Annotated in this window: 55 protein-coding genes and 1 pseudogene (1 of these 56 running past the window's edge); 28 read left to right on the top strand and 28 right to left on the bottom strand. The window is 59.4% G+C overall.

All coding sequences use genetic code 11. The annotated features are described in order from the left end of the window. Positions 1–339 carry the 3' end of a sulfate/molybdate ABC transporter ATP-binding protein gene (locus BK660_RS29600; protein ID WP_123436356.1) on the top strand. The gene continues 651 nt to the left of window position 1, outside the view, so only the last 339 of its 990 coding nucleotides appear in the window; its start codon lies off the left edge, out of view; it ends in the stop codon at positions 337–339. A gap of 109 nt (positions 340–448) precedes the next feature. Here the strand turns inward: BK660_RS29600 and BK660_RS29595 are convergent, their stop codons facing one another. Beyond that, on the bottom strand, positions 449–967 hold the full coding sequence (locus BK660_RS29595; RefSeq protein ID WP_123436355.1) for an Mpo1 family 2-hydroxy fatty acid dioxygenase: 519 nt from the start codon (positions 965–967) through the stop codon (positions 449–451). Positions 968–1,051: 84 nt separating this feature from the next. On the opposite strand from BK660_RS29595, the gene BK660_RS29590 reads away from it, so the two are divergent. From BK660_RS29590 to BK660_RS29575, 4 genes are all read left to right on the top strand, one after another. Then, complete coding sequence (locus BK660_RS29590) at positions 1,052–1,738, top strand: Crp/Fnr family transcriptional regulator (RefSeq protein ID WP_123436354.1); 687 nt, start codon at positions 1,052–1,054, stop codon at positions 1,736–1,738. Between the two features lie 70 nt (positions 1,739–1,808). Beyond that, positions 1,809–2,174, top strand: coding sequence for a response regulator (locus BK660_RS29585; protein ID WP_123436353.1), 366 nt, complete (start codon positions 1,809–1,811; stop codon positions 2,172–2,174). A gap of 113 nt (positions 2,175–2,287) precedes the next feature. Then, a complete protein-coding gene (locus BK660_RS29580; RefSeq protein WP_123436352.1) occupies positions 2,288–2,536 on the top strand; it encodes a helix-turn-helix domain-containing protein in 249 nt (82 codons plus the stop codon). After that, positions 2,529–3,761 (top strand): type II toxin-antitoxin system HipA family toxin, encoded by a 1,233-nt coding sequence (locus BK660_RS29575; RefSeq protein WP_123436351.1) that lies wholly within the window; start codon positions 2,529–2,531, stop codon positions 3,759–3,761. The genes BK660_RS29580 and BK660_RS29575 overlap by 8 nt, the downstream gene beginning before the upstream one ends. Here BK660_RS29575 and BK660_RS29570 read toward each other — a convergent pair whose 3' ends face one another. Further along, complete coding sequence (locus tag BK660_RS29570) at positions 3,762–4,766, bottom strand: AraC family transcriptional regulator (RefSeq protein ID WP_123436350.1); 1,005 nt, start codon at positions 4,764–4,766, stop codon at positions 3,762–3,764. Between the two features lie 100 nt (positions 4,767–4,866). Here BK660_RS29570 and BK660_RS29565 point away from each other — a divergent pair, with 100 nt between their 5' ends. From BK660_RS29565 to BK660_RS29510, 11 genes are all read left to right on the top strand, one after another. Further along, the gene (locus BK660_RS29565; RefSeq protein ID WP_123436349.1) at positions 4,867–5,940 is read left to right on the top strand and encodes a fatty acid desaturase; all 1,074 of its coding nucleotides are present in this window, start codon (positions 4,867–4,869) and stop codon (positions 5,938–5,940) included. A 486-nt stretch (positions 5,941–6,426) separates the two neighbouring features. After that, positions 6,427–7,008 (top strand): alpha/beta hydrolase, encoded by a 582-nt coding sequence (locus tag BK660_RS29560; RefSeq protein ID WP_123436348.1) that lies wholly within the window; start codon positions 6,427–6,429, stop codon positions 7,006–7,008. A 60-nt stretch (positions 7,009–7,068) separates the two neighbouring features. Next, positions 7,069–8,013: a sigma 54-interacting transcriptional regulator gene (locus BK660_RS29555; protein WP_123436347.1), complete on the top strand. Its 945-nt coding sequence runs from the start codon at positions 7,069–7,071 to the stop codon at positions 8,011–8,013. 147 nt (positions 8,014–8,160) lie between these two features. Beyond that, entirely contained in the window at positions 8,161–8,943 is a 783-nt protein-coding gene (locus tag BK660_RS29550; protein ID WP_027922262.1) for a MetQ/NlpA family ABC transporter substrate-binding protein, read from the top strand. A gap of 617 nt (positions 8,944–9,560) precedes the next feature. After that, the gene (locus tag BK660_RS29545; protein ID WP_123436346.1) at positions 9,561–10,226 is read left to right on the top strand and encodes an amino acid ABC transporter permease; all 666 of its coding nucleotides are present in this window, start codon (positions 9,561–9,563) and stop codon (positions 10,224–10,226) included. Further along, positions 10,207–10,866 (top strand): amino acid ABC transporter permease, encoded by a 660-nt coding sequence (locus tag BK660_RS29540; RefSeq protein WP_123436345.1) that lies wholly within the window; start codon positions 10,207–10,209, stop codon positions 10,864–10,866. Before BK660_RS29545 ends, BK660_RS29540 begins: the two co-directional genes overlap by 20 nt. After that, positions 10,863–11,645 carry an amino acid ABC transporter ATP-binding protein gene (locus tag BK660_RS29535; protein WP_123436344.1) on the top strand — a complete coding sequence of 261 codons (783 nt, stop codon included), beginning with the start codon at positions 10,863–10,865 and terminating at the stop codon, positions 11,643–11,645. The genes BK660_RS29540 and BK660_RS29535 overlap by 4 nt, the downstream gene beginning before the upstream one ends. Next, positions 11,642–12,505 (top strand): transporter substrate-binding domain-containing protein, encoded by an 864-nt coding sequence (locus BK660_RS29530; protein ID WP_123436343.1) that lies wholly within the window; start codon positions 11,642–11,644, stop codon positions 12,503–12,505. The genes BK660_RS29535 and BK660_RS29530 overlap by 4 nt, the downstream gene beginning before the upstream one ends. Before the next feature lie 279 nt (positions 12,506–12,784). Next, on the top strand, positions 12,785–13,888 hold the full coding sequence (locus BK660_RS29520; protein WP_123436341.1) for an efflux RND transporter periplasmic adaptor subunit: 1,104 nt from the start codon (positions 12,785–12,787) through the stop codon (positions 13,886–13,888). After that, positions 13,885–14,961 carry an efflux RND transporter periplasmic adaptor subunit gene (locus tag BK660_RS29515; RefSeq protein WP_123436340.1) on the top strand — a complete coding sequence of 359 codons (1,077 nt, stop codon included), beginning with the start codon at positions 13,885–13,887 and terminating at the stop codon, positions 14,959–14,961. The genes BK660_RS29520 and BK660_RS29515 overlap by 4 nt, the downstream gene beginning before the upstream one ends. After that, on the top strand, positions 14,958–18,008 hold the full coding sequence (locus tag BK660_RS29510; RefSeq protein ID WP_123436339.1) for an efflux RND transporter permease subunit: 3,051 nt from the start codon (positions 14,958–14,960) through the stop codon (positions 18,006–18,008). Before BK660_RS29515 ends, BK660_RS29510 begins: the two co-directional genes overlap by 4 nt. A 112-nt stretch (positions 18,009–18,120) precedes the next feature. Here BK660_RS29510 and BK660_RS29505 read toward each other — a convergent pair whose 3' ends face one another. The 13 genes from BK660_RS29505 to BK660_RS29440 form a co-directional block, all read right to left on the bottom strand. Continuing rightward, positions 18,121–18,750 carry a class I SAM-dependent methyltransferase gene (locus BK660_RS29505; protein WP_123436338.1) on the bottom strand — a complete coding sequence of 210 codons (630 nt, stop codon included), beginning with the start codon at positions 18,748–18,750 and terminating at the stop codon, positions 18,121–18,123. 184 nt (positions 18,751–18,934) lie between these two features. Then, positions 18,935–19,291, bottom strand: coding sequence for a DUF6124 family protein (locus tag BK660_RS29500; protein ID WP_123436337.1), 357 nt, complete (start codon positions 19,289–19,291; stop codon positions 18,935–18,937). Positions 19,292–19,846: 555 nt separating this feature from the next. After that, on the bottom strand, positions 19,847–20,491 hold the full coding sequence (locus tag BK660_RS29495) for a methionine ABC transporter permease (protein ID WP_007945290.1): 645 nt from the start codon (positions 20,489–20,491) through the stop codon (positions 19,847–19,849). After that, on the bottom strand, positions 20,481–21,602 hold the full coding sequence (locus BK660_RS29490) for a methionine ABC transporter ATP-binding protein (protein WP_123436336.1): 1,122 nt from the start codon (positions 21,600–21,602) through the stop codon (positions 20,481–20,483). The genes BK660_RS29495 and BK660_RS29490 overlap by 11 nt, the downstream gene beginning before the upstream one ends. Positions 21,603–21,604: 2 nt before the next feature. Beyond that, a complete protein-coding gene (locus BK660_RS29485; RefSeq protein ID WP_123436335.1) occupies positions 21,605–22,414 on the bottom strand; it encodes a MetQ/NlpA family ABC transporter substrate-binding protein in 810 nt (269 codons plus the stop codon). Between the two features lie 139 nt (positions 22,415–22,553). Further along, the gene (locus tag BK660_RS29480) at positions 22,554–23,912 is read right to left on the bottom strand and encodes an LLM class flavin-dependent oxidoreductase (protein WP_123436334.1); all 1,359 of its coding nucleotides are present in this window, start codon (positions 23,910–23,912) and stop codon (positions 22,554–22,556) included. Next, positions 23,912–25,105: an SfnB family sulfur acquisition oxidoreductase gene (locus BK660_RS29475; protein WP_123436333.1), complete on the bottom strand. Its 1,194-nt coding sequence runs from the start codon at positions 25,103–25,105 to the stop codon at positions 23,912–23,914. Before BK660_RS29475 ends, BK660_RS29480 begins: the two co-directional genes overlap by 1 nt. A 38-nt stretch (positions 25,106–25,143) precedes the next feature. Then, positions 25,144–26,385, bottom strand: a complete 1,242-nt coding sequence (locus tag BK660_RS29470; RefSeq protein ID WP_123436332.1) for an SfnB family sulfur acquisition oxidoreductase — start codon at positions 26,383–26,385, stop codon at positions 25,144–25,146. A gap of 389 nt (positions 26,386–26,774) precedes the next feature. Continuing rightward, a complete protein-coding gene (locus BK660_RS29465) occupies positions 26,775–27,539 on the bottom strand; it encodes a hypothetical protein (RefSeq protein ID WP_123436331.1) in 765 nt (254 codons plus the stop codon). Positions 27,540–28,031: 492 nt separating this feature from the next. Next, entirely contained in the window at positions 28,032–28,784 is a 753-nt protein-coding gene (gene tcyN, locus BK660_RS29460; protein ID WP_123436330.1) for an L-cystine ABC transporter ATP-binding protein TcyN, read from the bottom strand. Between the two features lie 4 nt (positions 28,785–28,788). Continuing rightward, positions 28,789–29,454 (bottom strand): cystine ABC transporter permease, encoded by a 666-nt coding sequence (gene tcyL, locus BK660_RS29455; protein WP_032833441.1) that lies wholly within the window; start codon positions 29,452–29,454, stop codon positions 28,789–28,791. Then, complete coding sequence (gene tcyJ / locus BK660_RS29450) at positions 29,454–30,254, bottom strand: cystine ABC transporter substrate-binding protein (protein WP_123436329.1); 801 nt, start codon at positions 30,252–30,254, stop codon at positions 29,454–29,456. The genes tcyL and tcyJ overlap by 1 nt, the downstream gene beginning before the upstream one ends. 348 nt (positions 30,255–30,602) lie before the next feature. Continuing rightward, a complete protein-coding gene (locus BK660_RS29440) occupies positions 30,603–31,601 on the bottom strand; it encodes a D-cysteine desulfhydrase (RefSeq protein ID WP_123436327.1) in 999 nt (332 codons plus the stop codon). A gap of 190 nt (positions 31,602–31,791) precedes the next feature. Between BK660_RS29440 and epsC the strand changes: the two genes are divergently transcribed. Next, on the top strand, positions 31,792–32,718 hold the full coding sequence (epsC, locus tag BK660_RS29435) for a serine O-acetyltransferase EpsC (RefSeq protein WP_027922246.1): 927 nt from the start codon (positions 31,792–31,794) through the stop codon (positions 32,716–32,718). Between the two features lie 427 nt (positions 32,719–33,145). Continuing rightward, positions 33,146–35,104, top strand: a complete 1,959-nt coding sequence (gene betT / locus BK660_RS29430) for a choline transporter BetT (RefSeq protein WP_185045242.1) — start codon at positions 33,146–33,148, stop codon at positions 35,102–35,104. Positions 35,105–35,117: 13 nt separating this feature from the next. On the opposite strand, the gene BK660_RS29425 is transcribed toward betT, so the two are convergent. Together BK660_RS29425 and BK660_RS29420 are read right to left on the bottom strand one after the other, a co-directional pair. Then, complete coding sequence (locus tag BK660_RS29425; protein WP_123436325.1) at positions 35,118–35,378, bottom strand: hypothetical protein; 261 nt, start codon at positions 35,376–35,378, stop codon at positions 35,118–35,120. A gap of 137 nt (positions 35,379–35,515) precedes the next feature. Continuing rightward, positions 35,516–36,250, bottom strand: coding sequence for an SDR family oxidoreductase (locus tag BK660_RS29420; protein ID WP_123436324.1), 735 nt, complete (start codon positions 36,248–36,250; stop codon positions 35,516–35,518). Between the two features lie 117 nt (positions 36,251–36,367). Between BK660_RS29420 and BK660_RS29415 the strand changes: the two genes are divergently transcribed. From BK660_RS29415 to mgrA, 4 genes are all read left to right on the top strand, one after another. After that, a complete protein-coding gene (locus tag BK660_RS29415; protein ID WP_123436323.1) occupies positions 36,368–37,258 on the top strand; it encodes a LysR family transcriptional regulator in 891 nt (296 codons plus the stop codon). Positions 37,259–37,386: 128 nt separating this feature from the next. Next, positions 37,387–37,569 (top strand): type II toxin-antitoxin system HicA family toxin, encoded by a 183-nt coding sequence (locus tag BK660_RS29410; protein ID WP_123436322.1) that lies wholly within the window; start codon positions 37,387–37,389, stop codon positions 37,567–37,569. Continuing rightward, the gene (locus BK660_RS29405; protein WP_185045240.1) at positions 37,566–38,030 is read left to right on the top strand and encodes a type II toxin-antitoxin system HicB family antitoxin; all 465 of its coding nucleotides are present in this window, start codon (positions 37,566–37,568) and stop codon (positions 38,028–38,030) included. Before BK660_RS29410 ends, BK660_RS29405 begins: the two co-directional genes overlap by 4 nt. 136 nt (positions 38,031–38,166) lie before the next feature. Next, positions 38,167–39,204, top strand: a complete 1,038-nt coding sequence (gene mgrA, locus BK660_RS29400) for an L-glyceraldehyde 3-phosphate reductase (RefSeq protein ID WP_123436321.1) — start codon at positions 38,167–38,169, stop codon at positions 39,202–39,204. Between the two features lie 153 nt (positions 39,205–39,357). Here the strand turns inward: mgrA and tauD are convergent, their stop codons facing one another. From tauD to BK660_RS29360, 7 genes are all read right to left on the bottom strand, one after another. Further along, positions 39,358–40,200: a taurine dioxygenase gene (gene tauD, locus BK660_RS29395; protein WP_123436320.1), complete on the bottom strand. Its 843-nt coding sequence runs from the start codon at positions 40,198–40,200 to the stop codon at positions 39,358–39,360. 144 nt (positions 40,201–40,344) lie between these two features. Further along, positions 40,345–41,178, bottom strand: coding sequence for a taurine ABC transporter permease TauC (tauC, locus tag BK660_RS29390; protein WP_123436319.1), 834 nt, complete (start codon positions 41,176–41,178; stop codon positions 40,345–40,347). Next, positions 41,175–41,969, bottom strand: a complete 795-nt coding sequence (gene tauB, locus BK660_RS29385; RefSeq protein ID WP_123436318.1) for a taurine ABC transporter ATP-binding subunit — start codon at positions 41,967–41,969, stop codon at positions 41,175–41,177. Before tauB ends, tauC begins: the two co-directional genes overlap by 4 nt. Positions 41,970–41,985: 16 nt before the next feature. Then, a complete protein-coding gene (gene tauA, locus BK660_RS29380; protein WP_123436317.1) occupies positions 41,986–42,963 on the bottom strand; it encodes a taurine ABC transporter substrate-binding protein in 978 nt (325 codons plus the stop codon). 245 nt (positions 42,964–43,208) lie between these two features. Next, a complete protein-coding gene (gshA, locus tag BK660_RS29375) occupies positions 43,209–44,792 on the bottom strand; it encodes a glutamate--cysteine ligase (RefSeq protein WP_123436316.1) in 1,584 nt (527 codons plus the stop codon). Between the two features lie 316 nt (positions 44,793–45,108). Continuing rightward, positions 45,109–45,492: a PaaI family thioesterase gene (locus BK660_RS29365; RefSeq protein WP_123436315.1), complete on the bottom strand. Its 384-nt coding sequence runs from the start codon at positions 45,490–45,492 to the stop codon at positions 45,109–45,111. Continuing rightward, positions 45,492–47,816, bottom strand: a complete 2,325-nt coding sequence (locus BK660_RS29360; RefSeq protein ID WP_123436314.1) for a Tex family protein — start codon at positions 47,814–47,816, stop codon at positions 45,492–45,494. The genes BK660_RS29365 and BK660_RS29360 overlap by 1 nt, the downstream gene beginning before the upstream one ends. 259 nt (positions 47,817–48,075) lie before the next feature. Here BK660_RS29360 and BK660_RS33210 point away from each other — a divergent pair, with 259 nt between their 5' ends. The 3 genes from BK660_RS33210 to BK660_RS29350 all read left to right on the top strand — a co-directional run bounded on the left by BK660_RS33210 (position 48,076) and on the right by BK660_RS29350 (position 50,347). After that, complete coding sequence (locus BK660_RS33210) at positions 48,076–48,204, top strand: hypothetical protein (RefSeq protein WP_259698544.1); 129 nt, start codon at positions 48,076–48,078, stop codon at positions 48,202–48,204. Then, the gene (ompR, locus tag BK660_RS29355; RefSeq protein ID WP_123436313.1) at positions 48,179–48,919 is read left to right on the top strand and encodes an osmolarity response regulator transcription factor OmpR; all 741 of its coding nucleotides are present in this window, start codon (positions 48,179–48,181) and stop codon (positions 48,917–48,919) included. The genes BK660_RS33210 and ompR overlap by 26 nt, the downstream gene beginning before the upstream one ends. Before the next feature lie 114 nt (positions 48,920–49,033). Continuing rightward, entirely contained in the window at positions 49,034–50,347 is a 1,314-nt protein-coding gene (locus tag BK660_RS29350; RefSeq protein ID WP_123436312.1) for an ATP-binding protein, read from the top strand. 144 nt (positions 50,348–50,491) lie between these two features. Here BK660_RS29350 and rimK read toward each other — a convergent pair whose 3' ends face one another. Next, on the bottom strand, positions 50,492–51,397 hold the full coding sequence (gene rimK, locus BK660_RS29345) for a 30S ribosomal protein S6--L-glutamate ligase (protein ID WP_007949201.1): 906 nt from the start codon (positions 51,395–51,397) through the stop codon (positions 50,492–50,494). Further along, positions 51,394–51,873 carry a retropepsin-like aspartic endopeptidase RimB gene (gene rimB / locus BK660_RS29340; protein WP_007949200.1) on the bottom strand — a complete coding sequence of 160 codons (480 nt, stop codon included), beginning with the start codon at positions 51,871–51,873 and terminating at the stop codon, positions 51,394–51,396. Before rimB ends, rimK begins: the two co-directional genes overlap by 4 nt. A 216-nt stretch (positions 51,874–52,089) precedes the next feature. Between rimB and BK660_RS29335 the strand changes: the two genes are divergently transcribed. After that, positions 52,090–52,497, top strand: a complete 408-nt coding sequence (locus BK660_RS29335) for an RNA-binding S4 domain-containing protein (RefSeq protein ID WP_027922234.1) — start codon at positions 52,090–52,092, stop codon at positions 52,495–52,497. Between the two features lie 112 nt (positions 52,498–52,609). Here BK660_RS29335 and BK660_RS33205 read toward each other — a convergent pair. Then, positions 52,610–52,834 (bottom strand): annotated as a pseudogene (locus tag BK660_RS33205) (phosphatase PAP2 family protein); the annotation flags it as partial. Between the two features lie 76 nt (positions 52,835–52,910). Here BK660_RS33205 and hslO point away from each other — a divergent pair. Both hslO and BK660_RS29320 read left to right on the top strand, forming a co-directional pair. Next, positions 52,911–53,813 (top strand): Hsp33 family molecular chaperone HslO, encoded by a 903-nt coding sequence (gene hslO, locus BK660_RS29325; RefSeq protein WP_027922233.1) that lies wholly within the window; start codon positions 52,911–52,913, stop codon positions 53,811–53,813. Between the two features lie 180 nt (positions 53,814–53,993). Beyond that, positions 53,994–55,535 (top strand): phosphoenolpyruvate carboxykinase, encoded by a 1,542-nt coding sequence (locus BK660_RS29320; protein ID WP_123436311.1) that lies wholly within the window; start codon positions 53,994–53,996, stop codon positions 55,533–55,535. A 143-nt stretch (positions 55,536–55,678) separates the two neighbouring features. Here BK660_RS29320 and BK660_RS29315 read toward each other — a convergent pair whose 3' ends face one another. After that, positions 55,679–56,020, bottom strand: coding sequence for a DUF1493 family protein (locus BK660_RS29315; RefSeq protein ID WP_123436310.1), 342 nt, complete (start codon positions 56,018–56,020; stop codon positions 55,679–55,681). Positions 56,021–56,231: the final 211 nt, after the last annotated feature.

Here is a 56,231-nt window from a genome sequence, read left to right as displayed (position 1 = left end):
ATCGGCTCACCGGGCGATGTCTACGAAAACCCGGCCAGCGATTTTGTTTATCACTTCCTCGGTGATTCCAACCGACTGCATTTGGGCGAGGACAATCACGTGCTGTTCCGTCCGCACGAGGTGTCATTGTCGCGGCATGAACTGGAAGATCACCACGCGGCTGAAGTGCGGGATATCCGTCCGTTGGGCGCGACGACCCGGGTGACGTTGAAGGTTGAAGGTCAGAGCGAATTGATCGAAGCGGAAGTGGTGAAGGACCATGACAGCCTGATCGGGTTGGCGAAGGGTGAAACGCTGTTCTTCAAGCCCAAGGTCTGGCAAAAACTCGCCAACCTCTAAGATCAAGAGCTTCGCGAGCAAGCCCGCTCCCACATTTGGTTGATGTCGTACACACAATTTGTGATCGACGCAAATCTAATGTGGGAGCGGGCTTGCTCGCGAAGGCGCCTTATGCCGAAGCGCGATTCGGATTGGTCCGTACACCCCCGGCCCGCGCCTCGATCTGCTCTTTCAGGTCATGCCGCAACCCCAACAGAAACGCCAACTCCGCCACCACAAACAGCGGCCCGACAATCAATCCGGTCACATCATCGACAAACGCAGGTTTACGCCCTTCGTAATGATGCCCGACAAACTGAATCGCCCAGCCCACCACAAACATCCCGATACCGCTCGATAGCCAGACCAGCGTGCTTTGCAGCGCCAGCACCTGCCCCGCCCAGACGGACAGCCCCAGCAGTACGGTCATCAGCGCCCCGAGGCGCAACTCCAGGCGCAGGTAAAACCACGCAGACGCCAACGACACCAGCACCGCCGGCGACAGCCAGCCGCCGGCCCATTGTGGCCGCGACAGCAACACTGCAACGGCCACCACAATCAACGGAATACCGATAAAGTGGCTGGCGATGTTGCGCGGATCTCGATGGTAAGCGGCGTATTGACTGAGATGGTCAACGAGGCTTTTCATTGTTATTCCTCCTGTAGGGTGATTGATCATGCCCCGGGTTCACTTTCCGCTCTGTCAGGCAGGCGACAATCTCCAGGAGTTTCCATGGACATGCAGGTTTGGCGCTCGCGCTTGATGAGTGGCCAGTGGTTCAGTCATCTACCTGTTCTCTTTCAGGATAGTCTGCTGGCCGTGGCCCGGCTGCGGCGCCTGTCGTCCGGGCAATTGCTGTTCAAACGCGGCGATCCGCCGTGCGGGTTGTATGCGGTACTGGAAGGCTCGGTGCGCATCGGCGCGGTCAGCGAGCAGGGCAAGGAAGCGTTGCTGAGCCTGGTGGAACCGCCGCACTGGTTCGGCGAAATCTGCCTGTTCGACGGCCAGGCACGGACCCACGACGCCTTCGCCGTGGGGGCGTGCACGCTGTTGCACATCCCGCAAGCAGCGCTGCTGAAGTTGCTCGACGAACAACCGGTGTACTGGCGGCAACTGGCGTTGCTGATGAGCCACAAGTTGCGCCTGACCTTCATCAACCTCGAACAACTGAGCCTGATGCCCGCCCCGGCACGTCTCGCCCATCGCTTGCTGATGATCGCCGCAGGCTACGGCGAAATCGATCCGCCACGCCGGGTGCTGCAATTGCCGCAGGAGCAATTGGCATCGCTGCTGTCGCTGTCGCGCCAGACCACCAACCAGTTGCTCAAGGAATTACAGGGCCAGGGAATTCTGAATCTGAAGTACGGCGAGATCGAAATTGTCGATGCCGAGCGGTTGCGGGCACTGGCGATTTTTTAATGCGCGACGTTATTGGTGGGCTTTGCCCGCGAAGGCGCCTAGCCTGTGACGACGATAATCGAGGTGTGCCATGCGTGTACTGCTAGTAGAAGACGAACCGGAGACCGCCAAACTCCTGGCCAACGGCCTGAACGAGGCGAGCTATTCGGTCGATGTCGCGCTCAACGGCATGGATGGCCGGCGCTTCATCGAGACCGGCGAATACGAGCTGATTATCCTCGACGTCATGCTGCCGGGGCTCAACGGCTGGCAGTTGCAGCAACAAATCCGCAAGCTCGGTGAGACGCCGGTGTTGTTCTTGACCACCAAGGACGGCATCGAGGATCGACTGCGCGGGTTGGAGTTGCATGAGGACGATTACTTGCTCAAGCCGTTTGCGGTGAGCGAGCTGGTGGCGCGGGTGCGTAAGTTGTTGCGGCGGGATCGTGGCCGGTGATCTCCCGATGGATTGATTAAAAAATGAACTGGACTTCCGCTTTGAACTGCACTAAATACAATGCATATCCATATAAAACGTGATTTTGCACGGTATACGATGCAGGCTAATAAATGGAAAACCTTGGTGAACTGATCCGCTCGCTACGTAAGGCACAAAAGCTTTCCCAGCAGGCACTGGCAAAACAGTACGGCATGAGCCGCTCCACGATTTCAGGTATCGAAAACAACACCGTCTCTGAAATCGGCCTGCGTAAAGTCGAGGCAATCCTCAACGGCTTCGGGTATGAGCTCACCGCCGTGCCCCGCCAATCGAAGCGTCCAACGCTGGACTCACTGAAAAAGGTCAACTTCCATGGCTGAGTCGCAGGACAGGGACCGGCTCCACATCAGTGTCTGCGAAAGCGCAGTGGGCACCTTGGGTCGTGGCCAGTCTCGCAGTGATTCAGTGTTTACCTACGCCGAAAATGCACAGGAAGAAAACTCGGTTTCGTTGACCATGCCGGCTCGCCTTGAAAGTTACACATGGGAGCAAGGTGTACTGCCGGTTTTCGAAATGAACCTGCCTGAAGGAGCTCTGCGAGATGAGTTGGTTCGTCGTTTCAGCAAAGCAGTCAGGGGCTTTGATGATTTCGCGATGTTGTCGATTGTCGGCCCGCATCAGCTAGGGCGAATAGGCATTGCAAACGCGCCGGATGCGAACGACCGTCCACCTGAAACCAGCCTCGCGGACCTTCTGGTTCATGACGGTGCTCAAGGCTTGTTCGATGATCTATTGCACACGTATGGCCAATATTCAGGCGTATCCGGTGTGCAGCCCAAGGTGTTGGTCCGTGACAGCGCGACAACGGTCGACCGCCTGACTCATCGAGGTGCTACGCATCTGGTCAAATCCTTTCGGCCAGAGGAATACCCTGAGCTTGCAGCCAACGAATACTTCTGCATGCGGGCGGCGCTACATTCGGGGCTTGAGGTGCCGAAGTTCCAGCTCAGCGAGCATGGCAAATTTCTGGTTGTCGAACGCTTCGATCTGAATGAGCAAGGTTATTTGGGGTTCGAGGATTTCTGCGTATTGAATGCCTGGCCGTCGAAGGCCAAATACGATGGTTCCTATGAAGGTGCCGCAAGGCAGATTAAAGAGTTCGTCTCCCCATCGCTGCTGAACCAGTCGCTTGAATCATTTTTCAAGATCGTTGCGCTGTCGTCAGCCTTGAAGAATGGCGACGCTCACCTCAAAAACTTCGGTGTGTTGTATGAACATTGCGGCGTGGATGCACAAATCAGCCTCGCTCCGGCCTACGACATTGTCACCACGTCGGTTTACATAAAGTCCGACAGCATGGCGTTGCTTTTAGGCGGATCAAAAGCATGGCCCAAGTACAAAATGCTGATGCGATTTGGTCGCTCGGCCTGCAACCTGACCGAGGGCCGTTGTAATGAGCTGTTGCAGCAGGTCGCCCATGGGGTGGAAATGGCGATGGCGGAGATGGCTGACTACATCAAAGACAACCGCGTTTTTGCTAACGTTGGCGAAACGATGATGGAGCAATGGGTATCAGGCGTCGCGCGCAGTCTCGTGAAAAGTTGATCAGCGCAACCCATCCCGAAACTGCCCCGGCGTCATCCCCGTCCAGCGCTTGAACGCGCGGCTGAAGCTGCTGGTGTCGGCAAACCCCAGCAAATAACTGACCTCACTCAATGAACATTGCGGGTCGCGCAGGTGCAGCAGCGCCAGGTTTTCGCGACTTTCATTGAGCAGCGTATCGAACCGGCAGCCCTCATCCGCCAAATGCCGTTGCAGGCTGCGCAAGCTCAGGTGCAAAGCCTTGGCGATGTGTTCGGCGCTGGGCTCGCCTTCGGGCAATTGCTCTTCAATGGCATCGCGAACCTTGCGCTCCCAGGTCAGCGGTTTGAGCTGCGCCAGGGCGCGATCGAGCACGGTTTCGTTGTGTTCAGCCAGCTCCGGGTTGGCGTCGTCCAGGTGGCTGTCGAAATCCACCAGGGAAAACTCCACGCGGTCTTCTTCCGCCGAAAAAAATACCGGTGAGCGGAAGACTTTATGCCATTGATGCGCATCGGCCGGTTCCGGGCGGCGCAGGTACACCGCCAACGGCGCATAGTCGCGACCGAGGCGATTGCGGCAGGTGCGCACGTAAATCGCCGTGAAGGCGTCGATGGCTTCGAATGCCGGCGCCGGGTTGCCCACGGGGATTTTCAGGCGAAAACGGTAGCGGTCTTCGGCGCGGGTCAGTTCCAGTTCCAGGGCATCGCTGACCACCTGGTGATAGCGCACGATGCGCTCGAACACCTCGCGCAAACTGCCGCTGGCCACCAGCGCATAACCGAGCGCATGAAACGTGGTAGGGCTGACAAAACGCGACACGCGCAGGCCGATCGCCGGATCGCCACTGACCTGCACGGCGATTTCCCACAGGCGCGTGGTGCCGGACAACGGGTAACGAGCGTTCGGGTCGTCCATCAATTGCGGATCGAGCCCCGCCTGATGGCACAGGGCGGTGCTGTCGAGGCCCAGCGCATCGAGTTGCTTGCGCAGGGCGCGGGTCCAGCTGGCGAGGGAGGTCGGTTCAGTCATGCTGATTGGCGCTTCCGGTCAACAGGTTGGCGTTCATGGCTACCACCTTGTAAACATTCACAAGGCAGGATGCGAACGTCAATAACCAGAGGATGGAAGCATGCACGGTACTTCTGCAAGTCCCCAGCGACTGAATGCAGCGCAGCGATCAGCACATATTCGTGAAGTGGTGCTGGCCAAGGGCGTCGAACTGCGTCAGCGCTACCCGATTCTCAAGCATCAGGATGCCCTCGGCGCCGGCATTCTGGCCTTCGCCCTGGCCGGGATGATCGGTTCGGCGGCGCTGTACATGACCGGGCACATGGCCTGGTGGGCGTGCCTGTTGCTCAACGCGTTTTTCGCCTCGTTGACCCACGAGCTGGAACACGACCTGATCCACAGCATGTACTTTCGCAAACAGCGCGTGCCGCACAACCTGATGATGGGGCTGGTGTGGCTGGCGCGGCCGAGCACGATCAATCCGTGGATCCGCCGCCATCTGCACCTCAATCACCACAAGGTGTCGGGCACTGAAACCGACATGGAAGAACGCGCCATCACCAACGGCGAACCTTGGGGGATTGCGCGGTTGCTGATGGTCGGTGACAACATGATGTCGTCGTTCATCCGCATGCTGCGAGCCAAGACCTGGGCGCATAAATTCAGCATCGTCCAGCGCACGCTGAAGGTCTACGCACCGCTGGCGCTGGTGCATTGGGGCGCGTGGTACGTGTTCCTCGGCTTCCATGCGGCCAATGGCATCGCGTCCCTGATGGGCGCGCCAATCGAGTGGTCGGCAACGACGTTGTCGGTGATGCAGGTGATCGACATCGCGGCCGTGGTGATCATCGGCCCGAACGTGTTGCGCACGTTCTGCCTGCACTTCATCAGCTCGAACATGCACTACTACGGCGACGTGGAACTGGGCAACGTGATGCAGCAGTGCCAGGTGTTGAACTCGCCATGGTTGTGGCCGTTGCAGGCGTTCTGCTTCAACTTCGGCAGCAGCCATGGCATCCATCATTTTGTGGTGAAGGAACCGTTCTACATCCGCCAGATGACCGTGCCGGTGGCGCATAAAGTGATGCGTGAGATGGGTGTGCGGTTCAATGATTTCGGGACGTTTGGACGGGCGAACCGGTTTGTTCGCAAAGACGCTGCACAACCTCGGGAGATTCGTGCCGCCCAGGTGTGATGAATGAAATCGGAAACTCAAATACGAAGTAAGCGATGGCAAAGACGCTCGTCATCAATTTGACCCAAAGAGGCGATACGGTAAGACACGAGCAGGAGGTGGGCAGTCAACGTTTCGCTGATGGGTATATGCGCTTTAGATCTAATAAAGTAATTAAATATTCCTTTATTAGATAATCGTTTCAACCAATCATCGCTTCACAGATTTTGAGTTTCCGGGGCCGTCTCCTTGGCAGGGTGCGGTCCTTTTTTTATTCCGCGGGACAAACCCCAATCCCCTGTGGGAGCGAGCCTGCTCGCGATGGCGTACTCACAGTCAACCTCTCCGGTGACAGATCAACCGCTATCGCGAGCAGGCTCACTCCTACAGGGGTAAGCGGCCTTATATTCGATATGGGTCTTAATAAATAGCTTCTTATTCCTTAACGAATATAAAACCCCTCCCTATACTCGATCAGGAACAGACACGCAGCAGGAGAGCTCCCCCATGCGCAACGAATCAATTCGCTACCTGATTGTGCCGGGCTGGCAAGGATCGCCGGATGATCATTGGCAAAGCCACTGGCAGAACAGCCTGCCGAACAGCGCGCGGGTGGAGCAGGCCGATTGGCTGACGCCGCGTCGTGAAGACTGGGTCGCGGCGCTGGCCGAGGCGATTGCCGCCGACAGCACGCCGGTGATCCTGATCGCTCACAGCCTGGGTTGCATCACCGTCGCCCATTGGGCCGCCGCTGCGCCCGTACAGTTTCTGCGTCAGGTGCGCGGTGCCTTGCTGGTCGCGCCTGCGGATGTCGAGCGCCCGGCGTGCGCGCCGGCGTTGCGTAACTTCGCACCGATTCCCACCGACCTGCTGCCGTTCCCGAGCCAGGTCGTCAGTTCCGATAACGACAGCGCCGTGAGTGCGCCGCGAGCCCTTGAACTGGCGCGTAATTGGGGTGCCGAGTCGGGGATTTTGTCGGGGGCCGGGCACATCAATGTGAAGTCCGGTCACCAGCGCTGGGAGCAGGGTTTTGCCTACCTCTATCGCTTGCAGAACCGCATGGAACATCACGCCCTGCGCCGCGCTTGAACCTTTTCTACTTTTAGAATCGCCCCCCCGTCTCCCGGCGGTTTTGGGCGGGAGTCTGCCATGAGCTTTGAACACTTCGGCCAGCCGCTGCTGACCTTCCCTGATGCAGAAAAAAGTCCCCTGAGCATTCGCGCAAAGGCGTTGGTGTTTGTCGATCCACGCTCACGACAGTTGCGCAAGGACCTGGAGCTATTGGCGCCGCGTTCGATTTCGGTGCTCATCCGCGGTGAAACCGGTACGGGCAAGGAATTGCTGGCGCGACATATCCACCGCGCCAGTGATCGCGGCGGGTTGTTCGTTTCGGTCAATTGCGGCGCGATCAGCCCGACCTACGCCGATGCCGAATTGTTCGGTTATGCCGCCGGCAGCTACACCGGATCGGCCAGCAGCCGCGCCGGGTGGTTCGGATCGGCCAATGGCGGCACGCTCTATCTGGATGAGATCGGTGATTTGCCGCTGCCGATTCAGATCAAACTCCTGGCTGCGCTGGAAAACCATGAAGTAACTCGTGTTGGCGCCCATCAGCCGAGTCCCGTCGACGTGCGTTTGGTCGCCGCCACCAGCATTGATCTGGCTCAGGCAGTGGCCGCCGGCAAGTTTCATGAGCGGCTTTATCACTACCTCAGTGAAGGTCAGCTGGAGCTACCGGCGTTGCGTGACCGCGTGGGCGATATTTTGCCGTTGGCCGAGTACTTCCTTGGCATCTACAGCCATCGCCTCGACCTGCCGGTGCCACTGATCAGCGAGGCCGCGCAACTGGTGCTGGAGCGGCACAGTTGGCCGGGCAATACCCGAGAGCTGGAAAACGTCATTCATTTCGCATTGCTGGTGAGCACCGGCGACGAGATTTTGCCTGAGCATCTGAATTTGCTGGAGACGCCCGCATCACTGGCGCAGATCGAGCAGCAGGCTGTTCAACTGATCAAAAACGGCACCGCCATGGAGCGTTCCGCGCTCAAGCGTTTGCTGGAAAGCCTGACGCAGACGCTGCAATCATCTGTATGAACAAAATGGAATATGAAAGTGAATAAAAGATATTGTTCGGGAATAAAAAATCCCGGTATTGTCCGCTTCACGCCAGCGATAGCACTTCACTGGCACTTGTATTTAGCCGTCGTCGATGACGACCGAGATTTTCGATAAGGACACTGCATGAAAAAGGTTCTGTTGTTCACCGCATTGGCGGCTGCCCTGACTGCTGGCCTGGCCCAGGCTGGCGAGAAACTGGTGGTTGCGGCGACCCCGATTCCACACGCCGAGATTCTTGAACTGATCAAGCCAACGCTCGCCAAAGAAGGCGTTGACCTGGAAATCAAAGTCTTCACTGACTACGTTCAGCCAAACGTACAGGTTGACCAGAAGCGTCTGGACGCCAACTACTTCCAGACCCTGCCGTACCTGAAAAGCTTCAACGAAGGCAAAGGCACTAACCTGGTGACTGTGATCGGCGTGCACGTCGAACCGTTCGGCGGCTACTCGAAGAAAGTCAAAACCCTGGCTGAGCTCAAAGATGGCGCGACCATTGCCATCCCGAACGAAGGCAGCAACAGCGGCCGTGCCCTGATCCTGCTGCAGAAGGCTGGCCTGATCGAGCTCAAAGACCCGAAAAACGCGTTGGCCACTCCAAAAGACATCGCCAAGAACCCGCACAACTTCAAGTTCAAGGAACTGGAATCGGCCATGCTGCCGCGTGTGCTGGATCAGGTCGATCTGGACATGATCAACACCAACTACGCGCTGGAAGCGGGTCTGAACCCGGCTAAAGACGCACTGGTAATCGAAGGTGCAGATTCGCCTTACGTGAACTTCCTGGTGGCTCGTCCGGACAACAAGGACAGCGTTGCCATCCAGAAATTGGCCAAGGCCTTGACCAGTCCTGAAGTGAAAGCCTTCATCGAGAAGAAGTACAGCGGCGCAGTTCTGCCGGCGTTCTGATTCGACGCAGCAACAAAACCCTTCAAGGTTTCAAACGCCGACGGCTGATAAAGCGTCGGCGTTTTTTGTGTGCGCAAACAATTTTGGCGAATGAGATCTCTGTGGCGAGGGAGCTTGCTCCCGCTGGGTTGCGAAGCAACCCCAAAACTGCCACCTGAATGAATCAGAACCACCGCATGCATCGTTCAAGCGACTGCTGCGCAGCCGAGCGGGAGCAAGCTCCCTCGCCACAAAAGCGCATTCAGGCCACCCCGGCCTTCAACGCCCTGCGCAACGCCACCAATAACTTCACGAAGTCCTGCGGATCCAGTCGCTCTGGCACTTTTACGTCTGCCATTTTCTCTTCCTTGTGAGGGTTCGGCCGGGGGAGTCTGGCCAAAATCTGTCCGTCCTTGGAGGGGCATTTCGAAAAAAAGATCCCTCCTACAGCGCAAAGGAAAATAGTCGTCATCTGTTGCGACAGCAAATCCGCAGATAGTTTTTTGCGTGATATCAATATGCTTTAACGGTATTTAAATTATGGTTTTTATACCTTTAAAGTCGGTGTCCGCCGGGTCGTTATCCACGGCCCATGGACTGCACCACCGTCGCTTACCGAGCGGCGTCCAGGATCTTCAATGAACTTCGATTACGCATTTATCCTCAGCACCCTGCCGGCGTTTCTCAAGGCCGTGGGCGTGACGCTGCAAGTCGGCTTTATCGCCATCGGCACCTCGTTGCTGGTGGCGCTGGTCAACACAACGATTCTGGTGTTCCGCACACCGTACCTGCAACGACTGGTCGGGCTCTACGTCGAGCTGGCGCGGAACACGCCGTTGCTGATCCAGTTGTTCTTCGTCTATTTCGCCTTGCCGGCGCTGGGCATCAAGGTGTCGGGCTTTGCCGCGGCGATCATCACCATGACCTTTCTCGGCGGCGCCTACCTCACCGAAGTGCTGCGCGCCGGCGTGGACGCCGTACCTGCGGCGCAACTGGAGTCGGGCCGTTCCATAGGCCTGTCTCACGGGCAGTTACTGCGTTACGTGATCCTGCCGCAGGCTGGCATCCTCAGCCTGCCCTCGCTGTTCGCCAATTTCATTTTCCTGCTCAAGGAAACCACCGTGGTCTCGGCCGTGGCGGTGCCGGAAATTCTCTACACCACCAAAAGCTACATCGCGCTGTACTACAAAACCTACGAAATGCTCGCCGTGTTGACGCTGATTTGCGTATTGCTGTTCTTGCCGCTGTCGCTGCTGCTCAGCCGTCTGGAAAGGAGGCTCCAGCATGGCCAGTTCGGGTCTTGAATTGCTCTGGGTGTCGTTGCCACAACTGGGCAAGGGCGCCGCGCAAACCTTGTCTATCTCGTTTCTGAGCATCGCCATCAGCACCGTCGGTGGCGTGTTCTACGGCGTGCTGCGCACGCTGAATTCGAAGTGGCTGAACGCAATCCTGCGGGTGTACCTGGAATTGTTTCGGGCGATCCCGGTGCTGGTCTGGCTGTATTTGTTGTTCTTTGGCTTGCCGATTTTTTTCGGCCTGAGCCTTCCGAGCTTCTGGTGCGCGGTTCTGGTGTTGTCGCTGTGGGGCGCCAGTGAAGTTGGCGAAGTGGTGCGCGGCGCGTTGCATTCTTTGCCGCGCGGGCAGCGTGAAGCCGGGGAGTCGATTGGTTTGAGCGGCCCGCAACTCTACGGCTATGTGTTGCTGCCGCAAGCGTTGAAACGCATGACCCCGCCGACCCTCAACGTCTACACGCGCATCATCAAGACCAGTTCCCTGGCGGTGTTGATCGGCGTGGTGGACGTGATCAAGGTCGGCCAGCAAATCATCGAACGCACCTACGAGTCGGTGCTGATCTACGGCGCCTTGTTCCTGTTTTTCTTTTTCATCTGCTACCCGCTTTCGGCCGCCTCGCGCGTGCTGGAGCGGCGCTGGACACACGCATGAGCGCACTGATCGAGTTCAAGGGATTCAACAAGTTTTTTGGCGAGCAGCAGGTGTTGAACGGTATCGACCTGCAAGTGAAAACGGGTGAAGTGATCGTCATCCTCGGCCCCAGCGGTTGCGGCAAAAGTACCTTGCTGCGTTGCCTCAACGGCCTTGAAGTCGCGCACAGCGGCAGCCTGAATTTTGCCGGCCGCGAACTGCTGGACAAGAACACCGACTGGCGTGAAGTCCGCCAGCAGATCGGCATGGTGTTCCAGAGTTATCACCTGTTCCCGCATATGAACGTGCTCGACAACCTGCTGCTCGGCCCGCTGAAAGTGCAGAAGCGTGATCGCCAAGAAGCCCGTGACCAGGCCGAAGCCTTGCTGGCGCGCGTCGGTCTTTCGGACAAGCGCGATGCGTTCCCGCGTCAGCTCTCCGGTGGCCAGCAACAACGCATCGCCATCGTCCGTTCCCTGTGCATGAATCCCCAAGTGATGCTCTTCGATGAAGTCACTGCCGCCCTCGACCCGGAAATGGTCAAGGAAGTGCTGGAAGTCATACAAGGCCTGGCCCGCGACGGCATGACTCTGTTGATTGTGACCCACGAAATGGCCTTCGCCCGCGCTGTGGCGGACCGCATCGTGTTCATGGATGGCGGGCGAATCCTTGAACAAAACCCTCCCGAGATTTTCTTTACGAACCCGCAAACCGCACGAGCGCAGCAGTTCCTGGAGAAGTTCTCCTACGTCGCCGCACTACCCCAAACGACTCAAACAAAGGAACTGGAACTGCTATGAAAACTGCCAAGGCGTCACTGTTGCTACTCCCGCTGCTCGGCCTCGCGTTGCTGGCCGGCTGCAACAAAACCGAAGAGCCGGCCAAGCCTGCCGCGACCGCCAGCTACCTGGAAAAAATCAAGGCTCGGGACAAACTGATCGTGGGCGTGTTTACCGACAAACCACCGTTCGGTTTCGTCAACGAAGCGGGGCGCTACGTCGGTTTCGATACCGACATCGGCCGTCAATTTGCCAAGGATTTGTTGGGCGATGAAAACAAGGTCGAGTTCGTCGCGGTGGAGCCGGCCAGCCGGATTCCGTTCCTGCAAAGCGACAAGGTCGACCTGATCCTGGCCAACATGACCGTCACCCCGGAGCGCAAGGAGGCGGTGGAATTCACCAACCCTAACCTCAAAGTTGCGGTGCAGGCCTTGGTGCCCCAAGCCAGCACGGTGAAAAACCTCGACGACCTGGCCACGCGCACGACCATCGTCACCACCGGTACGACGGCGGATATCTGGCTGACCAAAAACCACCCGGACTGGAAACTGCTGAAATTCGAGAAGAACTCCGAATCGCTGCAAGCCCTGGCCAATGGTCGCGGTGATGCCTATGCACAGGACAATCTGGTGCTGTTCAGCTGGGCCAAACAGAACCCGGGCTATCGCGTGTTGAGCCAGACGTTGGGCGCTGAAGCACCGATTGCGCCAGCGGTGAAGAAGGGCAATATCGAACTGCGCGATTGGGTGAATGCCGAGTTGGCAAAGCTGGGCGAGGAGAAGTACCTGCTCAAGCTGTACGACCAATATGTGCGCAAGGAACTGAGCGATGACACCAAGCCTGAGAGCGTGATTGTCGAGGGTGGGAAGTGGCAGGGTTGAGTCTCTGATTCATGCGATGACTTCTAAATCGCCATCGCGAGCAGGCTCGCTCCTACAAGAGATGTGTGAACGCCACAGATCAAATGTGGGAGCGAGCCTGCTCGCGATTGGATTTATCAGGCACTGACAAGTCCAGCCAATGCACTCGCAGCCGTCTACGACAGGCGTTTGCAGTGCAGTCCATTTCAAGCTCTTTCTTCATAAGCCTGGTGTGCAAGCTTTGAACCCTGTTCTAAGCTCTCTGTCGTATTGCCCATAGAAAAAGGCCAAGGAGTTTGCATGGCGGTCACCGGATTGAAAGTCATCATGGCCTTGAGCGTCGTCACCCTGCTGACGGCGTGCGATAAAAAGGAACCGGTCAAGGAGTTCCTGCCAAGGGTATTCATCCAGGTCGTCAAACCGGCAGATTACGCGGCCGCGGTTACCCTGACCGGCGATATCCAGGCCCGGGTACAGACCGAGCTGTCGTTTCGCGTGGGCGGCAAGATCATCCAGCGTTCGGTGGATGTCGGCGACCGTGTGACCGCCAAGCAAGTGCTGGCCCGGCTCGATCCCAAGGATTTGCAGACCAACGTCGATTCGGCGCAGGCCCAAGTGGCCGCCCAGCAGGCTCTGGTTAAACAGAATGCCGCGGCATTCGTGCGCCAGGAAAAGCTCCTGCCCAAGGGCTACACCAGCCAGAGCGAATATGACTCGGCGCAGGCGGCGTTGCGCAGCAGTCAGAGCGCCTTGGCCGCTGCTCAGGCGCAGTTGGCCAATGCCCGCGATCAACTGAGTTACACCGCATTGGTGGCCGATGCCCCCGGCATCATTACCGCGCGTCAGGCAGAAGTCGGTCAGGTGGTGCAGGCAACAATGCCGGTGTTCAGCCTGGCTCGCGACGGTGATCGGGATGCAGTGTTCAATGTTTATGAATCGCTGCTGGCCGACAAGCCAACGGATGACACCATTGTCCTCAGTCTGCTCGATAACCCCGCCATCAAAACCACTGGTACCGTGCGCGAAGTGACCCCGGCAGTGTCCGCTCAGTCCGGCACCGTGCAGGTCAAGGTCGGCCTCAACAGCCTGCCCGATGGCATGCAACTGGGCTCGGTGGTGAGTGCCACGGCCAAAGGCTCGGGCAAGTCGGCGATTGAGCTGCCGTGGTCGGCCCTGACCAAAAACATCAGTGAGCCTGCTGTCTGGCTGGTCGACGACAAGGGCCAGGCCCAGCTGCACTCGGTCACCGTTCTACGCTACCTGACGGGCAGCGTCATCATCAGCAAAGGCCTGCAGGAGGGCGACAAAGTCATCGTCGCCGGAGGGCAGTTGTTGCACCCGGGCATGGAAGTCGAAATTGCCGAAAATGCGTATAAGGATCTGAGTTGGGGAGCCAAGCCATGAAGCCTTTTTGGGCATTGCCCCTTGGATTGTCCCTTGGGCTGGTGCTGAGCGCCTGCTCGAAAAACGAGCCACCGGCGGAGCCGGTACGCCCGGTGCTGTCGGTCAAGGTCCAGGCCTTGAACGAAGAGGATCTGGGCCGGTTTGCCGGCAGCATCCAGGCGCGCTACGAAAGCAATACCGGTTTTCGCGTGGGCGGGCGCATCGCCAGTCGTAATGTCGATGTCGGGGCCGAGGTGACCAAGGATACGTTGCTGGCCACCCTGGATCCTTCCGACCAGCAAAACCAGTTGCGTTCAGCCCAGGGCGATCTGGCGAAAATCCAGGCGCAACTGATCAACGCGCAAGCCAACGCGCAGCGTCAGCAGTCGTTGTTTGATCGCGGGGTTGGCGCGCAGGCGCAGCTGGACGACGCCTTGACTCAGTTGAAAACCACCCAGGCGTCCCTCGATCAGGCCAAGGCGGCGGTCAGCCAGAGCCAGGATCAACTCGGCTACACCCAACTGCGCTCCGACCATAAAGCCGTGGTCACCGCATGGAACGCCGAAGCCGGCCAGGTGGTGACCGCCGGCCAGCAAGTGGTAACGCTGGCGCAACCGGACATCAAGGAAGCGGTGATCGACCTGCCCGATACCCTGGTCGATCAACTGCCCGAGGATGTAGTGTTCCAGGTCGCCGCCCAACTCGACCCGAACACCAACTCCACCGCGACCATCCGCGAAATCGAACCCCAGGCGCAGAGTGCCACGCGCACCCGTCGCGCGCGCCTGACCCTCGCTCAAACGCCGGAGGGCTTTCGTTTGGGCACCGCGATCAGCGTCACCCTGAGTTCGGCGATCAAGCCGCGCATCGAACTGCCGCTCACCGCGTTGCAGGAGGTCGACGGCAAACCCCGCATCTGGGTGCTTGATACACAGAACAAGACCGTGGCACCCAGGGACGTCAAGGTCATCAGTCGTACCGACAGCACCGTGGTGCTGGCCGGCGGCGTCAAGAACGGCGAGCGCGTCATCACGGCCGGCGTACACAGCCTCAAACCGGGGCAACCAGTGAAATTTGACGAGGACAGTCAATGAAAGGGCCTTTCAACCTCTCCGAATGGGCCCTCAAGCATCAGTCGTTCGTCTGGTACCTGATGTTCGTCGCGTTGCTGATGGGGGTGTTCTCGTATTTCAACCTGGGGCGCGAAGAGGACCCTTCGTTCACCATCAAGACCATGGTGATCCAGAGCAATTGGCCGGGCGCGACGCAGGAGGAAACCCTCAAGCAAGTCACTGACCGGATCGAGAAAAAGCTCGAAGAACTCGATTCCCTCGATTACGTAAAAAGCTACACGCGCCCCGGCGAATCCACGGTCTACGTGTACCTGCGCGACACCACCAGTGCCAAGGACATCCCGGAAATCTGGTACCAGGTGCGCAAGAAGATCAACGACATTCGCTACCAGTTCCCGCAAGGCATACAGGGGCCGTCATTCAACGATGAGTTCGGCGACGTGTTCGGTTCGATCTACGCCTTCACCGCCGATGGCCTGACCATGCGTCAGTTGCGCGACTACGTGGAGCAGGCCCGTGCCGAGATTCGCGGCGTGCCGGGGCTGGGCAAGATCGAGATGGTCGGCCAACAGAATGAAGTGCTGTATCTGAATTTCTCCACGCGCAAACTCGCGGCGTTGGGCATCGATCAGCGCCAGGTGGTGCAGAGCCTGCAATCGCAGAACGCCGTGACCCCAGCCGGGGTAATTGAGGCCGGGCCGGAGCGGATTTCGGTGCGGACCTCCGGGCAGTTCGCCTCGGAAAAAGACCTCGCCGAGGTCAACCTCAAGCTCAACGACCGTTTCTATCGCTTGGCCGACATTGCTGAAATCAGTCGTGGCTATGTCGATCCGGCGTCCCCGGAATTCCGCTTCAACGGCCAACCGGCCATCGGCCTGGCGATTGCCATGCAGAAGGGCGGCAACGTCCAGGCGTTCGGCAAGGCGTTGCATGAGCGGATCAACCAACTGACCGCCGACCTGCCCGTGGGCGTCGGCGTGCACAACGTGTCCGATCAGGCGGTGGTGGTGGAAGAGGCCGTCGGCGGTTTCACCAGCGCGCTGTTCGAGGCGGTGATCATCGTGCTGGTGGTCAGCTTCATCAGCCTCGGCGTGCGCGCCGGGTTGGTGGTGGCGTGCTCGATCCCGTTGGTGCTGGCGATGGTGTTTGTGTACATGGAGTACAGCGGCATCACCATGCAGCGGATTTCCCTTGGTGCCCTGATCATTGCCCTCGGCCTGCTGGTGGACGACGCGATGATCACCGTGGAGATGATGGTCACGCGCCTGGAAATGGGCGAGACCAAGGAGCAGGCGGCCACGTTCGCCTACACCTCCACGGCGTTTCCGATGCTCACCGGTACGCTGGTGACGGTGGCGGGTTTTGTGCCGATCGGCCTGAACGCCAGTTCCGCCGGTGAGTACACCTATACGCTGTTTGCGGTGATTGCCTGCGCCATGTTGGTGTCGTGGGTGGTGGCGGTGCTGTTCGCGCCGGTGATCGGCGTGCACATCCTCAGCACCAACGTGAAACCTCACGACGGTGAACCCGGACGCATCGGCAAAGCCTTCAATGGCGGCTTGCTGTGGAGCATGCGTAATCGCTGGTGGGCCATCGGCATCACCGTGCTGTGCTTTGCGTTGGCGCTGTTCAGCATGCGTTTCGTGCAGAACCAGTTCTTCCCGTCTTCGGATCGGCCGGAAATCCTGGTGGACCTGAACCTGCCGCAAAACGCCTCGATGGACGAAACCCGCCGGGCTGTCGATCGCCTGGAAGCCACGCTCAAGGACGATCCGGACATCGTGCGCTGGAGTACCTACGTCGGTCAGGGCGCCATCCGTTTCTACTTGCCACTGGACCAGCAACTGCAAAACCCGTTCTACGCGCAGTTGGTGATCGTCAGCAAAGGCAAGACCCGTGAAGCCATGATGCAGAAGCTTCGCGATCGCTTGCGCAACGACTTCGTCGGCATCGGCAGTTATGTCCAGGCACTGGAAATGGGCCCGCCGGTAGGGCGCCCGATCCAGTACCGCATCAGCGGTAAAGACATCGATCAAGTGCGCCGACATGCCATCGACCTGGCCACGGAGCTGGACAAAAATCAGCACATTGGCGAAATCATCTACGACTGGAACGAACCGGGCAAAGTGCTGCGGATCGACATCGCCCAGGACAAGGCGCGGCAGTTAGGCCTGTCTTCCGAGGACGTGGCCACCCTGATGAACGGCATCGTCAGCGGCCAGACGGTGACCCAGGTTGATGACGATATCTATCTGATCAACGTGGTCGGTCGTGCGGTGGATTCCGAGCGCGGTACGCCGGAAACCCTGCAGAACCTGCAAATCGTCACGCCAAACGGCACGTCGATTCCGCTGCTGGCGTTCGCCACGGTTCGCTACGAACTGGAGCAGCCGCTGGTGTGGCGTCGCGATCGCCTGCCAACCATTACCATCAAGGCGGCGATACGCGACGAGATCCAGCCAACGGACCTGGTGAAAATCCTCAAACCATCCATCGACGCTTTCGCCGACAAGCTGCCGGCAGGCTACAAGGTCGCTACCGGCGGTACGGTGGAGGAAAGCGGCAAGGCTCAGGGGCCGATTGCCAAGGTCGTGCCGTTGATGGTGTTTTTGATGGCGACCTTCCTGATGATCCAGTTGCACAGCGTGCAGAAGCTGTTCCTGGTGGCCAGCGTCGCGCCGCTGGGCCTGATCGGTGTGGTGATTGCGCTGGTGCCGACGGGTACGCCGATGGGCTTTGTGGCGATCCTCGGGATTTTGGCGCTGATCGGCATCATCATTCGTAACTCGGTGATTCTGGTGACCCAGATCGATGAATACGAGAAGAAGGGCTATGCGCCGTGGGACGCGGTGGTCCAGGCCACCGAGCATCGACGCCGGCCGATCCTGCTGACGGCTGCGGCGGCGAGCCTGGGGATGATCCCGATTGCCCGGGAAGCGTTCTGGGGGCCGATGGCTTACGCGATGATTGGCGGGATCATCATCGCGACGTTGCTGACGCTGCTGTTTTTGCCGGCGCTGTATGTGGCCTGGTACAAGATTCGCGAGCCGAAGAAAGAAGCGGCTTAAAAAAAAGCGAGCGCTTCGCGCTCATCGCGAGCAGGCTCGCTCCCACAGGGGGTTTGTGAACGCCACAGATTCAATGTGGGAGCGAGCCTGCTCGCGTAGGCGTCCGAACTGTCTACACAGGCCTACGCCAAACACTCGCCAACCAAGGCTGCTGCTCCCGCGGCAGCCCCGCTGGCCGGTAGTAATGCTCCAACTCCACAAACCCCGCCTCGGTCAGCAGTTGCTGCCACGCCGCAAGATCGTGATACGCCCCATACCGCGGCCCATTCCAGCCTTCCTGATTCTCCCCGCGCGGATTGGAACTGAACAACACCCCACCCGGTTTCAACGCCCCCCGCAATTGCTTCAACACCCGAGGCAGTTCCTGTCGCGGGATGTGAAACAGCACCGCATTGGCAAAAATTCCGTCGAAGCGCTCGGCCGGTAAATCAAGCTTCAGGAAGTCCTGCTGCCAGACCTCGCAACCGCTGTCCTCACGCGCCATCTGCGCAAACTTTTCCGACCCGTCGAGGCCGACGGCGGTATGCCCCATGCGAGTGAACGTTTGCAGATCGCGGCCGGGACCGCAGCCGAAATCGAGAATGTCGAACGGCGCCTCACCCTGAATGTGTCGCAACAGGGCATCGATGTTCTGGCTGACATCGTGATCACGCGTGCCTTCGCGAAAACCTTCGGCCACCGAGTTGTAATGGCCCAGGGTGGTGGCGGTGATCTGCTGGAGGTCGTCGGGGGTCTGTTTCATGAGGGGCTGCGCAGGCAATTGGGGTTTGCCGAATATACGCCATGAAGCCGGAGGCTGCTTCGCAGCCATTCGCGAGCAAGCCGCTCCCACATTTGATCTTTGGTGGACACAAAATTTGAGTCCGACTCGGTTATATGTGGGAGCGGGCTTGCTCGCGAAAGCGGCATTACTGGCGACCAGTCACTCAGCCCTGCTTCATCCCCAGGCAATCAATCGAGCGATCAACCATGGCTTTGGCAATCTCCAGCAAATGCCACACCGAGAACACCATGGCGCGCTCCGCCCCTTTGAGGTGATCGCCACACTGATACGCGGTCACCGAAGCACATCGCAGCAGGTCGGCAACATAGAGCTGAGTGTCTTCAAAGCTCACGTCTTCGCTGACGTTGTAGAAGCGCAGTTCATCGGGCGGTGACGGTTGATTGCCGGTGAGGTAGAAATCAATGGCACGGTAGAGCGCTGATCGATCCCGGAGCGGGTCTTCAGTGCCGATTTCGTTGGTTGAGGTTTCGGGAGGTGGATCGGGAACAGATTTTTTCATTGGTAAAACTCCTGACCGTTAGTAGGAGCCAACCGATATCGCGACTAAACGAACAGGGGTGGCGGCTGCACACAGGTTAGTCGACCGGCCGCCAGGCAATACCGGCGCACCCAAGGGTGCCCTGCGCACAGCCACCATAAAATCCAGGTAATAAAAAACACCTGAAAAGAGGTGACGCTGTGCGCCCGACGGAATCCGGGCGACTAAACCCGATCACTGATGAGCAGTGACGGACCGAGACTAGCCACGGAATTTGGCAGGCGCAAGCGAGCGGAATGATCTAGGAAATGTCCTGCAAAGGAAAGGGAACGGACCTTCGGAACCTCTGATTTTCCTGTAAGAAAACTTCCCCTTTACCGTCGTGTATTACCTGTGGCGAGGGAGCTTTTGTGGCGAGGGGCTTGCCCCCGTTGGGTTGCGAAGCAGCCCTAAAGCCATTCAACGAGGTGTGTCAGACAAGTCAGATTTTCAGATTTTGCGGCTGCTGCGCAGCCGAACGGGGGCAAGCCCCCTCGCCACAAAAGCTCCTCGCCACAATGGTTATCGACCAACTGCCTAGCGTTTGTTGAGCCCCCGCGCCAACCGATCCCCACCCAGCTGAATCACCGCCACCAACACCACCAGCAACACAATCACCGTCAACATGATCTGACTGTCAAAACGCTGATACCCATACCGGTACGCGATGTCGCCCAACCCTCCAGCCCCAATCGCCCCGGCCATGGCCGACGAGTTGATCATCGTCACCAGCGTGATTGTGAACCCCCCGACAATCCCCGGCAGCGCCTCTGGCAGCAGCACATGCCAGACAATGTGCCAACGCCGGCAGCCCATCGCCTGCGCGGCTTCGATCAAGCCGAAATCCACCTCGCGCAGACTGACTTCAGCAATCCGTGCAAAAAAAGGCGTTGCGGCGATGGTCAGCGGCACCACGGCCGCCCAGACGCCATACGTAGTGCCGACAATCAGCCGGGTAAACGGAATCAGCGCCACCATCAGAATCAAGAATGGAATCGAGCGGAACAGGTTCACGAACGCACCCAGGGCACGGTTCAGCGTCGGTGCTTCGTAGATGCCGCCCTTGGAACTGGTGACCAGAAAGACCGCGAGCGGAATGCCCGCCAACAGCGCGATCAATGACGACACGCCGACCATCAGGAAGGTGTCGATGAAGCCTTGCAGCAAGCGATCAAACCACATATCCCAGCACCTCCACCTGTTGCGCCCATTGACTGGCGCGCTGGCACAAATCTTCAGCGTCCAACGTCGAGCCAGTGACCGCCAACAACAACTGCCCCAGCGCATGGCCCTGAATCCGTTCCACGCCACCTTGCAGCAAACGCACGCGACCACCGAGGGCGCTGAACAACGCGGCCAGGTCCGGCTCGTCGATGGCACTGCCGGTGAACTGCAAGCGCAGCACCACCGCCGCGTCCGAGGAGGGCGGCAATGGGCGCAAACGGCTTTGCAGTTCTTCCGGCAGGGCGTGCTGCAGTGGCGCGAGCAAGGTCTTGCTGACTTCATGCTGCGGGTTGCCGAAGACTTCCCAGACCGGCCCCTGCTCGACGATTTTGCCGTGTTCGAGCACCACGACGCGGTCGCATATATCGCGGATCACCGCCATCTCGTGGGTGATCAAAACGATGGTCAGACCGAGGCGCTGGTTGATCTCGCGCAGCAGGCCGAGGATCGATTGAGTGGTCTCCGGGTCCAGCGCTGAAGTGGCTTCGTCACACAGCAGAATCGCCGGGTCATGCACCAACGCGCGGGCGATACCGACGCGCTGTTTCTGCCCGCCGGACAACTGCGCCGGATAGGCCGAGTGCTTGCCTTGCAGGCCCACCAGCTCCAGCAATTCGCGAACTTTCTGTTCGCGTTTGTCCTTGGGCACACCGGCGACTTTCAGCGGCAGTTCGACGTTCTGCCACACCGTTTTGGCGGACATCAGGTTGAAGTGCTGGAAGATCATGCCGATCCGTCGACGCAGCGCCACCAGGCGGTCTTCATCGAACTCGCCGATGTCGACCTGATCGATCAGCACGCGGCCGGTGCTCGGTTGCTCCAGGCGGTTGATGGTGCGGATCAGTGACGATTTGCCGGCACCGCTGCGGCCGATAATGCCGAACACTTCGCCGTGCTGGATCGCCAGGTCGATGCCGTGCAAAGCCGCCACCGGACCCTGCTGACCGTTGTAGGTTTTGCCCAGGCCAATGAAGCGCACATGAGCGCGATTCAGGTCCGGGTGCAGCTCTGTCTGTTCAGCGTTTTTTAGCTCTGGAATTTCCAGTCGCCGTTGAATCGCAGCCGTCATGCTCAGCTTTCCCAACCGGCTTGGTAGAGCTTGCCGTGGGCCTTGTCCAAGGCTGCACGAACGGCCGGCGAGTGCTGGTAAATGTCGACGAACTTGATCAGGCGCGGATCGGTTTTACTCTTCGGCTGGATCACGAACTGGATCACGTATTCCTTGTGGTCGAGGCCGTCGAACAGCAGGGCGGAACCTGCATCAAAGGTCTTCGAAAGACGGATGTAGGCCGGGTAGCCCTGGACCAGATCAGCGTCGTCGTAGGCACGTACCAGTTGTACGGCTTCGACCTGGAGGATTTTGATCTGCTTCGGATTAGCGATGATGTCTTCTTCGGTGGCCTTGTAGCCGACGCCCGGTTTGAGTGTGATCAGGCCAGCCTTGGCCAGCAGTTGCAGACCGCGGCCGCTGTTGATCGGGTCGTTGGCGATGGCCACGCTGGCGCCTTGTGGGAGCTCGTCGAAGCTTTTGTATTTCTTCGAGTAGAGGCCGACGTTGTTGATGATCCCCGGCGCGAACGGCACCAAGTCAAAACCGGCAGCGGCCTTGGCGTTTTCCAGGAACGGGATGTGCTGGAAATAGTTCACGTCGATGTCGCCGGCGGCGAGGCTGACATTCGGGGCGATCCAGTCGCTGAACTCCACCAGCTCGACTTTCAGGCCTTGTTTGGAGGCTTCTTCGACGGCGGCTTCGAGGGGGATGGCGAAGGCGGCGGTGGTGCCGATTTTCAACGGCGCGTCGGCGGCGAATACCGCCGAACTGAACAGGCCGAGGGCCAGGGCCAGTGCTTTGACTGGGTGAGTGAGGTAGTTCTTGGTCATGATGAGGTTTCCAGTCATAAGTTTTTTGGGAACAACAGAGATCGACTGTGGGAGCTGGCCTGCCGGCGATAGCGGTTTGTCAGCCACCACAACTTCAACTGACCCACCGCTATCGCCGGCAGGCCAGCTCCCACAGGGTTCAATGGCGGTAGTTAGAACCGGTGTGTTGCTCAGGCAAATGCGCCCCTTCGTGAAACAACTTCTCCCGCAAGCTGCCGTGGTCATAAGCGGTCTTGTACGACCCTCGGCGTTGCAACTCCGGAATCACCAGCTCAATGAAATCCACATAGCTTTCCGGGGTGACAATCCGTGTCAGGTTGAAGCCGTCCAGGCCGGTTTCGGCTATCCACGATTCCAGTTCATCCGCCACTTGCTCCGGCGATCCCACCACCGTGATGTAGCGGCCACCGAGGGCGTGTTGTTCGAGCAATTTGCGTCGGGTCCAGTCGTTGTTTTGCAGGTTTTTGGTCGCCGACTGGATCGCGTTGCTCTTCACGTACTGGATCGGTTCGTCGATGTCGTATTCGGAAAAATCGATTCCGGTCGACGCCGAAAAATGCGCGACGCCGGCCTCGGCACTCGCGTAGCTCAGGTACTCGGCATGCTTGGCCCAGGCCAGCGCTTCAGTGGCGCCGACAATCACGTTCAGGCCCATGAACACCTTGATGTCCTCAGGATTGCGCCCGGCCTCGACAGCGCTGGCGCGAACCTTGTCCACTTGAACCTTGGTCGACGGTTTGTTCTGGCCGCTGATGAACACGCACTCGGCATGGCGCCCGGCGAACTGCAAACCGCGATCCGAACTGCCAGCCTGGAACAACACCGGCGTGCGTTGCGGTGACGGCTCGCACAGGTGATAACCCTCGACCTGATAGAACTCGCCCTTGTGCTCGACCTTGTGCACTTTCTCCGGTTGCGCGTAGATCCGTTGTTCGCGGTCGTTGAGCACCGCGCCGTTTTCCCAACTGCCTTCCCAGAGTTTGTAGAGCACTTCCAGGTATTCATCGGCCTGGTCGTAACGCTGGTCGTGCTCGACCTGTTCGCTCAGGCCCATGGCCTTGGCGGCGCTGTCGAGGTAGCCGGTGACGATGTTCCAGCCGACCCGGCCACGGCTCAGGTGGTCGAGCGTCGACATGCGCCGGGCGAACAGGTACGGCGGTTCGTAAGTGAGGTTGGCGGTCAGGCCGAAGCCGAGATTTTGGGTCACGGCGGCCATGGCCGACACCAGCAGCAGCGGGTCGTTGACCGGCAGCTGGATCGATTCTTTCAACGGCACATCCACCGAGTTCTGGTAGACGTCGTACACGCCGACGATGTCGGCGATGAACAATCCGTCGAACAGCCCGCGCTCCAGCAGTTGCGCCAGTTCGGTCCAATATTCAATGGTCTTGTACTGCGTGGAATTGTCCCGTGGATGGGTCCACAGACCGTGGTTGATGTGCCCGATGCAGTTCATGTTGAACGCGTTGAGCAGGATTTTCTTTTTGGCGTCGGCCATCAGATGGTCCCTCGTAGCGGAGGGTTTTCATCGTTCAGGTAGTAGTTGCCCACCGCGTGATACTTCCAGCGCACCGGGTCGTGCAAGGTATGCACGCGGGCGTTGCGCCAGTGCCGATCCAGTCCGTGTTCGATCAGGGTGGCCTGGCTGCCGGCCAGTTCGAACAGCGTGCTGCCGGCGGCGAGGGAAATCTCGGTGCTGATGGCCCGGACTTCAGCGACGGCAATCGAGGCGGCGGCGACGGTTTCGGCGTTGGTGTCGGCCTGGGCCTTGTCGAGGAATTCGCCGGAGCGTTCCAGCAGGGCTTCCGTGGCGTGCAGGCGAATGCTCAAGTGCCCGAAACTCTTGATCGTCAGCGGGTCCTCATTGGCTTTTTCATGGGTGGCGTCGATCCATGGCCGGGTATTGGTGCGCACAAAGTGCAGCGCATCTTCATAGGCGGCGCGAGCGATGCCGGTGTCGATGGCGGCGTGAAGGATTTGCGCGAGCGGGCCGACGGTGGTCGGGCGTTCAAAAGCGCTTTGGAACGGGATTACGTCCTCGGCCGCCACATACACGTCTTCGAACACCACCGAACCGCTGCCGGTGGTGCGCTGGCCAAAGCCGCTCCAGTCGTCGATGACGGTCAGGCCTTTGCTATCGCGTGGGACGAAGGCCAGTTGCTGCACGCCGTGTTCATCCACCACCGAGGTCGGGATGCGTTGCGCGTAGATCGCGCCGGTTGCGTAGAACTTGCGACCGCTGATGCGATAGCCGTCACCGTCGCGCTTGAGGCTGGTGACGCGGTCATGAGCGGTTTTGGTGCCGAGTTCGGCGAGCGCATTGCCGAAGCGCTGGCCGGCCAAGACTTCGGCGTACAGGCGCTGTTTCTGCGCAGGGCTGCCGTTCACGCGCAGCACTTCGAGGGCGTAAAAATGGTTCTGCGGAATTTGCCCAAGCGAGCCGTCAGCCTGGGCTATCAACGCGATCACCTTGGCCAGCGTCACGTTGGACACACCGGCCCCGCCGTACTCCTTGGGCACGCTGATGCCCCACAGGCCCGAGCGGGAAAACACTTCGAGTTCCGGGTACGGTAAACGGCGTTCGCGGTCGCGCAGCGCACTGTCGCGTTTGAAGTCGTCGGCCAGATCACTGGCGACGACCAAGGCTTGCTCATCGCTGGTTATGACCGCGACGTGGTGGGAATAAGTCATGTGTTTCTCCAGAGATCTGGTCAAAAGGGTACGGGTCGTCAGATCCAGGAATGCCGCGCCGGCAGCGTGCCGTTGAGGTGATAAGTGCCGACGGCGTAATACTTCCAGCGCACCGGGTCGTGCAGCGTGTGCACGCGGGCGTTGCGCCAATGGCGGTCGAGGTTGAATTCGGCGAGGGTGGCGCGGCTGCCGGCCAGCTCGAAGAGCTTTTCACTGGCCAGCAGCGAGATCTCGGTGGTCAGCACTTTGGCTTCAGCCACGGCAATCGAGGCGCGGGCCGCAGACTCGGCGGTGACGGGGGCGGCGTTGACCTGATCGAGTACTTGCCCGGCCTTGCGCAGCAGCGCTTCGGCGGCGTGCAATTCGATTTTCAACTTGCCGATATCCGCAATCACATACAGGTCATCGCTGGCCCGTTCGACCTTGGCGTCGATCCATGGACGCGCGCGGGTTTTCACGAACTCGATGGCGTCATCGATGGCGCCTCGGGCGATCCCCGCGTCGATGGCGGCTTGAATCAGTTGCGACACGGCGCCCTGGAGGTTCGGCTTGTCGTTGATCTTCCAGTTGTCCACGACGAGATCGGCATCGACCCGCACGTTGTTGAGCAAAATGGTGCCGCTGGCGGTGGTGCGCTGACCGAAGCCCGACCAGTCATCAACGATGCGCAGCCCCGGCGTACCGCGACGGACGAAGGCCAGCACCTGCTTGCCGTCGTCGTTCAACGCCTTGACCGCAACCCAGTGGGCGAACAGTGCGCCCGTGGAGTAAAACTTCTGGCCATTGAGGACAAAGCCGTCACCGTCGGCGGTGATGCGCGCCTTGAGTTCCAATGTGTTTTTCGTACCGCGTTCAGGCCCGGCATTGCCGATGCGCCAACCGTCGAGCACGCTTTTGAACAGCTGTTTTTTCTGCGCTTCAGTGGCGCTACCCAACACCAGGTTGAGAATGCCGAACTGGTTCTGCGGGATCTGCCCCAAGGCCGGGTCTGCCGCGGAAATGATCGCGAACACCTCGGCAACGGTGACGAAAGAAACCTGTGGTCCACCGTACTCACGGGGGATGGCAATGCTGCCTAAACCGCTGCGGGTGAACTGTTCAATTTCCGACCAGGGCAACTTGCGCTGGCGGTCGCGTTTGGCCGCATGCAGGCGAGCAACTTGCGCCAGTTCATGGGCGGCCTTGATGGCTTGTGCGTCGTTGCGCAAGACTTGCGCGGGCAACAACAGGGGGGCGATGTCCAGATCACTCTGAACGATTGCATCTGCCAGACTGGACATCAGTGCCGCTCCTTGGCTGCACGCAATGCCCTGGCGATCTGCACTGGGGTGATTGTGTTCCGGACCATACCTACCTCACATCTCATGGGATCGTCGCGTGGTGACGACGAATAAAATCAAGAATGTCCGGTGGTCCGGTGCATATACCCTAAGCGTGTATAAAAAATTAATAAACTAACTTTTAGGAATATACATAGAAGGGTGTTCCAGAGAGGTCACCGCAATCCCTGTGGCGAGGGAGCTTCTGTGGCGAGGGGGCTTGTCCCCGTTCGGCTGCGTAGCAGTCGCCTTAACGGAAAAATCGCAGTGACTGGTTTCGGGGCGCTGCGCACCCCAACGGGGGCAAGCCCCCTCACCACAAAAGCCCCCTTGTGCCACAAGATGGGTCTTTATTTTTTACGCGGCTCAGCCGCCATCAACATCTCCTTCGGCCGCGCCTTCAGATAGGGATTGGCGCAGCCAATCTTCAACCAGCGCGGCGGCGCCCAACGCGAGTTGTTGCCCACGCGGTCGAGGATGCAATAGGTCACTTCCAGTCGCAGGTCTTCGCCGGCTTCGAGAATGATTGCCGGCGGCACCCAGACCTGAATCGGCTGGCCCACTTCGTCTGCCCTGAGCCGGGGCAGGTCCATGCGCACATCGCCCCAGCGCAAGGTGATTTCGTCGTCGACGGCCATGTTCAGATAAGGCTCGATGGTCAGCGGTACGCCACGCTTGATCTGGTTCGGATTGACCCCTTGGCGGCGAATGGTTTCGGGGAGGCCCACCGGCGCCAGGCTTTGGTTTTCGTCGCCAGAATGGGCCGGTAGTGGGCCACCGGGGCAATCCAGCTTGATCTGGACCCGCGTCGCCGGTGACAACGCGGGCCCTTGCCCCACCTGCATGACCTTGTAATGAATGCGTGCGCTGCCATTGGCAATGAAGCTTTCCGGCACGCGCAGGCCAATCACCTCACCGACATCGTCGGCGCCGAGCACGCGGGATGCGACGTAGCAGTTGTCCCAGAACAGTTCGATCAGGTCGCCTGCGTCCATGCCGGGGTAGGGCGCCACGTCGATCATGAGATGAGTCGCCGCGATCAGGTTGACCCCGGCCTTGTGCGATTGCGCCAGGGTCGGGGCCGCAAGTTCGGGTGTGTTCGAAGTGCTTGTCATGGTTTTTCTCCTTGAAGCCTTGCAGCGAAGTTCCGTTTCTGAAAGTTCAAAGGCGCGCATTACCCGGCAACAAATCGGCTTCTTACTTGAAAGTTTAATCAAGCCGAAGTGCAAAGGTTGACGCCTGTTGGCGACTAGATAAGAGTGCGCTTGAATAGGTGTCAATAGAGTTGGCTAGTTAAGTGTTGGATCTCCTGTTATTCAGAATAATCCTACGTGCTGAAGTTAATAAGCTACGGTGCGCTGTCGAACATGGCCACAATTTTAACCGCACAATCACGCGGGTGGTGGCTTAGGCGTCGCTCGATGCCGACCGCCAGGTTTAGCAAATTTTAGGCGAGAAAGATCTGTTGCAGGACATATATATGTACCGCACAAAACATTTGATCAGTTATTTAAGATGTAAGTGAGGAGAGTAGGTGGGAAGGAATTTTGCCGGCGGGGTAGTTGTCACTTCCATCCATGGAAGTTAACAAGTAGTGAAGCGATATTTCAGTGGGTGTTGTTCAGAAACTTGCTGAGGAACTGTTTTGTCCGATCTTCTTTCGGGTTGGCAAACAACGCTTTTGCTTCGCCTTGTTCAACGATTACACCCTTGTCGAAAAACACCACGCGATTGGCCACGTCCCGGGCAAAACCCATTTCATGAGTGACGATGACCATGGTGCGCTTCTCCTCGGCGAGGCTGCGGATGGTCGCCAACACTTCACCGACCAGTTCCGGATCGAGCGCCGAGGTCGGCTCATCGAACAGGATCACTTCCGGCTCCATCGCCAGCGCCCGGGCAATCGCCACGCGCTGTTGCTGACCACCGGACAGGCGTCGCGGGTAAGCATCTTCCTTGCCCGCCAGGCCAACCCTGGCCAATAGTTTTTTACCCAGGGCAACGGCTTCGGCGTGCGGGATCTTCTTTACGATGATCGGGCCTTCGATGACGTTTTCCAGAGCGGTGCGGTGCGGGAACAGGTTGAAGTTCTGGAACACGAAGCCGACGTGTTGGCGCAGGCGTCGTACCAGACCTTGCTGCTGGTTCAGCGGGCGGCTGCCATCGATCTCGATGTCGCCGACCTTGATCCGGCCGCTGGTGGGCTCTTCCAGAAAATTCAGGCACCGCAGGAACGTGGTCTTGCCCGAGCCGCTGGGCCCGATGATCGCCACGACCTCGCCTTCCTTCACTTCAAGATCGATGCCGTTGAGCACGACTTGACCCTTGAACTGCTTTGTCAGTTTTTCCACGACAATCATGGGGTCAGGACTCCTGGTCGTGCCGATTGACCCGCGCTTCCAACGTGTTCTGCAGGTGCGACAGCACCGTGGCCAGAATCCAGTAGATCAGCGCGGCGGCAAGATACATGGTGAAGACTTCGAAAGTCCGGGCGGTAATCAGTTGGGCCTGACGGAACAGCTCCGGCACCTGAATGGTGGCGGCCAGCGCCGTGTCCTTGACCAGCGAAATGAAGCTGTTGCCCAGCGGCGGCAAGGCCGTGCGCATCGCTTGCGGCAGGATAGCCCGGCGCAGGGTTTGCGCGCGGGTCATGCCAATACTGGCGGCAGCTTCCCACTGGCCGCGCTCAATGGAACTGATCGCGGCGCGGAGGATTTCGCAGGCGTAGGCCGCCATGTTCAGCGAGAAGCCGATCAGGGCCGCCGGCAGCGGATCAAGTTCGATACCCAGTTGCGGCAAGCCGTAATAGATCACGAACAGTTGCACCAGCAACGGCGTGCCGCGAAAGAACGACACGTAGATGCGGGCGATCCAGCTCACCAGCTTGAAACGCGACAGGCGCATCAGCGCCAGGCCGAAACCCATTACCAGGCCGAAGAACATCCCGCCGAGGCTGAGGATCACTGTGAAGTACGCGCCCTTGAGCAGAAAGGGCGCGGAATCCAGTGCGAGTTGGAAAGCTTCTTCCATTATTTGGTGACGTCAGCTTGGAAGTATTTTTCCGAGATCTTGGCCAGGGTGCCATCGGCACGCAGTTCGTCGAGGGCCTTGTTCACGGCTGCCAGCAGTTCTGGCTCACCTTTGCGCAGGGCAATACCGGCCTCCTGACGGGAGAACGCTTGACCGGCAGCAACGGTTTTCGGTGCTTTCTTGGCGTATTCAAGCGCAGCCAGGCGGTCGATCAGGATGGCGTCGGTACGGCCATTGTTAAGGTCGGCGAACTTGGTCGGATCATCGTCGTAGGTGCGCACGTCAGCACCCGGCACGTTGGCGCGGACCCACTGTTCGTAGTTGGTGCCCAGGCCTACACCGACTTTCTTGCCGGACAGGTCAGCGGCGGTCTTGATGTTCAGCGCGGCTTCCTTGTCCTTCAGCACCAGCGCCTGAATCCCGGAGATGGTGTACGGTTCGGAGAAGTCATACTTCTTCTTGCGCTCGTCGGAGATGGTTACCTGATTGACCACTACGTCCAGGCGCTTGGATTCCAGAGCAGCAAGAATGCCGTCCCACTTGGTTGGCTGAATCTTGGCTTTGACGCCCAGTTTTTTAGCCAGTGCTTCGGAGAGCTCGACTTCGAAGCCGGCCAGTTTGCCGTCGGCGTCAACGAAACTGAACGGTGGATAAGTACCTTCCAGGCCGACGTTGATCACGCCAGCGTCCTTGATTTTTTGCAGTTGCTCACCGGCAACGGCCTGGCCCAGCAAACCGGCGCTCAGCGCCAGGCCCAGCGAACCAACCAGCAGGTTTCGACGTAGTGCGGAAAAATTCATGACAAGCCCCTGTGTTTTCTTATGGAAGACGCTTTAGGAATGTTGGCAAATCCGGGATTTGGACGACTGCGATATCCTGCCCTAAAGCAGCATATGCGTCTCGCTGCAAATTCGCCTGCGGCGCGACTATATGATGATGCCTATAGATTGGAAAATACTAAATATTGATCTAGTTATTCTTTAAGTGCATATGCGGCGAGTGTGATCCCCTGTGGCGAGGGAGCTTGCTCCCGCAGGGGAGCGAAGCGCCCCCAAAACCTGCACCGCGGTGCTTCAGATGAATTGCGGTGAATCGGTTTACGACTGCTGCGCAGCCGAGCGGGAGCAAGCTCCCTCGCCACAAAAGCGTCATCCCGTCAGCGAGTCTATGTAGGCAAACAACGCCGGTGCCCCACCGGTGTGCAGGAAAATAATCGGCCCCTCATCGAAGCGACCGCGGCCAATCCCGTCCAGCAACCCGGCCATGGCCTTGCCGGTATACACCGGGTCCAGCAGCAAGCCTTCCTGACTCGCCAGCAGCTTCACTGCTGACAGTGTTCCAGCATTCGGCTCACCATAGCGCGGCCCGAAATATTCGTCCCACAGTTCAATTTTGAAACTCGCTGGCAACTGCACGCCGAGCAGTTCGGCCGTACGTTCGGCGAGGCCCTGGACTTTCGGTCGCTGGTCTACATCACTACGGGAAACCGTGACGCCAATGACTGGCAAATCCGGCAGTGCTTCACTCAGCGCCAACGCCAGACCGCTGTGGGTGCCGGCACTGCCCGAGGCGAGGACTACGGCGGCGAAATTCAAACCGGTGTCCTTGATTTGCTCGGCCAACTCCAGCCCGGCGCGCACATAACCCAACGCGCCCAGCGCATTCGAACCACCAATCGGCACCAGGTACGGCTTCTTGCCGTTGTTGCGCAAGCGATCGGCCAGGGCCTGCAATTGCTCGTCGGCGTTGTCGAGGTTTTCCACCAGTTCGACCTTGGCATCGAACAGGTCCAGCAACAGGCGATTGCCATTGCCGAGATAGTTGGCGTCGTCGGTGCCCAAAGGGTTTTCCAGCAGCGCAACGCAACCCAGCCCCAGTTTGGCGGCAATGGCCGCGGTCTGGCGCACGTGGTTGGACTGCAGCGCACCCGCGGTGATGAGCGTGTCGGCGCCTTGTGCCAGTGCATCGGCGGCGAGGTATTCGAGCTTGCGCAGTTTGTTGCCGCCCATGGCCAGTGGCGTCAGGTCATCGCGCTTGACGTACACATCGCGCCCCAGCCAGGTCGACAAGCGTTCAAGTTTTTCCAGGGCAGTGGGGTGGCCGAGTAAATCGAGACGGTTAAAGCGAGCAAGCTGTTGTTTGATCATGGGTCCGTACTGGCGGAGAAAGATGACAGGACTATAGGCACGCCCATTTGCCTGGGCAACCGCCAATCGCTTATAGCCAAATATTCTGAGCTCTGCACAATTGGTTCTTAATTCGGCCTCAAGACCATGCCGTAAAGTAAACGCCGTCAGTGCGGCCAGACAGTCCGGCCGTCCGTGAGGAGTTTTAACCGTGAGCGAGCGTTCCAGTCATTGGCAACTGCAGACCATCGTCAGCCAACTGCGCACGGCGCGTTCGCAGTGGCGCGCACAAAATGGCCGTGCCAGCACCGAGCAGGGCGGGCGCGAATTGCCTTCGCGGGCGGCCATGGCAGAGATTCTTGAAGCGCTCTGCGGGGCGTTGTTCCCGATGCGCCTGGGGCCGGTGGATTTACGCGAAGAGAGTGAAGACTTCTACGTCGGCCATACCCTCGATGTGGCGCTCAATGCGTTGCTGGCCCAGGCACGACTCGAATTGCACTATGCCGCTCGCCACAGCCAGCAGGCGGAGGCCGACATCGAGGCGAAAACCATTCAGATCATTCAGGACTTCGCGCTCGCCTTGCCGGGACTGCGCAGTTTGCTGGACAGCGATGTGCTGGCGGCCTATCACGGCGACCCGGCGGCGCGCAGTGTCGACGAAGTATTGCTTTGCTACCCGGGTATTCTGGCGGTGATTCACCATCGCCTGGCGCACCATTTGTACCGCGCCGGGCTGCCGTTGCTGGCGCGGATCAGCTCGGAAATCGCCCACTCGGCCACCGGTATCGACATTCACCCTGGCGCGCAGATCGGTCGCAGCTTCTTCATCGATCACGGGACGGGCGTGGTGATCGGCGAGACCGCGATTATCGGTGAGCGGGTGCGGATTTATCAGGCGGTCACGCTGGGTGCCAAACGCTTCCCGTCCGATGAAGACGGTCAGTTGCAGAAGGGCCATCCGCGCCATCCGATTGTTGAGGATGATGTGGTGATCTACGCCGGGGCGACGATTCTGGGGCGGATCACCATTGGCAAGGGTTCGACCATTGGCGGCAATGTGTGGCTGACCCGCAGCGTGCCGGCGGGGTGCAACCTGACGCAGGCGAATTTGCAGCATGATGATGGGACGCAGAAGTAGGCCTTTGAATCTCCGTTGACTGCTCTGGCCTCTTCGCGAGCAGGCTCGCTCCCACAGGGTTATTTTGGTGTTCACATGGGTGTGGACTGACACAAAACCCCTGTAGGAGTGAGCCTGCTCGCGATTGGTTTCAAGTGAACCGGGATAATCGAATTCAGCTAAATCTCAACTGAACGAATCCTCAAAACCCCGCGTCATACCCATCCTTAAGCTAGCTTACAAGCACGACCGCCGAGCCCAGGGATTAGTCCTTAGCCCCCTATTCATGTTTAACTTGAACGTTCATTCAAGTTAAATCGGCGGTTCGCTGCCCGCTCACAACAGGAGGCTTGCCTTTGCTGAGTCTGATTTCTACAGCCACGTTTTACCCCTTCAAGGTGCACGTTTCATGAGTGCATCGTCCATCCCACCCAGCGGCCTGGTCCGCATGAATCCGCCGGTGTTCTACTTTTCGGCGAGTTTTATTCTGCTCTTCGGCATTGTCGTTATCGCCATGCCCGAGCAAGCCGGTGCCTGGTTGCTGGCGGCGCAAAACTGGGCGGCCAATACGGTCGGCTGGTACTACATGCTCGCGATGACTCTGTATCTGGTCTTCGTGGTGGTCACCGCCTTGTCCGGCTACGGCAAGATCAAGCTCGGTGCCGACCACGACGAACCCGAATTCAGTTACCTGTCCTGGGCCGGCATGCTGTTCGCCGCCGGGATCAGCATCACGCTGTTTTTCTTTTGCGTGTCCGAACCGCTGACCCACCTGGCGCAACCGCCTCAAGGCACGGCTGGTACGCCGGAGGCTGCGCGTCAGGCAATGCAGATTCTGTTTCTGCACTGGGGCCTGCACGGTTGGGGCGTGTTCGCTTTTGTCGGCATGGCGCTGGCCTATTTCGCTTACCGTCACAACTTGCCGCTGGCCCTGCGTTCGGCGCTGTATCCGCTGATCGGCAAGCGCATCAACGGTCCCATCGGTTACGCGGTGGACGGCTTCGGCATTATCGCCACGGTGTTCGGCCTCGGTGCCGACATGGGCTTCGGTGTGCTGCACCTCAACTCCGGGCTGGATTACCTGTTCGGCATCGCCCATACCCAGTGGATTCAGGTTGGCTTGATCACGCTGATGATGGGCGCGGCGATCATCGTCGCGGTGTCCGGCGTCGATAAAGGCGTGCGGGTGATGTCCGACATCAACATGTTGCTGGCCTGCGCGCTGCTGCTGTTCGTGTTGTTCGCCGGCCCCACGCAGCACCTGTTGAACACGCTGATCCAGAACATCGGCGACTACCTCGGCGCCTTGCCGATGAAGAGTTTTGACCTGTACGCCTACGACAAACCCAGCGACTGGCTGGGCGGCTGGACGGTGTTTTATTGGGCCTGGTGGATCGCATGGTCGCCGTTCGTGGGCTTGTTCATTGCGCGGATTTCCCGTGGCCGGACCATCCGCGAATTCGTCTTCGGCGTGTTGCTGATCCCGCTCGGCTTCACCCTGGCGTGGATGTCGATCTTCGGCAACAGCGCCATCGATCAAGTGCTCAACCACGGCATGAGTGCGCTGGGTATGTCGGCCATCGACAACCCGTCGATGACTCTTTACCTGCTGCTGGAAACCTACCCGTGGAGCAAAACGGTGATCGCCGTGACGGTGTTCATCAGCTTCGTGTTCTTCGTCACCTCGGCCGACTCCGGCACGGTGGTGTTGTCGACGTTGTCCGCCAAGGGCGGCAACCCGGATGAAGACGGGCCGAAATGGCTGCGGGTGTTCTGGGGCGCGATGACCGCGCTGGTGACCAGTGCGCTGTTGTTCTCTGGCAGCATCGATGCGTTGAAGTCGGCGGTGGTGCTGACCTCGCTGCCGTTCTCGCTGATCCTGCTGTTGATGATGTGGGGGTTGCACAAGGCGTTCTACCTGGAGTCCCAGAAGCAGATCGCGCAACTGCATTCCCTGGCGCCGGTGGCCGGCTCACGACGCGGTGGCTGGCGTCAGCGCCTGAGTCAGGCGGTGCACTTCCCATCCCGAGATGAGGTTTATCGTTTTCTCGATACCACGGTGCGCCCGGCAATCGAGGAAGTGTCGGCGGTGTTCGTCGAGAAGGGTTTGAACGTGATCACCCAACCGGACCCGGTCAACGACAGCGTCAGCCTGGAAATCGGTCACGGTGAAGAGCATCCGTTCATTTATCAGGTACAGATGCGCGGTTACTTCACGCCATCCTTTGCCCGTGGCGGCATGGGCTCCAAGCAGCTCAACAACCGTCGTTACTACCGGGCAGAGGTGCATTTGAGCGAGGGCAGTCAGGATTACGATCTGGTGGGTTACACCAAGGATCAGATCATCAACGACATCCTTGACCAGTACGAACGGCATCTGCAGTTTTTGCATTTGGTTCGTGAGTAACGCGGGGCCTGTTTCAGGCCTCGGCGCTCAACACCATGAACAGCACCAGCGCCGCCACCGGCACACTGAACACCACCGTGCCGATCCCCAGCTCAGAGCTCAAGGACTGGCCGGCAGTGACCACGCCGATGGCGCCGTTGATCACGGTCAGTGCCAGCCACAGGATCACGAAGCAGTAGGTCAGGGTCTGGCGGCTGAAGCCGACTTTCTCGCCGATGAACAGCATCATGGCGAGGAGGGCCAGGCCGAAGGCGATGATGATGGCTGTGTGCATGGTGAGGTCCATCCTTCAGATTTTTGTTGCCTGTTAAGCAGCCTTCGCGAGCAGGCTCGCTCCCACATTAGACCTCGATCTCATGTGGGAGCGAGCCTGCTCGCGAAAGGGTCACTATGGTCTCGGATTGAGCATATTTAAACCAACCCACCATTGGCGCGCAAAATCTGCCCGTTGACCCAGGCCGAATCCGGGCCCACCAGAAACGACACCACCCGAGCAATATCCTCCGGCTGACCTAGCCGTTCCAGCGGAGGCATCTTCGCGAAATTCTGAATCTGTTCCTCGCTCTTGCCGTGCAAAAACAGCTCGGTGGCCACCGGCCCCGGCGCTACCGCATTCACGGTGATGTTGCGCCCACGCATTTCCTTGGCAAACACCTGGGTCAACGATTCCACCGCCGCTTTGCTGGCGATGTACACCGCGTAACCCGGCAAGTTAAGGCCAACGGTGCTGCTGGAGAAATTGACGATCCGCCCACCGCTGTTCAATCGCGTCGCCGCTTCACGCAAGGTGTTGAACGTGCCGCGTGCGTGAATGTTGAAAGTCTGTTCGAACAACTCATCGGTGTGTTGCGCCAGCGGCAACACCTTGAGGATGCCGGCGTTGTTGACCAGCACATCGACTTTTCCCAGTTGTGATTCGGTCTCGTCGAACATCCGGCGCACGTCGTCGGCATTGGCCACGTCAGCCTTGATCGCTATGGCTTGATGGCCGGCCTGACGCAACTCCACCACCAGGGCCGACGCTTCAGTGGCGCTGCTGGCGTAATTGATGGCGACGGCGAACCCGTCGCTGGCCAATTGTCGGGCGATCACAGCGCCGATGCCACGCGACGCGCCGGTGACGATGGCAACTTTCTGAGTAGTCATGGTGTTGATTCCTGATGAGAGGGCTCGGTGTGAAGCCAGATTCACATGTTTACTCAGGTCGATAAATGCACGAGAGTTGCCTTGACTGTTCAATAATCGCCAACAATCGGAGGCCGTATGGATCAAGTCAAAGCGATGAAGGTGTTCGTGCGCATCTACGAGCGCAGCAGCTTCACCTTGGCGGCCGACGACCTGAACCTGCCGCGCGCCACGTTGACCCACACCTTGAACCAGTTCGAAGCCTGGCTCGGCACGCGGTTGCTGGAGCGTAGTACGCGCAAGGTGCGTCCGACGCTGGACGGCGAGGCGTATTACCTGCGCTGCGTGCAACTGCTGGCGGAACTGGAAGAGGCCGAACTGGCCTTTCGTGGCTGCGCACCGAAAGGCCGATTGCGCGTTGACCTGCACGGCACGCTGGCGAAAAGTTTTGTGATCCCCGCCTTGCCGCAGTTCATGGAACGCTATCCGCAGATCGAACTGTCCATCAGCGAGTCCGACCGCTTTGTCGACTTGATCGCCGAAGGCGTCGACTGTGTACTGCGCGCGGGCACGTTGAGTGATTCGGCCCTGATCGGAAAACGCATCGCCAACCTGCGCCAGATTACCTGCGCCAGCCCCGCCTATTTGCGCAAATACGGCGAACCGAAAACCCTCGATGACCTCAAGCATCACCGCGCGGTGAACTACGTTTCGCGCACCACCGCCAAGTTGTTTCCGTTCGAATTCATGGTGAATGGCGAACTGAAGGAAGTCGTCATCGACGGCGCGCTGTCAGTGTTCGGCGCGCAAATCTACGCCGCCTCGGCGATCGCCGGGCTAGGGCTGATCCAGTGCCCGCATTACCGGATGGAAACCCAGATTGCCCAAGGGCTGGTGCAAGAAGTCCTCACCGACACGCCACCCCCGCCAATGCCGGTATCGGTGTTGTATCCGCACAACCGGCACATGTCACCACGGGTTCGGGTGTTTGTGGATTGGTTGGGGGAGGTGTTTGCGGGGGTGGGGTAGCCGGTGGTCTACGGCCACTCTTACCGGCTTGCATTCCGCTAATATTTATCAGAGTGTGTATCGTGTGTATAAGGCCTGCGGTCATCGCGTAATGTGCTCGGCAGATGCTGCCCACAAGGACGAAGGTGATGCGAAGTCGGGAAATGATCAGGATGATTGAGGAGGATGGTTGGTATCTGGTGGCCGTAAAAGGCAGCCACCATCAGTACAAACATTTGTATAAGCCAGGCAGGGTAACGATCAAGCACCCTGATTCGGATCTTCCAAAAGGGACGATCAACAGCATATTGAAACAGGCGGGTCTGAAATGAGGCCTGACATCGGAAACGGGAGCCTCGAAGAGGCCACATCACAGGAAGGATTCACCGAAATGAAATTCCCGGTCGTTCTGCACAAGGATGCCGACTCAGAATACGGAGTGATTATCCCGGACGTGCCGGGTTGTTTCTCCGCGGGCGCTACGGTGGCGCAGGCATTTGAAAACGTGAAGGAGGCGTTGGCGTTGCATTATGAAGGCCTGGTCGCCGATGGTGATCCATTGCCTCAAGTGCGAGAGATTGATGCTCATCTGGATAACCCCGATTACGCGGGCGGAGTGTGGGGAGTGGTCGAGTTCGATATCACGCCGTACTTCGGCAAGTCAGTGCGCTTCAATGCCACGCTTCCGGAGCAGTTGCTTGAGCGTATCGACCAGACGGTCAGGCGAGATCAGCGGTACAGCTCAAGATCCGGGTTTTTAGCGGCTGCCGCGTTGCGTGAGTTGTCGGCATAAAGTGGGTCAGATTAAAAATCTGTGAAACGTTTCAGCATTTTCTCGCGTCGGAGGTTTATCGGCGTTTGTCTGGGCGTATGCTGGGCAACTTGCGACGCAGTCGATACCACATTCAAGACCGACAAGAGAGGATTCGATGACCTACACCGCTGCCGAAAACCGCTACGATTCCATTCCTTACCGCCGCGTAGGTCGCAGCGGTCTGGTGCTGCCGGCGCTGTCCCTGGGCTTGTGGCACAACTTCGGTGACAGCACGCCAATCGATACCCAGCGCGCGTTGTTGCGCACGGCGTTCGACCTGGGCATCAACCACTTCGACCTGGCCAACAACTATGGCCCGCCGTACGGCAGCGCCGAGATCAACTTCGGTCGTTTGCTGCGTGAAGACTTCAAGCAGCATCGCGACGAGCTGATCATCTCCAGCAAGGCTGGCTGGGACATGTGGCCTGGCCCTTACGGGCAGGGCGGTGGCTCGCGCAAATACGTACTGGCCAGCCTGGATCAGAGCCTGCAGCGCCTGGGTCTGGACTACGTGGACATTTTCTATTCCCACCGCTTCGACCCGGACACCCCACTGGAAGAAACCGCCAGCGCACTGGCCACCGCCGTACAGCAAGGCAAGGCGTTGTACATCGGGATCTCGTCGTATTCCGGGGCGAAAACCCGTGAGATGGCGGCGCTGTTGAAAGAGTGGAAAGTGCCGCTGCTGATTCATCAGCCGGCTTACAACCTGCTCAATCGTTGGGTGGAAAAAGACCTGCTGGACGTCACCGACGAACTCGGCACTGGCGTGATTGCGTTCACGCCGTTGGCGCAGGGGTTGCTGACCGATAAATACCTCAACGGCATTCCGAAGGATGCGCGGGTCAATCGTCCGGGCGGTGGTTCGTTGCAGTCCTCGCACCTGTCTGAGGCCAACATTGCGCATGTGCGTGGGCTCAATGAAATTGCCAAGCGCCGTGGGCAGAGTCTGGCGCAACTGGCGTTGGCCTGGACGCTGCGCGATCCGCGGGTGACCTCGGCGCTGATCGGTGCGAGTCGGCCGGAGCAGATCATCGAGAACGTCGGGGCGTTGAAGAATTTGAGCTTCAGCGCTGAAGAGTTGGCGGAGATTGACCGGTTTGCCCAGGAAGGCGGGATTAATCTTTGGGAAAAGCCTTCGACGGCTGAATAAGCGTTTGGCGCTGGATTATTTGGCGCCTGTTACATCGCCTTCGCGAGCAAGCCCGCTCCCACATTTGACCGAGTTGCCCAGAACGAACGCGGTCAAATGTGGGAGCGGGCTTGCTCGCGAAGGGGCCATATCAATCACCGTGGAGTTCAGGAATTACCGGAAAAACGGCACATCCCCCAACACCGTCGCCCGCTGCATCACCCGCCGCGCCGGCCGGTAGTCATCCACCGCGTAATGCTGGGTCACGCGGTTATCCCAAAACGCCACGTCATCCTTCTGCCAGCGCCAGCGAATGGTGAATTCCGGCCGCGTCGCATGGGCAAACAACAACTTCAAAATCGCTTCGCTCTCGGTGTCCGACAGCTCATTGATCTTCGACGTGAAGCCTTCGTTGACGAACAGCGAGCGGCGTCCGCTCACCGGGTGGGTGCGAATCACCGGGTGCGACAGCGGCGGATTCTTGCGCCGCGCTTCCTCCCACTGGGCCAGCGCTTCGGGCGTATTGCCATAACGCTCCAGCGGAAACGAACGGGTGAAATCGTGAGTCGCCGTCAGCCCTTCGAGCAGGCTTTTCATCGGCGCCGACAACGCTTCATACGCGGCAATCCCGCTGGCCCACAACGTGTCGCCACCAAACTCCGGCAGCAGCTTGGCGCTGAGCACCGCGCCCATGGCCGGGGTCGGCAGGAAGGTCACGTCGGTGTGCCAGATTGCGTTGTCACGCACGTCGGTGATGGCGGTGTCGAGGATCAGCACTTCCGGTTGTTCCGGTACGTTCGGGTAGATCGGGTGAATGTGCAGATCGCCGAAGTTGGCGGCGAACCGTGCTTGCTGTTGCGGGGTGATCGGCTGGTCGCGGAAGAACAGCACTTGATGCTTGAGCAGCGCTTGTTCGATGGCGTTGCGTTGCTCCGGAGGCAGCGGCTGGCTGATGTCGACGCCGCTGATCTGTGCGCCGAGGGCGGAGCTGAGGGGGACGATGTTCAACTGGCTCATGGTGGGTCTCTTCAATCCGGGATGCCGAGCTTTTGTAGGAGTGAGCCTGCTCGCGATAGCGCAGTGTCAGGCGACATCGCTGTGGCTGATACACCGCCATCGCGAGCAGGCTCACTCCTACAGGGGTTTGCACATGATAATTTTTCAGTGAGCCTGGCCATGCCACGGCACCAGTTTGCGTTGCAAGGCGCGCAGGCCCATTTCCATGGCGAAGGCAATCAGCGCAATCACCAGAATCCCCAGCACCACCACATCGGTGACCAGGAACTGCGCGGCCGACTGCACCATGAAGCCCAACCCGCTGGTGGCGGCAATCAATTCGGCGGCGACCAGTGTCGACCAACCCACACCCAGGCCAATGCGCACACCGGTCAAGATGTCCGGCAAGGCACTCGGCAGAATCACATGACGAATCAACTGCGCCCGGGTCGCGCCCAGCGACTGCGCCGCGCGTAATTTGGCCGGGTCAACGGTGCGCACACCGGTGGCGGTGGCGATGGCAATCGGGGCGAAAATCGCCAGGTAGATCAGCAACACTTTCGACAGCTCACCAATGCCGCACCAGATCACGATCAGCGGCAGATAGGCCAGTGGAGGAATTGGGCGGTAGAACTCGATCAGCGGATCAAGAATGCCGCGAGCGATTCGGTTGTGACCGATGGCGATGCCGACCGGCACTGCCGTCAACACGGCAAAGCCCAGGCCCAGGCCGATTCGGCTGAGGCTCGCGCCCAAGTGCTGCCACAACGTTGAATCCATGTAACCGGTGGTCACCAGCAGCCAGCCTTTTTGCAACACGGCGGACGGCGGCGGCAGGAACAGCGGTTCGATCATTCCAGTCGCGGTGACGGCCCACCAGATAGCAACGAGGGCGACCAGCGTCAGTACGCTGATCCAGCGTGTGCTCAAACGGCGACGAACCGGAATCACATTCGAACTGGATTTCACCGCGATGGCCGGAATTTGATAGCTGCTCATGCGCGCTCCTGCCGCGTGGCGGCGCTGCGTTGGGAGAACACTTTGGCGAGCACGTGTTCGCGGGTTTCGATAAAGCGTGGGTCGGACTTGATCGCTCGGGCGGATTCACCGGCGGCGTAACGCTGACCGAAATCCAGGCTCAGGCGCTCGACGATTTGCCCAGGATTGGGCGCGAGCAGAATCAGGTCGGTGGCGAGGAACACGGCCTCTTCAATGTCATGGGTAATCAGGAATACGGGTTTGGCGGTGCGCTGCCAGACTTGCAGCAGCAACTCTTGCATCTGTTCGCGGGTGAACGCGTCGAGGGCGCCGAAGGGCTCGTCCATGAGCAAGACACGAGGATCGGCGGCCAGTGCGCGGGCGAGGCCGACGCGTTGCTTCTGGCCGCCCGAGAGCTGCCAGATGCGACGGTTTTCGAAACCGGTGAGGTCGACCAGCGCGAGCATTTCCCGAGCGCGGATTTCGCGTTTTTCCCGGGAAACACCGGCCAGTTCAAGACCGAATCCGACGTTGGCCAACACATCCTGCCAAGGCAGTAAGGCGTCGTCCTGAAACACCACGCCGCGCTCGGCGCTCGGGCCCTTGACCGGCACGCCGTCGAGGGTGATGCGCCCGGCGCTGGGTTCGACAAAACCGGCAATCAGGTTCAACAGCGAAGTCTTGCCACTGCCGGACGGGCCGAGGGCGACCAGCAATTGCTGGGGCCCAAGGCTCAGGGAAATATCCGCCAGTACCGGTTCCGGGCTGCCGGGGTACTGTGCGCTGATGCGCTCCAGCTGTAGCAAGGCCATCGCAGTGAACTCCCGATCAGTTGGTGATGAACTTGGCGCTGACGTACGGCGCGTAGTCCGGCAGCACGGCTTCGACCTTGCCTTGTTCCTTGAGGAACGTGGCGGTGTCGGTGATGGCCTTGGTGGTCGGCGCGCCGAGGGTGATTACCTGGTCAGCCGCCAGCGGGTAGACGTTGCCTTGCAGCAGCAGCGGAATATCGCTGGCCTTGGCACCGGAGAGTTTCACCAGTTTGTCGACGTTGGATTGATTGGCGAGCCAGGCTTTCGGGTCTTTGCGGTAATCGGCGTAGGCGTCCAGGGTCACTTTGGCGAACGCGGTGACGATTTCCGGGTGCTTCTCGGCGAAGTCTTTGCGCACGATCCAGGCATCGAAGGTCGGTGCACCGAACTTGGCCAGCTCACCCGAGGTGATCAGCACTTTGCCGTTTTCCTTGGCCACGCCGAGGGCTGGGTCCCAGACGTAGGTGGCGTCGATGTCACCGCGTTTCCACGCGGCAATGATCGCTGGCGGCGCGAGGTTGAGCACGGTGACTTTCGACGGGTCGATGTTCCAGTGCTTCAGCGCAGCCAACAGGCTGTAGTGACCGGTAGACACGAAGGGCACGGCGATTTTCTTGCCGATCAGGTCCTGCGGGGTTTTGATTCCGGAACCGTCGCGAGCGACCAACGCTTCGGCGGCACCGATCTGGGTGGCGATGAGGAAGGTTTCGACCGGGACTTTGCGGGTGATCGCAGCGGTCAGGGGGCTGGAACCGAGGTAACCGATCTGCACGTCGCCGGAGGCAATGGCGGCGATGATGTCGGCGCCGTTGTCGAATTTGCGCCAGTCGATCTTGGCGTTGGTGGCTTTTTCGTAAGCGCCGTCGGCCTGGGCAACTTTCGCCGGGTCCACGGTGGTCTGGTAGGCGACGGTGACGTCAGCCGCCTGGGCAAAGAAGCTCGCTGCAGCCAGAGAGGCGGCCGCCAGGAGGCGAAGAGGGAAATGCAGTTTCATTGGGAAGCTCCTTGTCAGGCGACCGAGAGTCGGCGTGAAAGGAGACTAAATGATCTAAGAATACGAAAATAAATAACTTTTTCGAATGAGCTTATGTGTGGATAACTCTAAAGGCGACCGCTTCGCGGTCATCGCGAGCAGGCTCGCTCCTACAGGGATTGGCGGTGAATCCACAATTGTGTGAACGCCGCTAAACCCTGAGGGAGTGAGCCTGCTCGCGATAAGGTCCGCAGGACCTTCCGGGGTCAGTTACTGATCGCCAGAATACTCGCCTGATACGACCCGACAAACACATCGAAATCGCCGACTTCGTTCTGCTCCAGCTCAACCTGAGCCGCCAGCGACGAACGCGCCAGGGTTTCAAATTTCGCTTGGTCTTCACCACTCAACGGCTCGCTGCGGAAAAATTCCGCATGCGCCCGGCTCTGACGCAGAGAGAACTGAGCAAAGCTCTCCTTGTGCTCGGCCATCGCCGCCAGCACTTGGGCGGAAGGCGTCAGGGACGGATCCCGGACCTTGGCCAACTGCGTATCCAGCGCCTTGCTGTGTGCATCGCCACCATGGCTCTGATCCAGCATCGCCGCCAACGGAGCAATCTGCTCCAGCAACTCGCTGGCCCACTCCTTGAGGTCTACCGGCTGCCCGTCGCGGTGCAATTGCAGGCCCGGACGGCGACCTTCCTTGACCACGCTGAGGAAGTTCGAGGTGGCGTTGCTGCAGGATGTATTGGTCAATAGCGGGCTGTCGTTGAGGGCGCAATACAGCAGGAAGGCGTCGAGGAAACGCGACTCGGTGAGGTCGATGCCCATCGGCAGGAACGGGTTGATGTCCAGGCAACGCACTTCAACGTACTGAATGCCACGGGCCACCAGCGCCTGAATCGGCCGTTCGCCGGTGTAGGTCACGCGTTTCGGGCGGATGTTGGAGTAGTACTCGTTTTCGATCTGCAGGATGTTGGTGTTGAGCTGAACCCACTCACCGTCCTTGTGCGTGCCGACTTCAACGTATGGCGCATACGGCGTGGCGACCGCTTTGCGCAGGCTGTCGGTGTAGCTCGACAGGTCGTTGTAGCACGGCGTCAGACCGGCCTGGGCGTTGCTCTGGTAACCCAGGTCGCTCATGCGCAGGCTGGTGGCGTACGGCAGGTACAAGGTGTCCGGGTCCAGTTGTTCCAACTGGTGCGAGCGACCGCGCAGGAAGCCGGCGTCCAGCGCGGGCGAGGCACCGAACAGGTACATCAGCAGCCAGCTATAGCGGCGGAAGTTACGGATCAGCGCGATGTAGGCCGACGACTGATAGTCGCGGTCGGTGCCGACAAAGCCTTCCGACGCCTTGAGCAGCGGCCAGAGCTTTTCCGGCAGGGAAAAGTTGTAGTGGATCCCGGCGATGCACTGCATGGTCTTGCCGTAGCGCAGGGCCAGGCCCTTGCGGTAGACGTATTTGAGCTGACCGATGTTGGACGTGCCGTAATAGGCGATCGGGATGTCTTCCTCGGCCGGCAACGGGCACGGCATCGAGGGGCTCCACAGAAACTCGTTGCCGAGCTTGCTGTAGGCAAAGCGATGGATCTTGTCCAGGCTCGCCAGCGTATCCGCCGGGTCGGGCAGGGCGGGCGTGATGAACTCCAGCAGCGACTCGGAATAGTCGGTGGTGATTTGTTCGTTGGTCAGCGCGGAACCCAATTCTTCCGGGTGCGGCGTTTGCGCCAGGCGACCTTCGCCGGTCACGCGCAGGCATTCACGTTCGATGCCGTGAAGGCACTGTTCGAGCAGAGAGAGGTTAGCGCGCTCGCCAAGCAGGGCCAGGCGGCGGTTGAGAAGTTCGCTCAAGTTGGATTCCTTCACGCGTCAGTCGCCCCAATATGGGGGTGGGCAAGACGGTCTACAAGGGTGAAGTTAAAACTGGCGTTTTCGCCTGGTTTTTGCAACCGCGCAAGCCATGCCGGTCAGTAAAGAGCTACACCATCCCTGTGGGAGTGACCTGTGGCGAGGGGGCTTGCCCCCGTTGGGCTGCGAAGCAGCCCCAAAATCTCTGAGTTTCCAAGATCCTTGTGAGTGCTACGCACTCAAACGGGGGCAAGCCCCCTCGCCACAGGGTTCCACAGGTTTCGTTGCGCTGAAATTAACTCAAATAGGTGACTTCTAGCTACAGGACAGCGAACGTGCCTTGTGCTTTTGCGACCAGTTTGTCGCCTTGCATCACATCAGCCTCGACCACCAGCGTGCGGCGACCCGGGTGGATCACCCGCGCCGTGCACATCACTTCACCGTCTGAAACAGCACGGATGTAGTTGATCTTGCATTCGATGGTCGCGCTCTGCTGGTCAAAGCCGTGGGTGCTGGAACAGGCCAGCCCCATGGCAATGTCCACCAGGCTGAACAAGGCCCCGCCGTGCAACTTGCCGCCGCGATTGCGTAGCTCTGGCGCAAGCCCGAGGGCGACGTGCGCCACCCCGGTTTCCAGGCTGTGCAAGCGACACCCCAGCAGCTTGAAAAAGGCGCTTTCGGTGTACCCGGCAGGGATGTCCATCAGCGTTTCTTCAACTGCTTGGCGTTGGCGAACAGCGAAGCCATGGCGTTATTGGCCGGGGCCGCTGCCGTGGTTTCTTTACGCGGTGCAGTGTTCTGGGACTGGCGTGGCGCCGATCCCGGACGTGCGCCGCGAGCCCCGTCGATTTTCTCGCCCGGGGTGTCGCTCATGCGCATCGACAGGCCCACGCGTTTGCGCGGAATGTCGACTTCCATGACCTTCACTTTCACCACATCACCGGCCTTCACCGCTTCGCGCGGGTCCTTGATGAACTTCTCCGAAAGCGCAGAGATGTGCACCAAACCATCCTGATGCACGCCGATGTCGACGAACGCGCCGAAGTTGGTCACGTTGGTCACGACGCCTTCGAGGATCATGCCCAGTTCGAGGTCCTTGAGGTCTTCGACGCCTTCCTGGAACTCGGCGGTCTTGAACTCTGGACGCGGGTCACGACCGGGTTTTTCCAGTTCTTGCAGGATGTCGGTGACCGTTGGCAGACCGAAGGTTTCGTCGGTGTACTTCTTCGGATCGAGACGCTTGAGGAAGCTGGCGTCGCCGATCAGCGAGCGGATGTCACGGTCGGTTTCGGCGGCAATGCGCTGCACCAGCGGATAGGCTTCCGGGTGAACGGCGGACGAATCCAGCGGGTTGTCGCCGTTCATCACGCGCAGGAAGCCTGCGGCCTGTTCGAAGGTTTTTTCGCCCAGACGCGCGACTTTCTTCAACGCGGCGCGGGTTTTGAAAGCGCCGTGTTCGTCACGGTGGCTGACGATATTCTGCGCCAGGGTCGCGTTGAGGCCGGAGATACGGGCCAGCAGCGCCACGGAGGCGGTGTTGACGTCGACGCCCACGGCGTTCACGCAGTCTTCCACCACCGCGTCCAGGCCGCGCGCCAGTTTCAGCTGCGACACGTCGTGCTGGTACTGGCCGACGCCGATGGATTTCGGATCGATCTTCACCAGCTCGGCCAGTGGATCCTGCAAGCGACGAGCAATCGACACCGCGCCACGAATTGAAACGTCCAGGTCCGGGAATTCCTTGGAAGCCAGTTCCGACGCCGAGTAAACCGATGCGCCGGCCTCGGAGACCATGACCTTGGTCATTTTCATCGCCGGGTATTTTTTGATCAGCTCTGCGGCCAGCTTGTCGGTTTCGCGGCTGGCGGTGCCGTTGCCGATGGCGATCAGGTCGACCGAATGCTTGGCGCACAGGGCGGCAAGAACGGCGAGAGTCTGGTCCCACTTGTTGTGCGGCACGTGCGGGTAAACCGTGGCGTGATCCAGCAGCTTGCCGGTGGCGTCGACCACGGCGACCTTGCAGCCGGTGCGCAGGCCCGGGTCGAGACCCAGAGTGGCGCGCGGGCCGGCCGGGGCCGACAGCAGCAAGTCGTGCAGGTTGTGCGCGAACACGTTGATCGCTTCGGTTTCCGCGCCATCGCGCAGTTCACCCAGCAAGTCGGTTTCGAGGTGGGTGTAGAGCTTGACCTTCCAGGTCCAGCGCACCACTTCACCCAGCCATTTGTCGGCGGCGCGATTCTGGTTCTGGATGCCGAATTGCTGGCCGATCATGCCTTCGCACGGGTGCATGGTGCCCGGCAGTTCGTCGCCGACTTTCAGCGCCGAACTCAGAATGCCTTCGTTGCGGCCACGGAAAATCGCCAGTGCGCGGTGCGATGGCATGCTTTTCAGCGGTTCGTCGTGTTCGAAATAGTCGCGGAACTTGGCGCCTTCCTCTTCCTTGCCGGCAATGACGCGGGCACTGAGGGTGGCTTCCTGCTTCAGGTAGCTGCGCAGTTTGTCCAGCAAACCGGCGTCTTCGGCGAAGCGTTCCATGAGGATGTACTTGGCGCCTTCGAGGGCTGCCTTGACATCGGCCACGCCTTTTTCGGCGTTGATGAAGCGTGCGGCTTCGGTGTCGGGCGTCAGGGTCGGGTCGTTGAACAGGCCGTCGGCCAATTCGCCGAGGCCGGCTTCCAGGGCGATCTGGCCCTTGGTGCGGCGCTTCTGTTTGTACGGCAGGTACAAATCTTCGAGGCGGGTCTTGGTGTCGGCGAGTTTGATGTCGCGCTCAAGTTGCGGGGTCAGCTTGCCTTGCTCTTCGATGCTGGCGAGGATGCTGATGCGCCGTTCGTCGAGTTCTCGCAGGTAGCGCAGACGCTCTTCCAGATGCCGCAACTGGATGTCATCGAGGCTGCCGGTCACTTCTTTCCGGTAACGGGCGATGAAGGGAACGGTAGAGCCTTCATCGAGTAGCGCGACGGCCGCTTCGACCTGTTGTGGGCGTACACCGAGTTCCTCGGCGATGCGGCTGTTGATGCTGTCCATAAAACCACCTGACAAATTGTGAAAGCAGGCTCGCAGGCGCAGAGATAGAGGCTCTGCGAGTCTGGTTGAGCGGCCTGGCCTGCGCCGCTGCCTGGATCAAAGGGCACCCCATTGACCCGTGAAATCGAACAATTACTGCGCACGCCCGGGAAATAAATGGCGCCGATTTTGTAGTACCTGTCTGATGTTGCCTGACACAAAAGGCCGCGCATTATAACCAGCGTTCGACTGTTCGGGGGCATCGCAGACTGGAGGGACAATGGCCGGTTTGCTGGCGGTGGAGGAAAAATCTGCTAACAATGCACACGGTGCGTATAACGGCAGCTACGCCATAATGCGCGCCGAGATCAAAGGAGCATCTAATGAGCAGCACTGCAAACACTGCTGAAGGCGAAAAAATTCTAATTGTTGATGACGATCCAGGGCTGAGCAGCCTGCTGGAACGCTTTTTCGTCAGCAAGGGCTACCGCGCCCGCGCCGTTCCAAACACCGAGCAAATGGATCGCCTGCTGGCGCGCGAAGTGTTCAACCTGGTCGTCCTCGACCTGATGCTGCCCGGCGAAGACGGCCTGACCGCCTGCCGCCGCCTGCGCACGGCGAACAATCAGATCCCGATCATCATGCTGACCGCCAAGGGCGACGAGCTGAGCCGTATCAAGGGCCTGGAACTGGGCGCCGACGATTACCTGGCCAAGCCGTTCAACCCGGACGAGCTGATGGCCCGCGTCAAAGCGGTCCTGCGTCGTCAGTCGACGCCGGTGCCAGGTGCACCGGGCAGCGAAGACGAAAGCGTGACGTTCGGTGATTACGAACTGTCGCTGGCGACCCGCGAGCTCAAGCGCGGTAACGAAGTGCACATGCTCACTACCGGTGAGTTTGCGGTCCTCAAGGCCTTGGTCATGAACGCGCGTCAGCCACTGACCCGCGACAAACTGATGAACCTGGCCCGTGGCCGCGAGTGGGATGCCCTGGAGCGCTCCATCGACGTGCAGATTTCCCGTCTGCGCCGGATGATCGAACCTGATCCGTCCAAGCCGCGCTACATCCAGACTGTCTGGGGCGTGGGCTACGTGTTCGTTCCGGATGGCGCCGCCACCAAGTGATCGGCGATTTGTAGGAGCGGGTCTTGCGGACAACGGTCAGATGACTTTGTCCGCAGACTCGCGATCCGCAATATGCGAGCATCGCTCGCTCCTGCAAGTGTGTAGCGGTTATCCATGAAAACCCCCGTTTGGTTCCCCCAGAGCTTCTTCTCCCGCACCCTTTGGCTGGTGCTGATCGTCGTCCTGTTTTCCAAGGCGCTGACCCTGGTTTATCTGTTGATGAACGAAGACGTGCTGGTGGACCGCCAATACAGCCACGGCGTCGCCCTGACGCTGCGTGCTTATTGGGCCGCCGATGAAGAAAATCGCGCGAAAATTGCCGATGCCGCCACCCTGATCCGGGTAGTGGGGGCTGGCGTGCCGGAGGGTGAACAGCATTGGCCGTACAGCGAGATTTACCAGCGGCAGATGCAGGCCGAGCTGGGCGCCGACACTGAAGTTCGATTACGCATGCACTCGCCGCCAGCTCTGTGGGTCCGGGCACCGAGCCTGGGCGATGGCTGGCTGAAAGTGCCGCTGTATCCGCATCCATTGCGTGGCCAGAAAATCTGGAACGTGCTCGGCTGGTTCCTCGCCATTGGCTTGCTATCGACTGCATCGGCGTGGATTTTCGTCAGTCAGCTCAATCAACCGTTGAAACGTCTGGTGTATGCCGCAAGGCAACTTGGCCAGGGGCGCAGCGTGCGTCTGCCGATCAGCGATACGCCCAGCGAAATGACCGAGGTGTATCGCGCCTTCAACCAGATGGCCGAAGATGTCGAGCAGGCCGGGCGAGAGCGCGAACTGATGCTGGCGGGGGTGTCCCACGATTTGCGTACGCCTCTGACCCGATTGCGCCTGTCCCTCGAGTTGATGGGAGATCGAACAGACCTCACGGACGACATGGTGCGCGACATCGAGGACATGGACGCGATCCTCGACCAGTTCCTGGCGTTCATTCGCGATGGCCGTGACGAGTCGGTGGAAGAGGTGGACTTGAGCGACCTGGTTCGCGAAGTCGCGGCGCCCTACAACCAGAACGAAGAAAAGGTCCGTCTGCGCCTGGAACCGATCCAGCCGTTTCCGTTGCGTCGGGTGTCGATGAAACGCCTGCTGAACAACCTGATCGGCAATGCCTTGCATCACGCGGGCAGTGGCGTTGAGGTAGCAGCCTATGTCTCCGGCGACACCAGTGCGCCGTATGTGGTGCTGAGTGTCATGGACCGTGGGGCGGGGATTGATCCTTCCGAGCTGGAAGCGATCTTCAACCCGTTCACCCGGGGTGATCGTGCTCGGGGTGGCAAAGGAACTGGGTTGGGGCTGGCTATCGTGAAGCGGATTGCTTCGATGCATGGCGGGAATGTCGAACTGCGCAACCGTTCCGGTGGTGGGCTGGAAGCGCGGGTGCGGTTGCCGCTGGGGCTGATGTTGCCTCGGGATGCGGTTTAACAGCTGACATCTTGGCTGGGGCGAATGGCCCCTTCGCGAGCAAGCCCGCTCCCACAGTTGACCGCGTACTAACCAGCGACTCGGTCTAATGTGGGAGCGGGCTTGCTCGCGAAGGCGGCCTCGCGGCCGCCACAACAGTCTGGGTTAACCCTTACCTTTGGTGCGCGTCATATTCGGCCCACCATTCTTCTCCAGATGCTCAATGATGATCCCCGCCACATTCTTCCCGGTGGTGGTCTCGATGCCCTCCAGCCCCGGCGAAGAGTTCACTTCCATCACCAGCGGACCGTGATTGGAACGCAGGATATCCACACCCGCCACCGCCAGGCCCATCACCTTCGCCGCACGCAATGCGGTCATGCGCTCTTCAGGGGTGATCTTGATCAGGCTGGCGCTGCCACCCCGATGCAGGTTGGAGCGGAATTCCCCAGGCTTGGCCTGGCGCTTCATCGCCGCGATTACCTTGTCGCCGACCACGAAGCAACGAATGTCCGCGCCGCCGGCTTCCTTGATGTATTCCTGAACCATGATGTTCTGCTTCAGGCCCATGAACGCTTCGATCACCGACTCTGCCGCCGTCGCGGTTTCACACAACACCACGCCAATGCCCTGGGTGCCTTCCAGCACCTTGATCACCAGCGGGGCGCCGTTGACCATGTCGATCAGGTCAGGAATGTCATCCGGGGAGTGCGCGAACCCGGTCACCGGCAAACCGATGCCGCGACGTGACAGCAATTGCAGCGAGCGCAGTTTGTCCCGCGAGCGAGCAATGGCCACCGATTCATTGAGCGGAAACACGCCCATCATTTCAAACTGACGCAACACCGCGCAGCCATAAAACGTTACCGACGCACCGATCCTTGGGATCACCGCATCAAACCCTTCCAGCGGCTTGCCGCGGTAGTGGATCTGCGGCTTGTGGCTGGCAATGTTCATGTAGGCGCGCAGGGTGTCGATCACCACCATTTCGTGGCCACGCTCAGTACCGGCTTCAACCAGACGACGAGTGGAATACAGACGCGGGTTCCGCGACAGCACAGCGATCTTCATGCAACACCTGTGGAAGAGGTAGATACCGGGAACACCGGCTTGTCTTGTACGTACTTGATGCCCGGATTGACCACCAGTTGGCCGTGAATCAGGGCTTTGGAACCGAGTAACAGGCGATAACGCATGGATTTGCGGCAGGCGAGCGTGAACTCGACCCGCCAGACCCGATCACCGAGGGCCAGGGTGGTGCTGACCACGTAGCGCTTCTGCGCGTGACCGTTGGAGCTTTTAATGGTTTTCATCGTCACCAGCGGCGCTTCGCAGCGTCGATGACGCAATTGCACCACCGTGCCCAAGTGCGCGGTGAAGCGAACCCACTGCTCGCCATCGCGCTCGAACGGCTCGATGTCGGTGGCATGCAGGCTGGAAGTACTGGCACCGGTGTCGATTTTCGCCCGCAGGCCCGCGACTCCCAAATCCGGGAGCGCCACCCACTCGCGCAGACCGACGACGGTCAAATGATCAAATGTCTTCAAAATTGCTCAACCGGTAGAAACCGCACGGTCCGCAAGCGGCCGAATTCGCGGTATTCACGCAGAATAATGGTTAAAAGGCGACAGATATCTACGGCCCGGATTTCCAGTCCTCCGAGGAGGTTCTGGAATGCATGCATTGTAATCCGCGCCGGTGGAATTCTTGGTACGACTGAAACGGTAGTACAGTTCACCAATATTTCAGAATGAGGAAATCCCATGGCACAAAAAAACGAAGAGGACGACAAAGTCCGTCTCGATAAATGGCTGTGGGCGGCGCGTTTTTACAAAACCCGAGCCTTGGCCAAGGCTGCGATTGAAAGCGGCAAGGTGCATTGCCGTGGCGAGCGCTGCAAGCCAGGCAAGGAGCCAAGAGTAGGCGATGAATTTGTGATTCGCGCAGGTTTCGAAGAGCGCACGGTGGTGGTTCAGGCCTTGTCGATCGTGCGCCGTGGCGCGCCGGAGGCCCAGACACTGTATGCCGAAACCGAGGCCAGCATCGCCAAGCGCGAAAACGCCGCGGCCCAGCGCAAGGCAGGTGCGTTGGGGATGACCACCGATGGCAAGCCGAGCAAGAAACAGCGCCGGGATCTGTTCAAGTTCCGTGGCAGCAGCAACGACGAGTGAGTTATACAGCCATCGCGGGCAAGCCCCCCCCACAGGGATATGCGGTTAACTGTGGGAGCGTGCGGTGCGACGATTCGACTTGCCCGCGATCGAGTGCGAAGCACTCGCCAGTCACGACTGGATCTCCGGGAAGACTTGCAATTCTCCAATCGAGCAACCATATCGGGTGATTCGCCAGCGGCGCATCGAGCGGACAAACAGCCACTCGTCGAAAATCACACACAGCCTCTGACCTGTAGGCCATAACCAGAAGGCCAGCAGTGCCAGAGCCGCAAAATCGCGAGAGCCCAAACCGGCGGACGTTGCACCTTGCTTGGAACAACCCCGGATTGTTCATAAAATACCGGCCATGCCGGGCACGCGCGATTTTTGACCGTTGAACCCCATTGTCACCCATTCAGATACCCAGACCTATGACCGACCTACCGGATAACGACTTCACCCAACGCTTCATCTTCGATGACAGCGACACCCGTGGCGAGCTGGTCTCGTTGGAGCTCAGCTACGCCGAAGTCCTGGCCAAGCACGCTTATCCGGAACCGGTCCAGCAGTTGCTTGGCGAACTGATGGCGGCCGCCTCGCTGCTGGTCGGCGCGTTGAAGTTCGATGGCTTGCTGATCCTGCAGGCCCGTTCCGACGGCCCGATTCCGCTGCTGATGATCGAGTGCTCCAGTGAGCGCGATATCCGCGGCCTTGCCCGATACGAGGCCGATCAGATTGCCCCTGACGCGACACTCGCCGACTTGATGCCCAACGGCGTGTTGGCGCTGACGGTCGACCCGACCCATGGTCAGCGTTACCAGGGCATCGTCGACCTCGACGGTGAAACCCTGTCCGAGTGCTTCACCAACTATTTCGTCATGTCCCAGCAGGTCGGCACCCGCTTCTGGCTGTACGCCGATGGCCGCCGCGCCCGTGGCCTGCTGCTGCAGCAACTGCCCGCCGACCGTTTGAAAGACGAAGAAGAACGCGCCGCCAGCTGGCAGCACATCACCGCGCTGGGCAGCACCCTGACCGCCGATGAACTGCTAAGCCTGGACAACGAAACCGTGCTCCATCGCCTCTACCACGAAGAGCAGGTGCGCCTGTTCGACGTACAGAAACTGCGCTTCCGTTGCAGCTGCTCCCGCGAACGTTCCGCCAATGCCCTGGTCAGTCTGGGGGTGGAGGATGCGCAAAACCTGGTCGTCGAACACGGTGGCAACATCGAGATCGATTGTCAGTTCTGCAATCAGCGCTACCTGTTCGATGCCGCCGATATCGCTCAATTATTCGCCGGAGCGGGCGTCGACACGCCGTCAGATACCCGTCACTAAAACGGTTCAGCGCAGGTAAATTCACTGGTTAGCGCCGGTATTACGCCGTTACGACGGGAGGGCCCTACTCTTTTTGGGCTTTTCTGGCATAATCCGGCCCACTTTTTCTCGCGGTAGTAGTGCACGACTTTCTACTACAAAACGTTTGGAGCACTCGGCCACTGGCCGATGGGGAACCTCATGACGCAAGCCAATAACGCCGTGTACACCGATCTGAGTGTTGATGATCTGGTTAAAGAAGCCCTGAATCGCGGTGAAGGCGAGCTTGCCGATACCGGCGCGCTGGTTGTTCGCACCGGTCACCGTACCGGCCGTTCGCCAGTCGACCGTTTCATCGTTGACGAGCCGACCACTCAGGCCGCTATCGCCTGGGGCCCGATCAACCGCAAGTTCCCGGCCGACAAGTTCGATGCCCTGTGGAACCGCGTCGAGGCGTTCAACAACGCGCAAGAGCATTTCGTTTCCCACGTGCATGTAGGCGCAGCGGCCGATCACTACCTGGCCGTTAAAATGACCACCCAGACTGCCTGGCAGAACCTGTTCGGTCGTTGCCTGTTCATCAACCCGGCCCAGTACAACCCGGCTGGCCGTGATGAGTGGCAGGTGCTCAACGTCGCCAACTTCGAATGCGTTCCTGAGCGTGACGGTACCAACTCCGATGGTTGCGTGATCATCAACTTCGCACAGAAGAAAGTGCTGATCGCCGGCATGCGTTACGCCGGTGAAATGAAAAAAGCCATGTTCTCCGTGCAGAACTTCCTGCTGCCGGCTTCCGACGTGCTGCCAATGCACTGCGCTGCCAACATCGGCGAAGCAGGCGACGTGACCCTGTTCTTCGGTCTGTCCGGCACCGGTAAAACCACCCTGTCCGCAGACGAAAGTCGCTACCTGATCGGTGACGACGAACACGGCTGGGGCGAAGGCGTTGTCTTCAACATCGAAGGCGGTTGCTATGCCAAGTGCATCGATTTGTCCGAGAAGAACGAGCCGGTCATCTGGAAAGCCATCAAGCACGGCGCAGTCCTGGAAAACGTCGTTATCGATGACGCCAAGCACGCCGACTACGCTGACGTCAGCCTGACCCAGAACAGCCGCGCAGCCTATCCGCTGGAGCACGTTGCCAAGCGTTCCGAGAAGAACCTCGGTGGCGAGCCGAACGCTGTGATCTTCCTGACCTGCGACCTGACCGGCGTGCTGCCGCCAGTGTCGATCCTCAGCGAAGAACAAGCGGCCTACCACTTCCTGTCCGGCTACACCGCTCTGGTGGGCTCGACCGAAATGGGTTCCGGCAGCGGCATCAAGTCGACCTTCTCCACCTGCTTCGGCGCACCGTTCTTCCCGCGTCCGGCTGGCGAATACGCAGAACTGCTGATCAAGCGCATCCGCGGTTTCGGCTCCAAGGTTTACCTGGTTAACACCGGCTGGACCGGTGGTGGCTACGGCGTTGGCAAGCGTTTCAATATCCCGACCACCCGTGGCGTGATTGCGGCGATCCAGAGCGGCGCGTTGATCGGTGCTGAAACCGAACACCTCGACACCATCAACCTCGACGTGCCGTTGGTTGTACCGGGCGTTGAGACTGGCCTGTTGAACCCACGTAACACCTGGGCTGACAAGGCTGCTTACGATGAAGCCGCTAATGCACTGGCTGGATTGTTTGTCGAGAACTTCAAGAAGTTTGAAGTGAGCGACGCGATCAAGGCTGCCGGGCCTAAGCTGTAAGTGTTGGTTTGATGTAATGAAAAAGCCGCCCTTTGGGGCGGCTTTTTTGTGGGCGTTTGGTTTTCACCAATGATCGTAAAACAAGCATTATTCCAGCTGAAAAACGCACTAAATAACCAGAATAATGGCACTTATGGGATTGGCTACATGCCTTCCAGTTTCTCCGTATCCCACCGTTGTGTCTTGATCGCTTGGTAGAGCATACCAATTGTCAGTGGGAGCTTGTCGCCACGACCCTTCGCGCGGCGCTTGAGGGACACGTCAAAGCCATCCGGCTGAAAGTAGCGATAGGCGTCGTAGTCCACCAAGTCGATTCCGAACTGTTCTTCCAGCGCTTCCATCAAATGCTTTGCATCGGCACCGTCGCAGCCAAGGTCGAAATTGATCGAGGTGGCGAGGCTGATGGTTTTGCGTTCGGGCAGACCGAGTTCTTCGTGCAGCAGCTGCATGGTGTGGTCGTCGGGGAAGTTGGGGGCGAGGTTCATGGTGCAGGTGTCTGGTTGGGCTTACGCGGATCTTATTGGGGGGCTGACTTTGGGGGAAGGGTGGATCTGCTTTTGCCTTCGACGAAGACATTGGAACGATCCCGGTTTTCCTTGGCTTGCGCTTTTAGCGCATCAATATGGAATTCGCCGGGACTGTCAGATATTTTGTGTGCGGGCCGTTAACGGCCTGCCGTTAGGCAGCCATGCTTTT

It is taken from the genome of Pseudomonas brassicacearum (genome assembly GCF_003732265.1).
Lineage (GTDB): Bacteria > Pseudomonadota > Gammaproteobacteria > Pseudomonadales > Pseudomonadaceae > Aquipseudomonas > Aquipseudomonas brassicacearum_D.
This window is presented reverse-complemented; position numbering and strand designations above follow the sequence as displayed.

Excerpts from the sequence above, each read along its gene's own strand:
- tauB (WP_123436318.1), bottom strand. The coding sequence starts at position 41,969 with ATGGCCTTGCTACAGCTGGAGCGCATCAGCGCACAGTACCCCGGCAGC.
- tcyN (WP_123436330.1), bottom strand. The coding sequence starts at position 28,784 with ATGATTGTCGTGGAAAAACTGACAAAGCAGTTCAAGGGTCAAGTCGTG.
- BK660_RS29595 (WP_123436355.1), bottom strand. The coding sequence starts at position 967 with ATGAAAAGCCTCGTTGACCATCTCAGTCAATACGCCGCTTACCATCGA.
- tauD (WP_123436320.1), bottom strand. The coding sequence starts at position 40,200 with ATGAGCCAGTTGAACATCGTCCCCCTCAGCTCCGCCCTCGGCGCACAG.
- BK660_RS29580 (WP_123436352.1), top strand. The coding sequence starts at position 2,288 with ATGGAAAACCTTGGTGAACTGATCCGCTCGCTACGTAAGGCACAAAAG.
- BK660_RS29530 (WP_123436343.1), top strand. The coding sequence starts at position 11,642 with ATGAAAACTGCCAAGGCGTCACTGTTGCTACTCCCGCTGCTCGGCCTC.
- BK660_RS29480 (WP_123436334.1), bottom strand. The coding sequence starts at position 23,912 with ATGGCCGACGCCAAAAAGAAAATCCTGCTCAACGCGTTCAACATGAAC.
- BK660_RS29315 (WP_123436310.1), bottom strand. The coding sequence starts at position 56,020 with ATGAACCTCGCCCCCAACTTCCCCGACGACCACACCATGCAGCTGCTG.
- BK660_RS29500 (WP_123436337.1), bottom strand. The coding sequence starts at position 19,291 with ATGAAAAAATCTGTTCCCGATCCACCTCCCGAAACCTCAACCAACGAA.
- BK660_RS29550 (WP_027922262.1), top strand. The coding sequence starts at position 8,161 with ATGAAAAAGGTTCTGTTGTTCACCGCATTGGCGGCTGCCCTGACTGCT.
- BK660_RS29510 (WP_123436339.1), top strand. The coding sequence starts at position 14,958 with ATGAAAGGGCCTTTCAACCTCTCCGAATGGGCCCTCAAGCATCAGTCG.
- BK660_RS29505 (WP_123436338.1), bottom strand. The coding sequence starts at position 18,750 with ATGAAACAGACCCCCGACGACCTCCAGCAGATCACCGCCACCACCCTG.
- tcyJ (WP_123436329.1), bottom strand. The coding sequence starts at position 30,254 with ATGAATTTTTCCGCACTACGTCGAAACCTGCTGGTTGGTTCGCTGGGC.
- BK660_RS29475 (WP_123436333.1), bottom strand. The coding sequence starts at position 25,105 with ATGACTTATTCCCACCACGTCGCGGTCATAACCAGCGATGAGCAAGCC.
- BK660_RS29410 (WP_123436322.1), top strand. The coding sequence starts at position 37,387 with ATGCGAAGTCGGGAAATGATCAGGATGATTGAGGAGGATGGTTGGTAT.
- BK660_RS29520 (WP_123436341.1), top strand. The coding sequence starts at position 12,785 with ATGGCGGTCACCGGATTGAAAGTCATCATGGCCTTGAGCGTCGTCACC.
- BK660_RS29490 (WP_123436336.1), bottom strand. The coding sequence starts at position 21,602 with ATGACGGCTGCGATTCAACGGCGACTGGAAATTCCAGAGCTAAAAAAC.
- BK660_RS29565 (WP_123436349.1), top strand. The coding sequence starts at position 4,867 with ATGCACGGTACTTCTGCAAGTCCCCAGCGACTGAATGCAGCGCAGCGA.
- BK660_RS29465 (WP_123436331.1), bottom strand. The coding sequence starts at position 27,539 with ATGACAAGCACTTCGAACACACCCGAACTTGCGGCCCCGACCCTGGCG.
- BK660_RS29360 (WP_123436314.1), bottom strand. The coding sequence starts at position 47,816 with ATGGACAGCATCAACAGCCGCATCGCCGAGGAACTCGGTGTACGCCCA.
- betT (WP_185045242.1), top strand. The coding sequence starts at position 33,146 with ATGAATCCGCCGGTGTTCTACTTTTCGGCGAGTTTTATTCTGCTCTTC.
- BK660_RS29570 (WP_123436350.1), bottom strand. The coding sequence starts at position 4,766 with ATGACTGAACCGACCTCCCTCGCCAGCTGGACCCGCGCCCTGCGCAAG.
- BK660_RS29590 (WP_123436354.1), top strand. The coding sequence starts at position 1,052 with ATGGACATGCAGGTTTGGCGCTCGCGCTTGATGAGTGGCCAGTGGTTC.
- BK660_RS29350 (WP_123436312.1), top strand. The coding sequence starts at position 49,034 with ATGAAAACCCCCGTTTGGTTCCCCCAGAGCTTCTTCTCCCGCACCCTT.
- ompR (WP_123436313.1), top strand. The coding sequence starts at position 48,179 with ATGAGCAGCACTGCAAACACTGCTGAAGGCGAAAAAATTCTAATTGTT.
- BK660_RS29470 (WP_123436332.1), bottom strand. The coding sequence starts at position 26,385 with ATGTCCAGTCTGGCAGATGCAATCGTTCAGAGTGATCTGGACATCGCC.
- BK660_RS29560 (WP_123436348.1), top strand. The coding sequence starts at position 6,427 with ATGCGCAACGAATCAATTCGCTACCTGATTGTGCCGGGCTGGCAAGGA.
- BK660_RS29405 (WP_185045240.1), top strand. The coding sequence starts at position 37,566 with ATGAGGCCTGACATCGGAAACGGGAGCCTCGAAGAGGCCACATCACAG.
- mgrA (WP_123436321.1), top strand. The coding sequence starts at position 38,167 with ATGACCTACACCGCTGCCGAAAACCGCTACGATTCCATTCCTTACCGC.
- BK660_RS29320 (WP_123436311.1), top strand. The coding sequence starts at position 53,994 with ATGACGCAAGCCAATAACGCCGTGTACACCGATCTGAGTGTTGATGAT.
- BK660_RS29575 (WP_123436351.1), top strand. The coding sequence starts at position 2,529 with ATGGCTGAGTCGCAGGACAGGGACCGGCTCCACATCAGTGTCTGCGAA.
- BK660_RS29545 (WP_123436346.1), top strand. The coding sequence starts at position 9,561 with ATGAACTTCGATTACGCATTTATCCTCAGCACCCTGCCGGCGTTTCTC.
- tauC (WP_123436319.1), bottom strand. The coding sequence starts at position 41,178 with ATGAGCAGCTATCAAATTCCGGCCATCGCGGTGAAATCCAGTTCGAAT.
- BK660_RS29415 (WP_123436323.1), top strand. The coding sequence starts at position 36,368 with ATGGATCAAGTCAAAGCGATGAAGGTGTTCGTGCGCATCTACGAGCGC.
- BK660_RS29540 (WP_123436345.1), top strand. The coding sequence starts at position 10,207 with ATGGCCAGTTCGGGTCTTGAATTGCTCTGGGTGTCGTTGCCACAACTG.
- BK660_RS29515 (WP_123436340.1), top strand. The coding sequence starts at position 13,885 with ATGAAGCCTTTTTGGGCATTGCCCCTTGGATTGTCCCTTGGGCTGGTG.
- BK660_RS29335 (WP_027922234.1), top strand. The coding sequence starts at position 52,090 with ATGGCACAAAAAAACGAAGAGGACGACAAAGTCCGTCTCGATAAATGG.
- rimK (WP_007949201.1), bottom strand. The coding sequence starts at position 51,397 with ATGAAGATCGCTGTGCTGTCGCGGAACCCGCGTCTGTATTCCACTCGT.
- BK660_RS29555 (WP_123436347.1), top strand. The coding sequence starts at position 7,069 with ATGAGCTTTGAACACTTCGGCCAGCCGCTGCTGACCTTCCCTGATGCA.
- tcyL (WP_032833441.1), bottom strand. The coding sequence starts at position 29,454 with ATGGAAGAAGCTTTCCAACTCGCACTGGATTCCGCGCCCTTTCTGCTC.
- BK660_RS29485 (WP_123436335.1), bottom strand. The coding sequence starts at position 22,414 with ATGACCAAGAACTACCTCACTCACCCAGTCAAAGCACTGGCCCTGGCC.
- hslO (WP_027922233.1), top strand. The coding sequence starts at position 52,911 with ATGACCGACCTACCGGATAACGACTTCACCCAACGCTTCATCTTCGAT.
- BK660_RS29425 (WP_123436325.1), bottom strand. The coding sequence starts at position 35,378 with ATGCACACAGCCATCATCATCGCCTTCGGCCTGGCCCTCCTCGCCATG.
- BK660_RS29585 (WP_123436353.1), top strand. The coding sequence starts at position 1,809 with ATGCGTGTACTGCTAGTAGAAGACGAACCGGAGACCGCCAAACTCCTG.
- BK660_RS29535 (WP_123436344.1), top strand. The coding sequence starts at position 10,863 with ATGAGCGCACTGATCGAGTTCAAGGGATTCAACAAGTTTTTTGGCGAG.
- tauA (WP_123436317.1), bottom strand. The coding sequence starts at position 42,963 with ATGAAACTGCATTTCCCTCTTCGCCTCCTGGCGGCCGCCTCTCTGGCT.
- BK660_RS33210 (WP_259698544.1), top strand. The coding sequence starts at position 48,076 with ATGGCCGGTTTGCTGGCGGTGGAGGAAAAATCTGCTAACAATGCACAC.
- BK660_RS29365 (WP_123436315.1), bottom strand. The coding sequence starts at position 45,492 with ATGGACATCCCTGCCGGGTACACCGAAAGCGCCTTTTTCAAGCTGCTG.
- BK660_RS29440 (WP_123436327.1), bottom strand. The coding sequence starts at position 31,601 with ATGATCAAACAACAGCTTGCTCGCTTTAACCGTCTCGATTTACTCGGC.
- BK660_RS29495 (WP_007945290.1), bottom strand. The coding sequence starts at position 20,491 with ATGTGGTTTGATCGCTTGCTGCAAGGCTTCATCGACACCTTCCTGATG.
- BK660_RS29420 (WP_123436324.1), bottom strand. The coding sequence starts at position 36,250 with ATGACTACTCAGAAAGTTGCCATCGTCACCGGCGCGTCGCGTGGCATC.